We start from the raw sequence: 57,287 nt of genomic DNA, 5'->3' as shown, positions 1-57,287 counted from the left end.
ACCGGCCGCGAACTGCCCCCGGACGCGCTCGACGCGTACGCCCGTGGGCTGGCCGCCAGCCCCGACCCAGCGGACCTGCCCGACCTGCTGGTGCTCCTCGGCGACCAGGTCTATGCCGACGAGACCTCACCGACCGTACGACGGCTGCTCGGGCGGCGCCGGCGGCGGCCGGTGGGCGCGCCGGTGGACCAGGTGGTCAGCTTCGACGAGTACACCAAGCTCTACCTGGAGTCGTGGCGCGTCCCGGAGACCCGCTGGCTGCTCTCGACCGTGCCGAGCGTCATGATCTTCGACGACCACGAGATCGTGGACGACTGGAACACCTCCGCCGTCTGGCGCGCGGACGCCCGCGCCCAGCCCTGGTGGGGCGAGCGCATCAGCAGTGGGCTCGCCTCCTACTGGCTCTACCAGCACCTCGGCAACCTGGCCCCGGAGGAGATCGCGGCCGACCCGCTCTACGCGAAGGTGACCGCGGCCGAGGACGCCACCGACACACTCCGCGACTTCGGTCACCAGGTCGACCAGGAGTCCGGCCCCGCGCCCGGCCCCGAACGGTGGCGCGCGATGCGGTACCAGTGGAGCTTCGCGCTCGATGTCGGCCGGACCCGCCTGGTCATGCTCGACAACCGGTGCAGCCGGGTGCTGGAGCCGGGCCGGCGGGCGATGCTCCCGCCGGACGAGTGGTCCTGGCTGGTCGACCAGGCCCACGGCAGCTACGACCACCTGGTCGTGGGCTCGTCCCTGCCCTGGCTGCTGCCGCCCGGCATCCACCACGTGGAGGCGTGGAACGAGGTGCTCGCCGACTCGCGCCGACGCTGGGTGGCCGACGCGGCGGAGAAGCTGCGCCGCGCTGTCGACCTCGAGCACTGGGCGGCGTTCGGGCGCTCCTTCGACGCGCTCGGCACCCTCTTCGCCCGCGTCGGTGGCGGCACACCGGACGGGGCGACCCGACCTCGCCGTGAGCCGGGGCAGCCGGGGCAGCCGGGTGAGCCGGGTGAGCCGGGGCAGCCGGGGCAGCCGGGTGAGCCGGGTGAGCCGGGGCAGCCGGGGCAGCCGGGTGAGCCGGGTGAGCCGGGTGAGCCGGCGGAGCGCGGCCCGGGGGCCGCGCCAGCGTCGATCAGTGTCCTCAGCGGCGACGTGCACCACTCGTACGTGGCCCGGGCCCGGTTCGCCGATCCCGCGGTGGTCACCCCGGTACACCAGCTCACCTGCTCCCCGCTGCACAACCAGGTGCCGGCCGGGATGCGCCTACCGCTGCGGCTGGGCTGGTCACCTGCCCTGGCCGTGGCCGCCCGAGCGCTGTCTCGCGCCGCCGGGACCAGCCGGCCGGCGCTGCGCTGGACGAAGCTGGCCGGACCGTACTTCGGCAACGCCATCGGCACCCTGCGACACGACGGGCGGACGGCCGAGGTGACGATCGCGGGCACCACCAGCGCGGGTGGGCTGCAGGAGGTGATGCGCCACCAGCTCACCGGTAATGTGCTCGCCCCGGACCCGAACCTGGCGCGAGGATACGGACATGATCTGGAAAGCACCTGAGATCGACCGCCGGCACGAGCCCGACCTCGGCGCGGAACGCGCCCTGCTCACCGGCTGGCTCGACTACCACCGGGACACGTTGCTGCACAAGTGCGCGGGCCTGACCGCCGACCAGCTGCGCACCGCGAGCGTCGAACCGTCCCCGCTCTCCCTCCTCGGCCTGGTTCGGCACCTGACCTACGTCGAACGGGCGTGGTTCCGGCAGCGTTTCGCCGGGCAGGACCTGCCCGACCTGTTCGACTTCACCGCCGACCCGGACGCTGAGTTCCGGGTGGAGACCGCCGACCCGGAGGCCGACTTCGCTGCTTTCCGGGCCGAGATCGCGGCCGCCGACGCCGCCGCCGCCGGGCGCGACCTCGACGAGGAGTTCACGATGCGCCGGCGGGACGGCAACAGCTACCAGCACAGCCTGCGCTGGGTCTACCTCCACATGATCGAGGAGTACGCCCGGCACAACGGCCACGCCGACCTGATCCGGGAACGCCTCGACGGCGTTACCGGAGACTGAACGTCAACCGGCCGGGGCCAGGGCGGCCCGCAGGTAGCGCAGGTCGCCGGGGCCGCTCCAGCGGTGCGCCGACAGGCCGGCCACCCGGGCCCCCGCGACCACCCGGTCGTTGTCGTCAACGAGCAGCACCCGCGACGGCGAGGTGCGCAGCGCCTCGCAGGCCGCCTCGAAGTACTCCTGCGCCGGCTTGTGCGTGCCGACGACCGACGAGTTGACCACGACATCCAGCTCACCCTCGAGCCCGAGGGCGGCAAGGTCGGCATCGAGTACGTCGGTGGCGTTCGTGGCGAGCCCGACCGGGACCCCGGAGGCCCGGACCTCCCGGACGAACGTCAGCACCTGCGGGTCGACCTCGCCCCGGTAGCGCTGCCACTCGTTCACCGCCGCCTGAGCCTGCTGTTCCCCCACCGACGGGGTCAACGCCGCGGCCACACTGGCCATCCACTCGGCGTGGCTCACCCGGCCGGTTAGTACCGGCTGGAGCAACCCCCAGGACATCGCGATCTCGTCGAGGACACCTTCGGTGAGCCCGTATGCCCGCTCGACGCCAGCGGCGACCGCCGGGTCCCAACGGCGCAGCACCCCGTCGAAGTCCACCAACAACGCCGTCGCTCGTTCCCGACTCACTCGCTCTCCTCCTGCCCGCCCCCGGCTCGGTCGAGCCGCTGGCTGATTACCTGGGTAACCCCGTTTCGCATGGTCACGCCGTAGAGCGCGTCCGCGACCTCCATCGTCCGCTTCTGGTGCGTGACGACGATCAGCTGGCTCTTCTCCCGCAGCTGCGTGAGCAGCGTGAGCAGGCGACCCAGGTTCACGTCGTCGAGCGCCGCCTCCACCTCGTCCATGATGTAGAAAGGGCTGGGCCGGGCCCGGAAGATCGCCACCAGCATCGCCACCGCGGTCAGCGACCGCTCCCCGCCGGAGAGCAGCGACAACCGTTTGATCTTTTTGCTCGGCGGGCGGGCCTCCACCTCTACGCCGGTGGTGAGCAGGTCGTCCGGTTCGGTGAGGACCAGCCGCCCCGCACCGCCGGGGAAGAGCACGCCGAAGACCTGTTCAAACTCCCGGGCGGTGTCGGCGAAGGCGCTGGCGAAGACCGACAGGATCCGGTCGTCCACATCCTTGACCACGGTCAACAGGTCCCGCCGGGTGGCCTTCAGGTCCTCCAGCTGCTCGGTCAGGAACTTGTACCGCTCCTCCAGCGCCGCGAACTCCTCCAGCGCGAGAGGATTGACCTTGCCGAGCAGGGTCAGTTCCCGCTCCGCCTTGGCCGCCCGCTTCTCCTGCGCCGCCCGCTCATACCCGACCGGCTCGGGCACGGGCTGGCCATCCCGTTCGGCGGCGGCGACCTCGGCGTCGGTCGGCGGAACCGGCTGGGCCGGACCGTACTCGGCGATCAGGGTCGCCAGGTCCAGGCCGAAGTCCTCGGCCGCCTTCGCCTCCAGCTGCTCGATCCGCAGCCGTTGCTCGGCGCGGGCGACCTCGTCGCGGTGCACCTGGCCGGTCAGCCGCTCCAACTCCGCCCCGAGGCGCTTCGCGGCGCCGCGCACCTCGGCGAGCTCGGCCTCCCGGGCCGCGCGTTGGCTGGCCACGGCGTCCCGCTGCTGCGCCGCCTGGTCGATGGAGACCTCGAGCCGGGCCAGCGCCGTGTGCGCTCCGGCGGCCACCGCCCCGGCGACCGCGGCCCCCCGGGTCCGCACCGCCCGCCGCGCCGCCGCCCGCTCCCGGGCGGCCCGCTCAGCCGTGGCCTGCCGGCGTAGCGAGTCGGCCCGTCCGGCGATCGAGGAGACCCGCTCCTCGGCGGTACGCACCGCCAGCCGTACCTCCATCTCGTTCTGCCGGGCTCGGGGGAGGGTCGCGGCGAGTTCGTCGCGCTCCTCGGTGGAGGGTTCGGCGTCCGCCGGTGCCTCCTCGGCCAGCCGCAGCCGCTCGGCCAGCTCGGCCAGGCTGGTGAGGTCCCGCTCGCGGGCCTCGACGGCGCGGGAACGGGCCGCACCGAGCCGTTCGGTCTCGGCCTGCGCGGACCGGGCCGCGGCCCCAAGTTCGGCGAGGCGGCGAGCGGCGGCGTTGCGGTGCCCCTCAGCCTCCCGCTTCGCGGCGGCGGCCTGCTGCACCGCCTCCTTCGCCACAGCCACCTCGGCCCGGGCCTGCACCAGCTGCTCGCGCAGCTGCGCACCGGTCTGCTCGGCGGCAGCGCGATGGGTCCGCGCCTCCTCCACAGCGGCCTGCACCTCGATGAAGCTCGGCGCCTTGGCCGACCCGCCAGCGGCGGCGTACGCCCCGAGCACGTCCCCCTCCGGGGTCACCGCCCGCAGCTCGGAGTTGTCGCCGATGACCTCGGCGGCGGTGGCGAGGTCGGGGACGAGGACGACGTCCCGCAGTGCCCGGTGTACGGCCGGACGGATCTGTCCGTCGCACTCCACGAGGTCCGGCGCCCACTGGGCCCGGTCCGGCAGTTTGGGGCGCAGCGCGTCGGCCGGGCCGGTCATGCCGGGGCCGGCCGGGCTGCCCACCAGCAGACCAGCGCGACCAGCATCGGAAATCTTGAGTAGGCGGATCGCTTCGGCCGCCTCGTCCACGCCGCTGACCACGACGGCGTCGGCGAGCCCGTCCAACGCGGCCGCGAGCGCAGCCTCGTGCCCGGGCGCGACGGTGAGCAGCCCGGAGAGGCCGCCGAGCAGCCCCGGCACCTCACCCGCCCGAGCCAGCAGGGCGCCCGCGCCATCCTTACGGCGCAGGCCCAGGGCGAGCGCCTCCTCGCGGGCCTTCCAGGTGGCGGCTTCCTTCTCCGCGGATCGCTCGGCGTCGCTGCACGACCGGACCCCCGCCTGTGCCTGCTCCTGGGCGGCGACCGCCTCCGCGTGGCAGGCGTCCAGGCCGGCGTTGTCCCGATCGGCCTCGGTGGACTGCTCCGCCACGGCGTCCAGCTCGGCCTGGGCCCGTTCCGCCCGGGCCAGAGCGTCGGCGTACGCGGCGCTGAGGCGCTCGATCTCCTCACCGGCGGTGGCCGTGCGGGCGCGGGCGGAGTTGACCTGTCCCGCCAGCCGGGCCAGCCCTTCCCGCCGGTCGGCGATGGCCTTCGCCGCCGTCACCAGCGCCCGCTCGGCGGCGGCGAGCTGCCGCTCCAGCTCCTGGCGGTGCTCCACCGCCTCGGCCAGCCGGACCTGGTCGTCGGTGAGCGCCGCGCGGAGCTCCTCCTCCTGCTCGCGGACGTGCTCCGCCTCCGCCTCAAGCTGGTCCGGGTCCCGACCCGGCCGCTCATCGTCCGGCGTGGCGCTCAGGTGGCGCCGCCGCTCCCGAGCCAGCTGCTCCATCGACCAGAATCGCTCTTTCAGGGCCGAGAGCCGGTACCAGGTGTCCTGGGCGGCGGCGAGCAGCGGGGCGTCCTCGGCGAGCGCCGCCTCCAGCTCGCCGAGGCGGGCCTGCACCTCGGCATGCTCGGCCTCTGTTCGCTCGCGCCGCTCGCGCAGCGCGGTCTCGTCCGCGATCTCCTTGGCCAGGGTGCTGTGTAGCGTGGCGAGGTCGTCGGCGAGCAGTCGGAGCCGGGAGTCCCGCAGGTTCGCCTGGATAACCGCGGCCCGCCGGGCCACCTCGGCCTGCCGGCCGAGTGGCTTGAGCTGGCGGCGCAGTTCGGCGGTGAGGTCGGTGAGCCGGTTGAGGTTGGTCTGCATCGCGTCGAGCTTCCGCAGCGCCTTCTCCTTGCGCTTGCGGTGTTTGAGGACGCCGGCCGCCTCCTCGATGAAGGCCCGCCGGTCTTCCGGTTTGGCATGCAGCATGCCGTCGAGCCGCCCCTGCCCGACGATGATGTGCATCTCCCGGCCGATACCGGAGTCGCTGAGCAACTCCTGAATGTCGAGCAACCGACAGGAGTCACCGTTGATCTCGTACTCACTCTCGCCGGAGCGGAACATCCGGCGGGTGATCGAAACCTCGGTGTACTCGATGGGCAGCGCGCCGTCGGTGTTGTCGATGGTGAGGGTCACCTCGGCCCGGCCCAGCGGCGCCCGTCCGGCGGTGCCGGCGAAGATGACATCTTCCATCTTGCCGCCCCGCAGCGCCTTCGCGCCCTGCTCGCCGAGGACCCAGGCGATTGCGTCGACAACGTTTGACTTGCCGGAGCCGTTCGGACCCACCACGCAGGTGATGCCCGGCTCCAGCTTCAGCTTCGTCGCTGAGGCGAAGGACTTGAAGCCCTTGACCGTCAGGCTCTTGAGATACACCTTCTCGATCCTCGTCCGGTGGCCGCCGTACCGTCGCCCGGCCGCACGGAACTGGTGAACCCGCAGACTAACCCGCAGGCGGCAGCCACCGCGCACGCGACCCGCCTGCGGCGCGACCGCCGGGCAGATCCGATTCAGGTTTCACGTCCGAGCCGAGCAGGACGCGCGGTGATTCGGGGCCCTGATGCAGCGCCCCCGGCACCGAATCAGGTGCCGGACCGCACAGGTGCCGGACCGCACAGGTGACGGGCTACACAGGTGACGGGAGACACAGGTGACGGGCTACACAGAACCGCGCGCCGGCACGGTCGTGTCGGCGCGCTTCTTGCCTGGTGCGATTCGGTTTTCTACGGACTGCGGACCAGTGCGGACCTGGTGAATCAGGTCAGCGCCGGCTCAGCGAGACGGAGTAGGTCATCCGCCTCGGCCGCCGCCGCCGCGAGCCGATCGTTCTCGGCACGCAACCGCGTGATCTCGAACTCCAGTGCCTGAACCGTGGCACGCAGTCGGGTGACCTCGTCGAGCAGGCGCCGATCGGGCGCCGCACCTACGTGGCCGTACAGGGCCTTCGCCATGTTGACTCCTTGATATGCGCTGCCGGAAGAGCCGGCCAACGCGCGCCCAGTTAGTACGCGACTGTCAATCCAGCAAATTCTGGGCATGACCGGGCGCGACTGGCGACACCTACATATTGAGCTGACACCCCCTCCTTCGTCAAGTTGCTACAGGCCGGACCATCTCCACGTCGACCTGTCCACCTAACGGGGGCTGCCTTTCGGCGCGGACATGCACTGTCCGGACCCCCAACTGTACGCACTACTTCCGCCAACTCCCCACCCCGCGAGTCCGGGTTCCCCTTAACTCTTTCTTAGCCACGTTGCCGCAGCCAGCAGCCGCGACGTAGCGTCGCCCCGGCCCACACCTCAACCCGTGGAGGCAACCGTCGTGTACGGCTGGAACGACCCGAGGAACCCGGACGGTAGTCGTCGGCAACCAGAACCGCCGGCCGACCAACCAGCGTGGCCGACGGACCGTCCGGAGCCGCGCTCCGCCTACCTGTTCGGTGACGAGCCGGACAGCCCCTCCGGCGGCGGGGAGCAGCCCGCCAACCGATGGGAGCAGCCCACCGACCGATGGGAGCAGCCCACCGACCGATGGGAGCAGCCCACCGACCGATGGGGCCGGACCGCCGACGAGTGGGACCAGCAGCAGCCGACCGCGCCCTGGCGGCCCGACGGCGCGCCCGTCCGGAGCTGGGGAGCCGCGGAACACCCACCTCACGGACGCGCCGGTGACCCCTACCACGAGCCGCCCACGCAGGGCTGGGAAGCCACCCCGACCTGGCAGCCCGGGGAGCCCACCCAGAGCTGGCAGCAGGACCAGCCGGGCGACTGGCGGGACCAGCGACTCGCGGGCGGGCAGGACGAGCCCACCGGTAGCTGGCACGGCGCCGCCGCCGGACGGCCCGAGCCCACCGGCCAGTGGCCGGACCCGAGGCCGACCGGCTTTCACACCGACGAACCGACGGCCAGCATGCCGCCCGTCGCGGAAGCCGCACCAATCGGTGACCTGCCGGCCGGTGCGGATCGACCCGGCCGTCGGAACCGACGACCGCTGCTCATCGGCGGCGCCGCCGCGGCGGCCACGCTGGTCGTGAGCCTCGGGGTCGGCGCCGTCACCCTCGCTGGCGGCGGCGATAACACCAGCCCCACCTCGGCCACCGACGACATCGCGGCGACAAGCCCGATCGAGGACGGTGCGCTCCCCAGCGCGACGCCGACCTCGGACCGCTCCGAGGCATTGCCGACCGCGCCGTCACCAACACCGTCGCCGTCGAGCACGACGAATGACAGGCCAAGCTCGACGCAGTCACGCTCCACCGCCGCCTCCGAGCCCACCCCGAGCCGCACCACCGCGCCTCCCACCAGTAGCACCACCACGCCCGCCAACGGCGACGTCAGTGCAGACGCCGCCGAGGTGGTTCGCTTGGCCAACATCGAGCGCAAGGCGGCCAAATGCGCGCCGTTGAGCATCGACGACAAGCTGATGACCGCCGCCCAGCGGCACAGCCAGGACCAGGCCGACAACAAGAAGATGTCGCACGACGGCAGCAACGACAGTAGCCCCGGCGACCGACTCGACGACGTCGGCTACCAGTGGAGCACCTACGGGGAGAACGTCGCCTGGAACCAGCAGTCGCCGGCCGAGGTGATGAAGTCCTGGATGAACAGCCCCGGCCACCGGGCGAACATCCTGAACTGCAAATTCACCGAGATCGGGGTCGGCATCGCGAACAGCAACGGACCCTACTGGACGCAGGTCTTCGCCGCACCCCGTTGACCACGGGTTGTCGTCCGCCCCCACCCGATGCCCGGTTGAGCAACGCCGAACGGCGTACCTCAACCGGGCGCTTTCGGTTCAGCCGCGAGTCGATGCCGGCCCACGGGGCCGCGGCTGGCAGCGCGGGCAGCTGAACGACGAGCGGTTCATGAACGCCTCGCGGCGCACCGGCGCACCGCACCGCCGGCACGGCTGGTCCGCCCGCCCGTACACGTTCAGCGCCCGGTCGAAGTAGCCGCTCTCGCCGTTGACGTTGACGTACAGGGCGTCGAAGCTCGTTCCGCCCTCCTTGATCGCCTCGCCGAGCACGTCCCGGACGTGCCCGAGCAGACGCAGTGCGGCCGGGCCGGTTAGCCCGTCGGCCGGCCGGGCACCGTGCAACCGCGCCCGCCAGAGGGCCTCGTCGGCGTAGATGTTGCCCACGCCGGAGAGCACCGTCTGATCCAACAGAACTCGCTTGATCTCGGTACGGCGGCGGCGTAGCGCCGCGACGAAGGTGGCGTCGGAGAACTCCGGGTCCAGCGGGTCCCGGGCGATGTGTGCGATCTCCGTAGGCAGCTCCGCGCCCCCGGCGCTGACCGACAACCCACCGAACGTTCGCTGGTCGACGAAGCGCAGCTCGGGTCCGTCATCAGCGAACCGGAACCGGACCCGGAGGTGGGTTTCGTCCGGCGCCGCAGCTGGCTGCAGGAGCAGCTGCCCCGACATACCGAGGTGCCCGATCACCGCATCGCCGCTGTCCAGCGGTAGCCAGAGGTACTTTCCACGCCGCCGCACGTCCCGGACGGTCGTCCCGACGAGCACGTCGGCGAAGTCGGCGGCACCGGCTGGGTGTCGGCGCACCGCGCGCGGGTGCAGCACCCGCACCTCGGCGATCCGCCGCCCGATCACCCACTGCGCCAGCCCCTGCCGGACGGTCTCGACCTCCGGCAGCTCAGGCACTGCCGGCCGCCCCGCTGCCGGCGCTGGCCGGTTCTTGCCCCGCCTGCTCGGTCAGCGTCCGCCAGGCCGCTTCGGCGGCCCGCTGCTCGGCCTCCTTCTTGCTCCGCCCCTCCGCGCCGCCGTACCGCCGGCCGGCCACCACCACCCAGGCGGTGAAGGTCTTCAGGTGGTCGGGCCCGGTGCCCTCGATCCGGTACTCCGGGACGCCCAACCCCTGCGCGGCGGTCAACTCCTGCAGGCTGGTCTTCCAGTCCAGTGCCGCGCCCCGCCCGGCCGACTCGGCCATCAGCGGGTCGAAGAGCCGGTGGATGACGCCCGCCACGGTCTCCAGGCCGCTCTCGAGATAGATCGCACCGAGCAGCGCCTCCAGCGTGTCGGCGAGGATGCTCGCCTTGTCCCGTCCGCCGGTGCTCTCCTCCCCCTTGCCGAGCAGCAGGTACGGGCCGAGGCCGGTGGGCCCCAGGTCGCGGGCCACCTCGGCGAGGGCCCGCATGTTGACCACGCTGGCACGCAGCTTCGCCAGCTGCCCCTCGGGCAGGTCCGGATGGTTGTGGAACAACGCGGTGGTGATCACCACGCCGAGCACCGAGTCGCCGAGAAACTCCAGCCGCTCGTTGGTGGGCAGGCCGCCGTTCTCGTACGCGTACGAGCGGTGGGTCAACGCCCGCTCCAGCAGCTCCGGGTCCAGCGCCACGCCGAACGCCGCCTCCAGGTGTCCGACGGCCGGTCGCCGACGCTTGTCGATGCTCATGATGTGCGTACCTCGGTGTCGGTGATGCGGTCGTAGCGGTCCGGGTGAGCTTCCGCGCCGAGCTCGGAGAGGAGCGCACGGACCTGGTCGGCGGCCCCACGCCGGGCCAGGTGGGCGGCCAACGCGATACCCGAGGCGATGTCCCCTCCGTGGGCAGCACCATGGCAGACCACCACCGTGCCAGCGACGCCGAGCAGCGCAGCGGCCCGGGGGGCCCGGCCGTCAGCCGGTGGGCCACCGGTCAGTGCGTACGCGCCCTCGATCGCCTTGAGCAGCACGTTACCGGTGAATCCGTCGGTGACCACCACATCGGCGCGCGCGCCGGACGCGACGTCGTACCCCTCGACCAGCCCGACGTAGCGAGCGGCGCACGGCAGTGGCGCCGTGGCGAGGGCGGGATCGGCCAGGCGACGGGCGCGGTCGCCCTTACCGGGCTCGGTGCCGATCGAGAGCAGCCCGACCCGCGGCGACTCGAGCGCATGCGTGACGGCGGCGTATGCGGCACCGAGCGCCGCGTGCCGGGCGAGGGTAGCCGGACGGGGCTCCAACGAGGCGCCGACGTCCAGGAGGACCACCGGGCCGTTAACTCCGGGCAGGGTGGCGGCTAGGGCCGGCTGCCGGACGTTGGGCCAGCGGCCGAGCCCGAGCGCGGCAGCGGTGACGGTGGCCCCGGTCGAACCAGCGGAGACGAGCGCGTCGGCGGCGCCGTCGCGGACGGCGTTCACCGCGGCGCCAACGGCGGCGTTGGCTCGGGCGGTGGTGGGGTCTCCCCGCGCAGCGGGGCAGGTCGCGACCCGGACGCGCTGCGCCGGATCGAGGGTGGCGGTCAGCTCGGCGACGGCCTCGGGCGGGCCGACGAGCAGGACGTGTAGGTCGGGGTCGGCACGGAAGGCCCGCAGAACGCCGTCAACCACGACGGCGGGAGCGTCGTCCCCGCCGAGGAGGTCGACGGCGATCCGCACGATGCCCGGCTCCACCGGGACCTCGACCGGAACAGGCCAGCCGGTGGCGATGGGAGCCGGGGCATCGGGCGAGCGCCGGGGCGCACGCGCCGCCCGACCAGAGGTCGGGGGCGTCACTCGTCGTCCAGGTCAGACCTCAAGGACCTGGCGGCCGTTGTAGGTGCCGCAGACGGAGCAGGCGGCGTGCGGCAGCTTGGCGGACTTGCACTGCGGGCAGGCCACGGTCGCAACCGCCGCGGTCTTCCACTGCGCCCGACGGGACCGGGTGTTGCTGCGCGACATCTTGCGCTTGGGGACGGCCACGGTTCTTACTCCTCTTTACGGGTCAGTTGCGACAGGGCCGCCCAACGCGGGTCGACCTGCTGGTGGCTGTGATCGGCCGGCAGCTCGGCCCAGCCCACCCCGCAGTCGGGGCAGAGGCCTGGGCAGTCCTCCCGGCAGAGCGGGTTGGTCGGCAGCGTCAACACCACCGCGTCCCGCAGCACCGGCTCCAGGTCGATCAGATCGCCCTGCATCCGGCCCACCTCGTCCTCGCCGGCCGTCATGTCCGTGGTGCTGTTCTCGTACGCGTACAGCTCCTGGACCGGGACGGCCACGACGTCGTCGATCTCGCGCAGGCAGCGGCTGCACTCGCCCTTGATGGGAACACTGATGGTCCCGGAGACGAGCACCCCCTCGGATACCGACTCCAACCTCAGGTCGAGGTCGAGATCAGCACCCGCCGGCACGCCGATCAACTCCACGCCGAGGTCCGCCGGTGCCGCCGCCACCCGCCGGACCGTACGCAACGCGCCAGGTCGACGCGGCAGGTCCCTCGTGTCGAGGACCAGCGGCGACCTGGGGTCGAGTGGTGCAGACGTGTGCTTGGGCATAGTTAGACTCCGGCCGGTAGGAGGGCCGACACCCGAGATTACCTGGGTGGTCGCCGCAGAGTCGAACCGGGGGCGTTTCCACCCCACGGCAGCGGCACACCGTGCCCGTTCGGCACGGCTCAACCCGCGGTCCTGGCCGCCGGCCCTAGAAGTTCAATGGCCGCTCGGCCTCTTCTCCGCTGAACGTACCGATCTCCCGGAGTGCGTGCATCTTGTCCCGACCCCGCTCGATCGAGGCGAGGGCTCGGGTAAGGAACTGCTCGAAGTTGGCGAGCGCGGTGTCGACGTAGTCGTCCACCTCGTCCCGGAGCCGCTGCGCCTCGGCCCGCGCCTCGGCGACGATCCGCGCCCCCTCGTGCTCGGCCGAGACGGTGATCTCGTTCACCGACACGAGTCGGGCGTGCTCCGTCTCCCCCTCCGCGATGATCCGGTCGGCCTCCCGCTTCCCGGCCTCCATGATCTTGTCTCGCTCATCGAGCAACGCGGCGGCCCGACGCAGGTCCGCGGGCAACTCGGCACGCAGTTCGTCGAGGACAGCGACCATCTCGCCCCGGTCGAACATGCAGTTGTTGCGGGACATGGGCACGGAGCGGGCCTGCTCCACCATGGTGATCAGTTCGTCGATTCGATCGAGCGGGTCCACTGGTACCTCACTCCTGTTGTTCGTCGGCCGATCTCAATGATGCGGGTTGAACCCGGATTCGGCGCCCCACACATGATGCGCTGTGCCGTCCACCGGCGCATCATGCCCCCTACCGGCGCGTCGCCGGGAGGGGTCGTCGACGGTGGCGGACCGGAACGAGACACCGGCCCAGGAACCGAGACAGCAACGACGAAACCGAGACACCGGCTGTGGGTCAGAGACGCGATGGCGGGTCGAGGCGGGCCAGCAGGGCTTCGCGGACCACCTCCGGCACGTGGGCGGAGATGTCACCACCCCACTTCGCGACATCCTTGATCAGGCTCGAGGAGAGGAACGAGTAGAGCGGGTTGGTCGGCATGAAGAGCGTCTCGACGCCGGCCAGGCCGATGTTCATCTGGGCCATCTGCAACTCGTAGTCGAAGTCACTGACCGCCCGGAGCCCTTTGATCAGAACGCTGGCCCGCTGGGCGTGACAGAAGTCCACCAACAGGCCACGGAACGACTCCACCCGAACGTTGTCGTACGACGAGATCACCTCGCGGAGCATGTCGATGCGCTCGTCAACGGTGAACAGACCGGTCTTCGACTGGTTGATCAGCACTCCGACGATCACTTCATCGAAGAGCCGACTGGCTCGGCCGATGATGTCGAGATGACCGTTGGTGACCGGGTCGAACGAGCCGGGACAGACCGCACGCCTCATGATCGGCGACCGTACCAAAGAATGGTTTCCCCGTACCGGCGGCTGCGCTCACCGGTGACACCTGGCACCCAGTCGACCGGGCCGCTGCGGCTCGACCGCTCCACCACGACGAGGGCGTCGGGCGCCAACCACCCGTTCCCGGCGAGCGCGGCGAGCATGGCCGAGACCTCCTCGTCCGACACCGGGTAGGGCGGGTCGGCGAAGATCACGTCATACGGGCCCCCTTCGGGGCCGGCGGCGAGCACGGTGGCGACCTTCCCGGTGACCAGGCGGGCAGCCGCACCGGCCCGGAGGGCGGCCATGTTCTCCCGGATCGTCCGGGCGGCCCGCGGGTTCGACTCCACCAAAAGCACGTGCGCGGCGCCCCGGGAGAGCGCCTCCAGCCCCACCGCCCCGGACCCGGCGTAGAGGTCGGCGAACCGGGCCCCCTCCAGGTCGACGGCCGCCGCAACGGCGCTGAACAGCGCCTCCCGGACCCGATCAGAGGTGGGCCGCGTGCCGGCGCCGGGCGGGGTGGCGAGGCGGCGTCCACCGAGCGCGCCCGCCACGATGCGTGTCAACGCCTGCTCCTGGTCATGCTGCGACGCTACGTCACCTGTGCCCAGCCGAGCGCGTCCGGTCCAAACCGGGCCGCCGTCCACTCATCCGCACACATCGGACAGTCATCATTTGACAACCCTCCGCCAATCAATGATCACGAATCAACAACATCATGCGAGGCCTCTCATCTCAACCCCCGAGATTGATCAAAAACCAGTACAGTCACCATTCGTGCGCCCGCTCTGGCGAGCGCAGCCTGTGCCCAGGCGAGCGCCGTGAGCCCGCGGTCCACGCCAACGTCGCCGCTATCTCCCGTCCGCCCGGCACGTCGTCCGATCCCTCATTCAGGAGCAGACGTGAACCGTCTCCATGCCCTATTCCGGCGTGCCAGTGCCATAGCCGCTGGCACCCTGCTCGGCCTCACCGGGGTAGCGATCTTCGCCACCCCCGCCAGCGCCCACCACAGCGAAGTCACGGGTAAGGCCAAGTGCGACGCTGCCACCGGCGAGTGGGAGGTCAACTGGTCCATCAAGGCCTACGCCCCCAGGGACGTCAAGCACTACAAGCTGGTCGAGGTCGTTGCCAAGACCTACGTCGGGGGGAAGGCCACCGAGGTCACCATCCCCGAAATCAACGTCACCGACGGTGACACGTACCCGCACTCGGTCAAGGATGCACTAACCGCCACCCTGCGGGTGGACAGCGACGTCACCATGGCGTCGCTGGCCGTCCGGGCCGAATGGGACAACGGTTTCGTCGAGGACCGGGTGCGCACGGCCAAGGTCAAGTTCTGCGGCACCTGCGAGGCGCCGAAGCCGACTCCGACTCCGACGAACCCCGAGCCACCGGCTGCAACGGTCGCCAACCCGTCGGCGAGCATCCAGGCTGACTGCGAGGGCGTCGTCCACGTCACGCTCAACAATGCCGCCGACGCGACCGCTCCGGCGAAGTTCACCGTCGAGGGCGGCGACGACTTCGTCGAGAAGGTGAAGGTCCAGCCCGGCGAGAGCGCCTCGGTGGAGGTTCCGGCGGAGCAGGCGACCACCATCAAGGTGACCGCCAAGGGTGTCGACGAGCCGCTCTTCGAAGGTACGCCGGAGCCGGCCGACGACTGCGTCAAGCCGGGCGAGCCGACCGGCGCCTTCAAGTCCACCTGCGACGAGCTGATCTTCGAGATCGACAACCCCGAGGACGGCAAGACCGTCACCGCGACCTTCACCCCGAACAAGGGTGAGCCGCAGACGCTGACCGTCGAGCCGGGCATGAGCGGCACCGTGTCCTTCCCGGCCGAGGAGGGCCTGACCGTCACGCCGAGCGGCGAGGGCATCGAGAACCCCGAGCCGATCGCCTGGGAGAAGCCCGAGGACTGCACCCCCGGTGCGGGCGGCGGCGACCCGGGCCTGCCAGTGACCGGTGCCGCGGCGGGCGGCATCGCCGCCGGCGCCGCCGTGCTGCTGGCCATCGGTGGCGGCCTGTTCGTCATGGCCCGTCGTCGCAAGCTCCGGTTCACCGCCTGAGCTGAGGGTTACTGACCGCTGAGGGCGGGCCGACCAGGTGGTCGGCCCGCCCTTCGCCGTTGTCCGGACCGATACCGCCCGGGCTTGCCGAGCCGGACCCGATCCCGCCGGACCGGCCATGCCGGCCAATCCCGCTCTGGTCGCCGTCGCCCCCGGCGCGGCTAACCCTTCTCCAGGTACTCGGCGCGGTCCGCGTCCACCAGGGCCGCCACCGACGCCGCCAACGCCGGATGGCGCACCAGCTCCGGATCCTCCTCGACCAAATTGATCGCCTCGGTCCGGGCGTCGCGGATCAGATCCGCGTCCCGCAGCAGCGACAGCAGCCGCAGCTGCGAGCGGCGACCGGACTGGGTGGCGCCGAGCACATCGCCCTCGCGGCGCTGCTCCAGATCGAGCTCAGCGAGCTTGAAACCATCCGTTGTCGACCCCACCGCGTCCAACCGCTCCCGCGCCGGACTGCCCTCCAGCGCCTCGGTCACCAGCAGACAGAGCCCCGCCGCGGAGCCACGGCCGACCCGACCGCGCAGCTGATGGAGCTGGGACACCCCGAACCGGTCGGCGTCCAGCACGATCATCACGGTGGCGTTCGGCACGTCCACTCCGACCTCGACCACGGTGGTGGCCACCAGCACGTCGAGATCACCAGCGGCGAAGGAACGCATCACCGCGTCCTTCTCCTCCGCTGGCAGCCGACCGTGCAGCACCCCGAGCCGCAGCCCGTGCAGCGGCCCCTCGGCGAGCAGCGGCGCCACCTCCGTCACCGCGAGCGGCGGCCGACGCGCGGTGTCATCGTCCTCCGGCGCCGCCTCCTCGTCGGCGGTGGGGCCGTCGCCGATGCGCGGGCAGACCACGTACGCCTGGTGGCCGGCGGTGACCTCCTCCCGCAGCCGGCGCCACGCCCGGTCCAGGAAAGCCGGCTTCTCCGCGGCCGGAACCACGTGCGAGGCGATCGGCGAGCGCCCCCGCGGCAACTGCGACAGGGTGGAGACCTCCAGGTCTCCGTAGACGGTCATGGCCACCGTACGGGGAATCGGGGTGGCCGTCATGACCAGTACGTGTGGTGGCTGCTCCGCCTTCGCCCGCAGCGCGTCCCGCTGCTCGACGCCGAAGCGGTGCTGCTCGTCCACCACCACCAGCCCGAGGTCGGCGAAGTCGACGCCCTCGTACAGCAGGGCGTGCGTGCCCAGCACGATGCCGGCGGCGCCGCTCCGCACCTCGCCGAGTGCCCGGCGACGAGCCGCGGCACCCAGCGACCCGGTGACCAGCTCCACCCGGGTGGCGTGCTCGGCGGCGTCCAGCTCGCCCGCCCGCCCCAGCGCCCCGAGCAGGTCGAGGATGCCGCGGTAGTGCTGGGCGGCGAGCACCTCGGTCGGGGCCAGCAGGGCGGCCTGCCCACCGGCGTCCACCACCTGCAGCATCGCGCGCAGCGCGACCACCGTCTTGCCGGAACCGACCTCGCCCTGGAGCAGCCGGTGCATCGGGTGGTCGGTGGCCAGGTCGGTGGCGATCTCGGTGCCGACCTCCCGCTGGCCGACCGTCAGCTGGTACGGCAGGCGGGCGTCGAAGGCGTCCCGCAGGCCACCGTCCACTCCGGGTCGTGGTCGGGCTGGACGGTCGGCGGCCTGCCGCTTGCGTCGCACCAGGGTGAGCTGCACCGCGAAGGCCTCGTCCCACTTGAGCCGGCGGCGGGCCCGGTAGAGCGCCTCCTTACTGACCGGCCGGTGCACCTCGCGCAGGGCGGCGCCGAGGCCGACCAGGTTACGAACGCTCCGCACGGTAGCCGGTACCGGATCCGCCGGTGGGTCGACAGTGTCCAGTACAACCCGCACGCACCGGGCGATCACCCACGTCGGCACCGCCGCGGCGGCCGGGTAGACCGGGATCAACGCACCCGCGAACTCCTCGACCTCCTCGCTGGCCGCCACCTCACCCTCAGCACCGTCGCCGAGGAGCACGTACTCCGGGCCGTTGAGCTGCCGGCGGCCCCGAAACTCGGTGACCTTGCCGGCGAACAGCCCCCACCGGCCGGGGCGTAGGTCCCGCTCGCGCCAGACCTGGTTGCCGAAGAAGGTCAGGGTCAGCGCGCCCCCCGAACCGTCACCGACCGTCACCTCCAGCAGATTTCCGCGGCGCTGGCGCATCGGACGCACGGCGGTGCGCTGCACCTGGGCCAGGACGGTGACCTGCTCACCGACATCCAGGGACCGAATGTCGGTGTGCTCACCGCGCTCGTCGTACCGGCGGGGGACGTGATAGAGCAGGTCACCCGCGGTGTGCAGGTCGAGGTGGGTGGCGAGCGCCTTCGCCGTCTTCGCCCCGACCAGCTTGCCCAACGGAGTGTCGACTGTGGCCTGGTCGGAGGTCATTCGACCCCCACCAGGAGCGGGTGGTGCGGCTGCCCGCCCAGGCACACCTGCACCTCGACGAACGGCCAGGAGCGGACCACGTGCTCGCGGACCGCCTCGGTCAGGCCGGCGGGGGCGTCCGCCCCAACCAGCAGGGTCACCAGCTCGCCACCGCCGCCGAGCATCCGGTCGACCACGGCGGTGCAGGTGTCGAGCAGGTCCGCCCCGATGAGGTGTACCTCGCCGTCAACCAGGGCGAGCACGTCCCCCGGCCGGCAGGGACCGGCGACGGTCAGGGCCGCCCGGCTGGCGTAGCAGACCTCCGCGTACCGGCAGGCACCGGCGGCCTCGGCCATCGCGATCACGTCGTCCTCGAAGCGCCGACCCGGATCCCGGACGGCGAGCGCGGCGAGCACCTGCACCGGCGACCGGGTCGGGACCACGCTGACCCTGACGCCGAGTTCGTACGCCGCTCGGGCCACGTCGTTCGCCATCGCCCGGGTGCCCGGGTCGTTGGGCAGCACCACGACGTGGGCCGCACCAGTGGCGCGGACGGCGGTCAACAGCTCATCGGTGGAGAAGACACCCTCCAGCACCGTTGCCTCCGCCGCGGTGCAGAGTTCGACGATGCCAACCCCGGTGGCCACCACCACCGCCGCCCGGCGGTCCGGCGCCGGCTCGGGCCCCGGCGACGCGGGCGGCCGGGGCAGATCGGCGAAGCGGGTCACCACAATCCGGTGCGGACGACCAGCGACCACTCCCGCCTCGATTGCCGCGCCGACATCGTCCACGTGCACGTGCACGTTCCAGGTGCCGCCGGAGACCGCGCCATCGCCGACGACCGCCAGCGAGTCGCCCAGAGCGCCGAGTTCCTCGCGCAGCCGGGCCACCGCCGCCGGTTCGGCGTCGAGCAGGTACTGCACCTCGTAGGCGTACGTTGACCCGTTGCACTCGCGGGAATCGTCGGCCGGCGGGTGGGGCGAACGGCCGGTGAACTCCGGACGCGCCGGACGCTCCCCGGTGACCACCTCGACCAGGGCGTCGAGTAGCAGGCAGAGGCCCCGCCCACCGGCGTCAACCACACGGGCGCGGGCCAGGGCCGGCAGCTGCTGGGGCGTGCGGCCGAGGGCTTGGGCGGCCTCGTCGGCCGCGGCCCGGACCACGGTGCACAACTCGTCCCGGCCGGCCCGCTCGGCGGCGCGCGCCGCGGCGGCGGCCACGCTGAGCAGCGTCCCCTCGACCGGAGCGGCGACGGCGGCGTAGGCGGCGGTGGCGGCGGCGCGCAGGGCGGCGGCCAGCGCCCGGCCCCGCACCACCGGGACCGCGGCCAGCGCGTCCGCGAAGCCGCGCAGGATCTGCGCCAGGATCACTCCCGAGTTGCCCCGGGCGCCGAGCAGCGCACCCCGGGCCATCAGCCGGAGCGCCTGCCCGTGCGGGGTGGGCCCGTCGTCGGGCAGCTTGTCCAGCTCCATCGCCAACGCCTGCTGCGCCGAGGTGAGGGTGAGGACCAGGTTGGTGCCGGTATCACCGTCGGGCACCGGGTAGACATTGAGGTGGTCGATCTCGCCCTGGTGGCGCTTCAACGCGACCAGCCCACCCGCGCACCAACGGCGGACCGCGGCGGCATCGAGGGTGTCCAGCACGGTGAGTAGCCTACTGGCGCGCTCTGACCCGCGTCTGGCCCGGCGGCGTGCGCCGGGCGTGTCCACGCACCGCCGAACGAGTCCGCGCCGGGCCGGGGTGGTGCGCACCGGGGCGAGGTGGAGGGGGGTTGGGCATCGCGAGCAGGCATCGGGTAACCTGACCAGGTTGCCCGGGCAGCGCCTGGTGACGACCTCATGAACGGATCAATCCCAGGAGTATCCCGTGGCTAGCGTGTGCGACGTCTGTGGTAAGGGGCCGGGCTTCGGCCACAACGTGTCCCACTCGCACCGGCGGACCAACCGCCGCTGGAACCCGAACATCCAGTCGGTGCGCACCCCGGCCGGTGGTGGCACCACCAAGAAGCTGAAGGCCTGCACGTCCTGCATCAAGGCTGGCAAGGTCACCCGCGCCTGACGCGGTAATCCCAGCCAGACCGCACCGGCGGACCCGTCAGGGGTCCGCCGGTTTTGCGTTACCGGGCCGGGCGCCGGCCGAGCGGACCCGGGGGCGGGACACCCGCCGAGCGGCCCCGGAGCGGGACACCCGCCGAACGGAGCGCGGATTCAGAGGGCCCGGCCGAACGAGACGCAGCCCGGGGCATCCTTGTAGAAGCCAAAGTTCGGGATCCGCCCGTAGCCGGATGAACGGTACAGCTTGAGCGCCTCGGGTTGCCGATCGCCGCACTCCAGGATGATCCGCCGCCGGCCCTGCTCGCGCGCGGACTGTTCCACCGCCGCCAGGATGACTCGGGCCACGCCCAGCCCCCGGACGTGCGGTGCCACGTACATCCGCTTCAGCTCGGCTGTCTCGACCGACCCGTCGTGGCTGCGCCAGCCGCCGCAGGCCACGGACTCGCCGTCGAGCTCGGCGACGAGGAAGGTCCCGGCGGGCGGCTCGAACTCGGCCGCGTCCACCGGGGTCTCGTCCCCGCTGCCGCCGTATCGCACGCCCAGGTCGGCGAGGGCCGCCTTGATCAGCCGCTGTGCCGCCGGCGAGTCGAATCGGGTTAGGTGAATCTGCAGGTTCTGCACCAGTGCAGGGTACGACCGTCGGGTGCGCCTACCGGAAGTGGTCCCAGCCGGCGGAGCCCTCCCACTGCCGCTGGTCAACGGTCACCCCGGAGCCAGCGGTGACCGCACCGATCGGCTGCCAACCCGCCGGCAACACCGCCGTCGGGGGGAAGGTCGCCGCGAGGGCGTGATCGTCCCCGCCGGTCAACAGCCAGGTGTACGGATCGACGCCGAGCGCCTGGGCCGCGTCGCGCATCTGCCGGGGCACCGCGAAGGCGTCCCGCCGCACGTCCACCGCCACCCCGCTCGCCTGGGCCACATGCCCCAGGTCGGCGAGGAGCCCATCCGAAAGATCGATCATCGCGGTCGCCCCGGCGACGGCCGCCGCCGGTCCGGCCGGGTACGGCACCTCGGGTCGTCGGTACGCCTCGACCAGCAGCCGCGGGGTCCGGAAGCCTCGGGACAGGACGGTGAGACCGGCTGCCGCGTACCCGGTCCGGCCGGCGAGCGCCAGGACATCACCGGGCTGGGCCCCGGCCCGGGTCACCGGCGCCCGGCCACCGAGATCACCGAGTGCGGTCACCGCGATGGTCAGGGTGGGACTCGCCGACATGTCCCCGCCCACCACGCTGGCCCCCACGACGGCAGCCTCCGCGGCCAGGCCGTCGGCCAGTTCCTCCGCCCACCCGGGCGACAGCTCCGGTGGCATGCAGAGGGCGACCAGCAGGGCGGTCGGTCGCGCACCCATCGCCGCGATGTCGGCGAGGTTCGCCGCAGCTGCCCGGTGGCCGATGTCCTGCGCTCCGGACCAGTCCCGGCGAAAATGCCGCCCCTCCACCAGCACATCGGTGGAGGCGACAACCCGGGCGTCCGCGGCGGCCACCACCGCCGCGTCGTCCCCGGGGCCGAGCAGGACGGTCGGTCCGTAGGACAACCGAGCGGTAACCCGGTCGATCAGACCGAACTCACCCAGCCCCACGACGCCGTTGCCGCGTTCGCTCACCGCTTCTCCTTCTCCGCCGATCGGAATCCGGCCTGGTCGGTAGGGTATTTTCTCCCTTCAGGCCGCTCATCCGGCGGCGACGGAGGGAGGTCGAACGTGGTACAGGCGTACATACTCATCCAGACAGAGGTCGGCCAAGCGCGTGACGTGGCCGGTCAGATCGCGAAGATTACCGGGGTTGTCCGCGTCGACGCCGTCACCGGGCCCTACGACGTGGTGCTGCTCTGCGAAGCACCGACCGTGGACGAGCTCGGCGACCTCATCGTCAGCAAGGTGCAGATGGTGCCGGGAATCACCCGCACCCTCACCTGTTCGGTGGTGCGTCTCTAAGTGAGCAGGCTGCCCGACTCCTCCGAAACCACCACCACCGCCCCCGACGCCGCACCCACCCTCGGGGACGACACCGCCGCCCGCCCGACGGCCACCGGCGGGTCTCCGGGGGGCGGCCGGGAACGCTCCAACCGCGCCGCGGCCCTGATCGCGACGGCGGTCGCGCTCCCGGCCACTGTGCTGGCCGGCGTCCTGGCGTTCAACCAGTTCGCCTCGGATCAGCCGGAATCCGAGCCGGGTGCGTCGGCGACGGCCCCCGGGCCGCTCGCCACCGCCCCGGTGGAGATGGCCGCTCCGGATCTGGCCGAGCGCCCCGCCACCGTCTGCCGCGCCCTGCTCTCCCAGCTTCCGCCGACGATCCGGGAGCTGCCGCAGCGTCCGGTCACCGCCGGCCCCGAGCAGAACGCCGCGTACGGTGACCCAGCCCTCACCGTGGCCTGCGGCGGCGCAGCGCCGGCCTTCGCCGACACCGACAAGCTCTGGTTGGTCAACCGGGTCTGCTGGTACGGCAGCGAGGCGGCGGGCAGCACCGTGCTGAGCACCGTCGACCGGGAGACGACGGTCACGGTCCGGGTGCCCGACGGTTACGACCAGCCGCTGCAATGGGTCTCCCCCATCTCGGAGACGATCACCGCTACGGTCCCCTCCGTTGCGGACGCCCCGGCGGGCTGCCGCCCCGCGTAGACCCCGCCGCCGGGCCGCCGCCGCGACCGGACCTGCCGGGCCGGCCTCCGGCGGCGAGGCGGCTCAGCGCAGCCCGGCCCCGCGGTGCAGGGCGGTCCGGATGAGGCGGCTGATCAGCTTCGGGTACTCCAGGCCGGCGGCCGCCCACATCCGCGGGAACATCGACGACGGGGTGAAGCCGGGCATCGTGTTGACCTCGTTGAGGTAGACATCCAGCTCGGGGGTGATGAAGAAGTCAGCCCGAGCCAGCCCGGCGCAGTCGAGCGCGGTAAAGGCGCGGACCGCGTACTCCTGGACCTGGCGGGTCACCCGCTCCGGCAGGTCGGCGGGGATGTCGTACTCCGAGGCGAGTTCGGCGTCGATGTACTTCGCCTCGAAGTCGTAGAAGTCGTGCTCCCCAACCACCCGGATCTCGGCGAGCACGGAGGCTTCCGGCGTCCCACCGGCCTCGCCCTCCAACACCCCACATTCGATCTCACGGCCGACGATCGCACCCTCGACGAGGACCTTGGAATCGATCTCCCGGGCGGTGGCGACCGCGTCGTCCAACTCCGCCCAGTCGCTGATCTTGGTGATCCCGAAGGATGAGCCGGCTCGGGAGGGCTTGACGAAGACCGGCAGGCCGAGGCGCTGCTTGTCCCGCTCGGTCAAGGTCATGCCGCTGCGCAGCACCGCGTACGGGCCGACCGGAATGCCCTCGGCGGCGCAGAGCTTCTTGGTGAACTCCTTGTCCATGGCGGCGGCGGAGGCGAAGACGTTCGCCCCGACGTACGGGATGCCGGCCATCTCCAGCATCCCCTGGATGCTGCCGTCCTCCCCGTAGGCGCCGTGCAGGACCGGAAACACCACGTCCACGTCGGCGAGAGCCCGGGGCCCCGCGGTCGCTTCGAGTACCAGCAGCCCACTGTTACTCGGGTCAGCGTTGAGCATGATGGCGTCCCCGGACTCCGCGGTGATCTCCGGCAACCGCCGGGCACTGATCGCGAACTGGCCCGGATCGCCTCCGGTCAAGACCCACTGGCCGGCGCGGCTGATCCCCACCGGCACGACCTCGTATTCGTCGGGGTCAAGCGCCGCCAGCACGCTGCCGGCGCTGACACAGGAAATGCCGTGCTCCGGGCTGCGCCCGCCGAACACGACCGCCACACGGGTCTTGCCTGGGGTGGTCACTGGCCCTCACCTCTTCGTCGGCTCGTCGCATCTGCCGGGGCGCTCACCTTGGTGACCTTACTGTGCGTGGTGAACGTCGGCGGGCGATACCCCGTTGAGAGCGCGAGGGCTTGGCAACCAGCCGCCCCACAATACGGTGGGTAACCGGATTTTGGGGATGTATCGGTTTAGCTGGGCAGGAAGTAGGCGACCCGATTGGTTCCGGCAGCCGGATGGGCCGTCGACTACCCGCGAGTACGCCGCCGGCCGATCGCAATCAGCTTGACCCGCTGCCGACCCGCCCGCACCATGCCCAGCGCCATGAACGCTCCCGCGATGCGCTCGGCCGCCTCGCGGCTACTCGCACCCACCACCTGGCGGCGCCGCTCCGGGCTGGCCCGCTCGTCCCGGTCGCAGTCCTGGGAGCGCACATCGGTGAGCACCACCAGGAATCGGGTCAGCGCCACCTGACCGGGCTCGGTGGCGCCACGGCGCTGTCGGGGCAACCGGGCAGTTCGCATGTCGAGTCCCTCCGGACGGCGAGCCATCGGGGCAGCACGCGGCAATCGGGTCCGGGGGAGGGAACCCGACCACCGCGCGCCTCATCCCTCCGAGTCGCTCGCCACCACCGTCGCCACGACAACCGCCAGCGAGGACCTAACAACAGAGTGACACCGCGACAGCCGTGAATGCAACTCTCACCCACGTTCTCTCATTTACCGCCTCCCAAAGATGTGCAAGGATCGATACATGGCCCCGAAAACCGCCCGCGCCCGCCGGCTGGGCATCGCCCTGCGGATGCACCGGGAGGCCGCCGGCCTCACCCTGGAGTCCGCAGCGGACGAAATCAGCAGCACCCGCAGCACCCTGTCCCGCTACGAGAACGCACAGACGCTGGTGAGCCCGGCGGTCGTCCGGGCGCTTCTGACCCTCTACGGTGTCGCGCCAGACGAAATCGCGGCAGCGGCACAGCTCGCCAAGGACGCACGTAAGCCCGGTTGGTGGGTCTCCTACTCGTACCTTCTCGACCGGCGCACCATCGACTTCATCGCGCTGGAGGCCGAGGCCACCGGGATCGCCAACTTCGAGCCCTCCGTGGTACCCGGCCTACTCCAGACCGCCGACTACATCCGTGGCGTGATGCGGGGCGGTCCGCACACCCTGACTGACGACGAGGTCGAGCAGCGGGTCCAGCTTCGGCTCGACCGGCAGCAGCGACTCACCGCACCGCACCCGCCGATCCTCGACGCCATCATCGACGAAGGCGCCCTACTCCGGCCAGTCGGCGACCGGACGGTGATGGCGGCGCAGCTGAGCCACCTGCTGAAGGCGAGCGAGCTGCCCAACGTCACCGTCCAGGTGATCCCACTGACCGCCGGCTATCACCGCGGCACCCGCGGCTCACTGCACATCCTGGAGTTCGCGGACCCCGAAGACCCCGTCATCGCCTCGGTGGAGACGGTCGCCGGCCAGATGGTCCTCGACCGCCCGGGCGACCTCCGCACCTGCACCAAGATCATGGAGCACCTGCGGAGCGTGGCCCTCAGCCCGGCAGACAGCCGGGACCAGCTTCGGCACCTCGTGGAGGGACGGTAGGACCATGACCCCGACGATCGGCTCAGAGCTGACCCGGGCCCACTGGCGCACCAGCAGCCACAGCGGAGACGAGGGAGCGTGCGTCGAGATCGCGACGCTGCCGCAGGTGGTGGGCGTGCGCGACTCGAAGGACCGCAACGGCCCGGCGCTGCTCTTCACCCCCGCAGCCTGGACGACCTTCACCGCCGCGCCACCACGCCGGTGACCGGTCGGGCGGCGGTACTGGTCCCACCGTCGCCCGACCACCGGTAGCCCTCCGGCCGCCCCGGTCACCGCCCCGGTGCCGACGACGCCCGCAGCGCCGCGAGGGCCACCCCCCGGGCCCCGGCCATGTCCCGCTCCGGCACCAGCGCAAATGTCGCCACCGCCGCCTGCTCCTTCCGCAGCACGGTGTGCTCGCGGACAGTGGCGAGGAACCAGTCGCGAAACTCTGGGGCCGCCTCCACCACGCCCCCGCCAACGAAGTAGGCGTGCGGGTCGGCCAGATTCGCCACGAGGGTGAACAGCCGGCCGATCGCCGTCGCCTGCTGGGTGAAGATCTCCCGGGCCAGTGGGTCGCCCCGCTCGCCAAGCCCACGGACCAGCTTCGCGGCCCGCGCCGGCGGCTGCGCGGTAAGCGGATGCCCGGGGAATCGGGTCAGCCAGTACGGCAGCAGGTTACGGGCGATCCCGGTCAGCGACACGACGCTCTCCGCGTCCCCGACGAACCCGCAGCCGCAGACCGGATCCGGCTGACCGGGGCCAAGCAGGCCGGCCAGCGGTAGCTGCACGTGCCCCAACTCACCCGCCATGCCGGCCGCACCGGCGATCACCCGCCCGCCGTCGACCAGCCCACCACCGAGCCCGGTACCGACCACCACGGAGACCGACGAGCGACGCGCCGCATCCGCACCAAAATACGAGTGGTGCGCGTAGAGGGCGGCGGCATTGCCGTCGTTGAGATACACCACCGGCAGGCCGAGCCGCCGCTCAAGTGCACCCCGCACGTCGTAACCCCGCCACTGTGGCGGGGAGAAGTTGGTCGAGCCACGCGAGGAGATCACCCCGGCGGCGCTGGCCGGACCGGGGGTGTCCAGCCCCACTGCCTGGACCAGATCCCGAGCTACCCCGGCCGACGCCAATGCCCCGGCAAAGGCGTCCGCGAGAGCCTCGATCGCCGCCTGCGGACCGGCCTGGACCTCGCTCGGGCTCTCCAGCAACCCGTCCACAAGGAAGCGTCCATCCACCGTCAGAACGGTGGCGTTGTTGCTGGTGCCGCCGTTGTCCAAGCCAACGACCACCGGCGTTGCCGCGCTGCCCACGTTCTGCCCTCCCACTCCGGAGACGATGACGTGAGGCTAGTTCCCACACCAGCGACCCGCCATGGGGAACCGGCGGCGGGTCAGCCGTCGACGGCCCGCAGCGCGGCCGCCACGTCGGCGACCAGGTCGGCGGTGTCCTCGACGCCGCAGGAGAGCCGGACGAAGCCGGCCGGGGTGTCGTCCCCCCACTGGGCCCGCCGGTCGGCCGTGGTGTGTAGCCCGCCGAACGAGGTGGCCGCCGCCACCAGCCGAGCCGCGGCGACGAAGCGGGCGACCCGGTCGGCGTCCCCGAGATCAAACGAGAGCACCCCCGGCATCCGGCGCAGCTGCGCCACGGCCACCGGGTAGGCCGGGTCCTCCGGTCGGCCCGGCCAGCGCAGCCCGGTCACTCCCGGTTGCTCCGCCAGCAACGCGGCGAGGGCCGCGGCGTTCGCGGTCTGCCGGCCCAGCCGCAGGTCGAGGGTGGCCAGGGATCGGTGTGCCAGCCAGGCGTCGAAGGCGCCCGGGACCGCCCCGGTGTGGTCCCGCCACCGGGTCACCGCCGCGAGTAACTCGGCCGACCGGGTGCCAACATACCCGAGCAGCAGGTCCGAGTGGCCGGTGAGCGCCTTCGTGCCCGAGGCCACCACCAGGTCGGCGCCGAGTTCCAACGGACGCAGCCCGAGCGGGGTGGCGGTGGTGTTGTCCACCACCAACAGGGCCCCCGCCGCCCGTGCCCGCACCGCCAACGCGGGCAGGTCGACGACGTCCAGGCCCGGGTTGGCCGGGGACTCCACCAACACCAGACGTACGCCGGTGAGCTCCGGATACGGCCCGGCGGTCGGCGCGAGGAGCACCCGTACCCCGATGCCGGCCAGGGTCTCGGTGGCGAACGCCCGCACCGAGAAGTAGCCGTCGGCGGGGAGCAGCACCGTGTCGCCGGGACGCAACACACTCAGCAGCAGCCCGGTGATCGCCGCCTGGCCGCTGGCGAAGACCCGGCAGTCGCCCCCCTCCAGCTCACCGATCGCCGCCTCCAGCCGCCGCCGGGTCGGATTGTCCGTCCGACCGTAGCCGTTCGGCGCGCCCGCCGGCCCGGCCCCCGGATCGAGGTGGTACGGCGCGGCAAAGACCGGGCCGGGCAGGAACGGATCCCCGGGCACCGGCTCCGGCAGCCCGGCACGGACACAGCGGGTTCCGTCGTTGTCTCCCGGCACCGTCTCACTCCGGCTTCGTCGTACGGCTCATCAGCGCCGCGACCGCACGTCGCGGGTCCCCGCCCTCGTGGCAGACCAGCTCGACCTGCTCGGTGATCGGCATCTCGATCTCGTGTGCCCGGGCCAGATCCCGGATGGCCAGCGCGCTCTTGACCCCCTCGGCGGTCTGCCGGGTGGCGATCCGCGCCTCCTCCAGGGTTGCCCCCCGGCCGAGGTGCTCGCCGAAGGTGCGGTTGCGGGCCGACGGGGAGGAGCAGGACGCCACCAGATCACCCATGCCGGCGAGGCCGGCGAAGGTGAGCGGGTCGGCGCCGAGCGCCACCCCGAGCCGGGCGGTCTCGGCCAGCCCACGGGTGACCAGCATCGCCCGGGTGTTGTGGCCGAAGCCCATCGCGGTGGCGATCCCGTACGCGAGGGCGATGACGTTCTTGACCGCGCCCCCCAGCTCGCAGCCGATCACGTCGTCGTTGGTGTACGGGCGGAAGTACGGGGTGGTGATCGACCGCTGCACGAGGGTGGCCCGGTCCACGTCGGGGCAGGCGACCACGGTGGCGGCGGGCTGCTCGGCGACGATCTCGGGCGCCAGGTTCGGCCCGGAGACCACGACCACCCGGTCGGCGGGGACGCGGGCCGTCTCCATGACCACCTCGCTCATCCGCTTGGTGGTGCCGAGTTCGATCCCCTTCATCAGGGAGACCAGCGTGGCGTCGCCGTGCAGGTACGGGAGCCACTCGGCGAGATTGCCGCGCAGCGTCTGCGACGGGACCGCCAGCACCACCAGCTCAGCACCCGTGATCGCCTCCCCGGCGTCACCGGTGGCCGTCACCCGCTCCGGCAGGACCAGACCGGGCAGGTACTCCGGGTTACTCCGCTCGGCCCGCAGCGCCGCCACGACCGAGGGTCGCCGGGCCCAGAGGGTGACCTCCCGGCCCGCGTCACCGAGGATCTTGGCGAAGGCGGTCCCCCAGGACCCGGCCCCCAACACGGCGACGTGCCCGCTCATGTCGCCGCTCCCGGGCGTTCGGGGCGGCGGGGGCGTTCCCAGAGCGGCGGCGGGTCGGCCTGCCGGACCTCGGCCAGCAGATCGCGCAGACGCAGCATGATGACCTCGGTCATCTCCTCAAGCACCGCCTTCGTCGGAGGGACGCCGGCCCACCGGTCCAGGTCGACCGGGGGCCCGGCGACGACGGTCACCGGAATTCGGGGACGCGGGTTCAGCCGGGAGGTCCGGGGGTCGAACATCCGCTCGGCCCCCCACATCGCCACCGGAATGACCGGGGCGCCAGTGGCCAGGGCGAGCCGCGCCGCTCCGGTCTTGGCCTTCATCGGCCACAGCTCGGGTTCCCGGGTCGTGGTCCCCTCCGGGTAGATCACCACCGCACCGCCGCTGTTCACCACCTCGACCAGGCGGTCCAACGACTGCACCGCGGCCGTGGTGCCGCGCTCGACCGGGATCTGCCAGCAGCGGCGCAAGATCCCGCCGACCAGCGGAATTCGGAACAAGCTGGCCTTGCCGAGGAACCGCGGCCAACGTCCAGAGTCGTAGATGAAGTGCGCGGCGACCAGCGGGTCGGCGTGCGAGATGTGGTTCGGCACGAGGATCATCCCGCCGGGGCGGCGGAGGTGTTCCATGCCGCGCCAACTCCGCCGCGTCCAGATCGTCATCACGGATTTGACCAGCACCACAGCGAACCGTGGCCAGAACCCGCTCCTGCGCCGCGCCACCCACGCCTCCTTCTACCGCCACCGTCCGGCCCGCCGGTACACCCCACCTGGTGCAACGCCCGCGAGGTGAAATCATGCCTGCTCGCCCCGGGTCCGGCCAGTGAGGGTACCGGCACCGGGCTGGCAGGATGGCGGGGTGACCCAGGTGTGGACCGTAGTGGTGCCGGTGAAGCGGCTGGACGCGGCGAAGAGCCGGCTCCGCGGCGCGCTGCCCGGCCAGCCCCACGAGGCGTTGGCGCTGGCCTTGGCGGTCGACACGATCGAGGCGGTACGGGCCTGTCCGGTGGTCGCCGGGGTGGTGGTGGTGACGGACGATCCGGCGGTGACGGCGGCGGCCGGGGCGGCCGGCGCCCGGGTGGTGCCCGACCACCCCACCGCCGGGCTCAACCCCGCCTTCCGGTACGGCGCGGCAGTCGCCGGGGCCGGCTGGATCGCGGGCCTCACCGCGGACCTGCCCGCGCTACGCCCGGTCGAGTTGGCGGCCGCCCTGTCGGCGGCGCGGTCCGGCCCCACGACCCGCCGGTACGTACCCGACGCCACCGGCACCGGCACCGTGCTGCTGACCGCGCCGCCCGGCGTGCCGCTGGATCCCCGCTTCGGGGCCGGCTCCGCGGCCGCGCACGCGGCCAGTGGTGCGCTTCCCCTGCTCGGCGCCGGGCCGACCCTGCGTCGGGATGTCGACACCGCCGTCGACCTGGCCGCGGCCACCCGGCTCGGGCTGGGGGCGCGCACCGCGTCGCTGTGCGGCGCGGCCGCCCCCACCGCCGGCCGGCCCGTGTAGCGTGCCGGTCATGCAGGGCACGGTGGCCACCTATGACGCGACGACCCGCAGCGGCGTGCTCCTCCTCGACGACGGCACCGAGCTGGCGTTTCCGGCGCCGGCCTTCGACGCCTCCGGCCTGCGGCTGCTCCGCCTCGGCCAACGGCTGCGGGTGGAGACCGACGGGGCGGGAACGGTGATTCGCGTGACGTTGCCGACGATGAGCTGAGCAACCCCGACCAAGTTCATTTGGCGTTAACCGGGCTCAGGTCAAGATGGGCGGGTGAGCACCCCTGGCGAGCACCCCGCTGACTCCGTCGCCGGCCGACCGGCGGTTCCATCCCGCGACGGCTCCCGCCCCCGCGGGGCCAACGGCCGCTTCCTGTCCGCCCGGGGCACCGACACCGCCGACTACCCGGCCGAGCCGACCAGCGCCGGACCGGCCGAGCCGGCGGGCACCGGACCGGCCGACGGCGCAGCCGGTCTGGAGGAGGTACTCGACCCGGTGCCGGACCAGCCGGCGCTGCCCGTCGAAGCGCCCGCCGCGCAACCGCTGCCGGACGACCGGTTCCTCAACCGCGAGCTTTCCTGGCTGGACTTCAACGCGCGGGTCCTCGCGCTCGCCGAGGACCCGCGCACCCCGCTGCTGGAACGGGCGAAGTTTCTCGCCATCTTCGCCAGCAACCTCGACGAGTTCTACATGGTGCGGGTCGCCGGCCTGAAGCGACGGCTCTCCGCGGGGCTGCCGGTCCGCGGTGGCGACCGGATGCCGCTGCGCACCCAGCTCGAGCTGATCGCGGAGAAGACCGCCACCCTGGTTTCCCGACAGGCGGCCTGCTTCGTCGACGACCTCCTGCCGAAGCTGGCCGCCACCGGCCTGCACATCCTCCGCTGGGGTGAGCTGTCCGACGCCGAGCAGACCCGATTGCGCACCTACTTCGGTGAGCACATCTTTCCCGTACTCACCCCGCTCGCGGTTGACCCGGCCCACCCGTTCCCGTACATCTCCGGGCGTTCCCTCAACCTGGCGGTCTCCGTCTGCGCCCCGGACGGCGGACCGGAGCTGTTCGCGCGGGTCAAGGTGCCCAACAACGTACCCCGGTTCGTCCGCGTCCACCGCGACCAGCCGGGCGTCCAGGTGCTGCCGGTGGAGGATCTGATCTCGGTGCACCTGGGCCAGCTCTTCTCCGGGATGCAGGTGGTGGAGTGCCACCTGTTCCGGGTGACCCGCAACGCCGAGGTGGAGGTTGACGAGGACCGGGACGAAGACCTGTTGCAGGCCCTCGAACGGGAGCTCGCCCGGCGTCGGTTCGGCCCGTCGGTACGCCTGGAGGTGGCCGCCTCGATCTCCGAACACATGCTGGAACTCCTCGTCCGCGAACTGGACATGGATACCCAGGATGTCCAGCGGGTCAACGGTCTGCTCGACCTGTCGGCGCTGTGGCAGCTCTACGGCGAGGCGGATCGGCCGGACCTGAAGGATCCGCCGTTCGTGCCGGCCACCCACCCGCGGCTCGCCGAGGGCGAGGTGCCGCGCAGTGTCTTCGCCACCCTGCGCGATGGTGACGTGCTGGTACACCATCCGTACCGCTCCTTCGCCACCAGCGTGCAGCGCTTCGTCGAGCAGGCCGCCGCCGATCCGAACGTGCTGGCCATCAAGCAGACCCTCTACCGCACCAGCGGCGACTCCCCCATCGTGGACGCCCTGGTGGACGCGGCGGAGGCCGGCAAGCAGGTGGTGGTGCTGGTCGAGTTGAAGGCCCGGTTCGACGAGATCGCCAACATCGGCTGGGCGCGGACGCTCGAGCGCGCCGGGTGCCACGTCGTCTACGGCCTGGTGGGCCTCAAGACGCACTGCAAGACGGCACTGGTGGTCCGGCAGGAGGGCAACCAGATCCGCCGCTACTGCCATATCGGCACCGGCAACTACCATCCCAAGACCGCCCGGCTCTACGAGGACTTCGGCCTACTCACCGCCGACCCGGAGGTCGGTGCCGACCTGACCGACCTGTTCAACGTGCTAACCGGCTACAGCCGGCAGACGACGTACCGGCAGCTGCTGGTGGCGCCGCAGGGAATCCGGAGCGGCCTGATCGAGCGGATCGAGCGGGAGGTCACCAACGTTCGGCTCGGCCAGTCGGGGCTGGTCCAGTTCAAGGTGAACTCGCTGGTCGACGAGGAGATAACCGACGCGCTCTACCGGGCCTCCCAGGCTGGCGTCCACGTGGACCTGCTGATTCGGGGCATGTGCACGCTCCGCCCCGGTGTCCCGGGCCTGTCGGAGAACATCCGGGTCCGCTCGGTCCTCGGCCGGTTCCTGGAGCATTCGCGGGTCTTCCGGTTCGGCAACGACGGCGACGCCGAGTTCTGGATGGGCTCGGCCGATCTGATGCACCGCAACCTGGACCGGCGGGTCGAAGCCCTGATACGGGTCAATGACCCGGTGGCCCGGGCTGAGCTGGATCACGTGCTGAGCGCCGCGTTCAGCCCCGACGTGGAGGCGTTCGAGCTGGACGCGGAGGGCAGCTGGCACCGGCGCGTGGGCACCGGGGACGACCCCCGGGCGCACCTGCAGGAGTTGCTGTTACGCCGAGTTGGCAGCACGGCCCTACGCTAGCCAGATGGCGAGCGGGCTCCGAGCGGCCGGCGGGCTCGGTGCCGGCTGGGCCCAGGCCCGACGGCTGGCGCCGCTGGTGGCTGTGGTGGCGCCGGTACGCCTGCTCGCCGCGTCGGCCCGGCGCTGCGCCCAGACCCTCAGCCCGGTGGCGAACCTGCTCGACCTGCCCGTTGAGGTAGCCGAAGACCTGGACGAGCCGCGGGCGGGCCAGAGCCAGGACGAGTGCGCGTTGGCTGCTCGCCTTCGCCGGCGCGACTCTCTCCTCGCCGCCGACCCCTTGTAGCGCATCGGGGGCGCCCACCGTGTTGGTGGACGCCCCCGATGGTGCCGGCTCAGCGCGTGGTCGCCCGCTTCGCCGGCGCCTTCCGCGCGGTGGCCTTCGTGGCCGCCGCGCTCTTCCGGGCCGCCGTGGACTTCGTGGCGGGCGCCGCCTTCTTCGTCGCGGCCTTCCGCGCCACGGTGGTCCTCGTCGCCGTGGCGCGCTTCGCCGGAGTGGCCTTGGCCGCGGCGGTCTTCGTCGCCGCGGTCTTCTTCGCCGGGGTGGCCTTGGCCGCGCTGGCGCGCTTCGCCGGAGTGGCCTTGGCCGCCGCGGTCTTTTTCGCCGCGGTGGCCTTCGCGGCAGTCGTCTTCTTGGCAGCGGTGGTCTTCGTCGCCTTCGCCGCGGTGGTCTTCTTGGCCGCGGCGCCAGTGGTCCTGGCCCCGGCCGCCTTGGCGGCGGTGGTCTTCTTCGCCGCTGTGGCCTTCGGCACCTTGCCGCTGGCCACCATCTCCTTGAACCCGGTACCCGGGCGGAACGTCGGGACGGAGGTCTTCTTGACCTTCACCGCCTCGCCGGTCCGTGGGTTGCGCGCTGTTCGGGCGCCCCGGACACGCTTCTCGAACGCTCCGAAGCCGGTGATCGATACCTTCTCACCCTTGGTAACCGCCGCCTGGACCTCAGTGAGGACCGCGTCGAGCGCGGCCGTCGCCGTCTTCCGGTCCCCCAGGCGAACGGCGAGCGTCTCGATAAGCTCGGCCTTGTTCACGACTTCCTCCCGATTGTGCAACTGACTCGACGCGAGCCATTCTGCGCGCACGTTATGCCCTGTGCTGGCGCTACACAAACATTCGACAGAAAAAGAGCCTTGTGTCGCAACAGATTCGCCCCCACCAGCGACGCCGGTGGGGGCGACTTTCCCTCGCGGGGCGGGGCAGGCGGCTATGTGATGGTCGGTAGGAACGGCCGCCGAGACGCCTCGAAGGCACCGATCAGGGGTTCGTGCCGAAGCGTGAGTCCAATGTCGTCCATGCCCTCCATCAGCCGCCAGCGGCTGAACTCGTCCAGCGGGAACGCCCAGGTCGCATCCGCAACCTGGACCCGACGGGCGGCGAGGTCGACGGTGATCGGCGTGCTCGGATCGGCCTCGACGCGATCCCAGATCTCTTCGACCACTTCCAATTCCAACTCGACCGGCAGCAGCCCGCCCTTGAGCGCGTTGCCCCGGAAGATGTCACCAAAGCGCGGGGCCAGCACGACCCGGAAGCCCCAGTCCCGCAAGGCCCAGACGGCATGCTCTCGGGACGAGCCGGTGCCAAACTCGGGACCAGCAACAAGAATCGAGGCACCAGAATATGATTCATTGTTAAGGACGAACGCCCGCTCCTCCCGCCAGGCACTGAACAAGGCATCCGCGAAACCTGTTCGCGTTACTCGCTTCAGGTGCACGGCCGGAATGATCTGGTCGGTATCCACATTCGAATGGCGTAGTGGCACGGCGGTGCCGGTGTGGATGGTGAACTTCTCCATCAGCGGTGTCCCTTGCTACAGATCGGCGGCGGCCGCCAGCCGGCCCGCCACCGCGGTGGCCGCGGCGACCGGCGGGGAGACCAGGTGGGTACGCCCACCCCGGCCCTGGCGGCCCTCGAAGTTACGGTTCGAGGTCGAGGCGGCGCGCTGGCCCGGCCGGAGCGTGTCCGGGTTCATCCCCAGACACATCGAGCAGCCCGCGAAGCGCCACTCAGCGCCGGCTTCGGCGAAGACCTTGTCCAGCCCCTCCGCCTCGGCGCTCTCCCGCACCGCGGCGGAGCCCGGCACGACGAGCATCCGCACGCCTGGGGCCACCCGGCGCCCGCGCAACACGTCGGCAGCCGCCCGCAGGTCCTCAATCCGGCCATTCGTGCAGGAGCCGACGAAGACCACGTCAACGGTGAGGTCCCGCAGCGGGGTGCCGGCGGCGAGGTCCATGTACTCCAGCGCCCGACGGGCGGCGGCCCGCTCCGGCTCGGTGGCGAACTCCTCCGGGTTTGGCACCCGCGCGTCCAGCGACGCGCCCTGCCCCGGGTTGGTGCCCCAGGTCACGAACGGCGTGACCCGGCTCGCGTCCAGGGTCACCTCGGAGTCGAACGTCGCACCCGCGTCGGTGGGTAGCGTCCGCCAGTACGCGACCGCCGCCTCCCAGTCGGCGTCGGAGGGGGCGTTCGGCCGCCCGTGGAGGTAGTCGAACGTGGTCTCGTCCGGGGCGATCAGCCCCGCCTTGGCGCCCCACTCGATGGACATGTTGGCGACGGTCATCCGCCCTTCCATGGACAGCTTCCGGATCGCCTCGCCTCGGTACTCCACCACATGGCCACGGCCACCACCGGTACCGACCTGGGCGATCAGCGCGAGCACCAGGTCCTTCGCGGTAACACCCGGCGCGAGGTCACCGACGACGTTCACCGCCATCGTCTTCGGTCGGGCCTGCGGCAGCGTCTGGGTGGCGAGCACGTGCTCGACCTCACTGGTACCGATTCCGAAGGCCAGCGCACCGAAGGCACCATGGGTGGCGGTGTGCGAGTCGCCGCAGACGATCGTCATCCCGGGTTGGGTCAGGCCCAACTGCGGGCCGATGACGTGGACGATTCCCTGGTTCCGGTCGCCCAACGGATGCAGCCGCACCCCGAACTCGGCGCAGTTGCGGCGCAGCGTCTCGAGCTGCGTTCGAGAGGTGGGATCGGTGATTGTCAACAGGTCGCCGCGGCGGGACTGGTGCGAGGGGTCCGCGTACCCGGTGGGGGTGTTGTGATCCTCGGTCGCGATCGTCAGATCGGTGCGGCGGACCCGGCGACCGGCGAGGCGCAGCCCGTCGAAGGCTTGCGGGCTGGTCACCTCGTGGAGCAGGTGCAGGTCGATAAAGAGCAGGTCGGGCTCGCCCTCGGCGGATCGGACGACGTGCGAGGCCCAGACCTTCTCGGCCAGGGTCCTCGGCTCAGGAGTGACTCCCACCATCTGGACATCCTAAATTCTGGGAGGTATGTTTCGGCTTGTGGGACACAGTATGAGCGGTGTCGGCGTTCTCGACAAGGCGGTGGTCATCCTGGCCGCCTGCGTGGACGGCGCCAGCCTGGCCGAACTCGTTGAACGCACCAAGCTGCCCCGGGCAACCGCACACCGACTGGCGCAGGCGTTGGAGATCCACCGAATGTTGGTACGCGACACCCAGGGACGATGGCGCCCCGGCCCCCGCCTGGGTGAGCTGGCCAACGCCGCGCCCGACGTGCTGCTGACCGCGGCCGAGCCCCTACTCAGCGCGCTCCGGGACGCCACCGGGGAGAGCGCGCAGCTCTACCTGCGCCGGGCCGACGAGCGGGTCTGCGTAGCCGCCGCCGAGCGGGCCAGCGGCCTGCGGGACACCGTGCCGGTAGGCTCGGTACTACCCATGATCGCCGGCTCCGCGGCGCAGATCCTGCTGGCCTGGGAGCCACCGGAGGCGGTCATGCCGCTCCTGCCCCGTTCGAAGTTCACCGGTCGCGCGCTCGCCGAGGTCCGCCGCCGCGGCTGGGCGCAGAGCGTGGCGGAACGGGAGGCGGGGGTGGCGAGCGTCTCCGCGCCGATCCGGGATCGCACCGGACGAGTGATCGCCGCCGTCAGCGTCAGCGGCCCCATCGAACGGCTCGGCCGCCGTCCCGGCGAACGCCATGCGATGGCGGTGGTCCGAGCCGGCCAGCGGCTCTCCGGCCTGTAGCCCACCGGCCTTTGGTGACCGAAACCAACAGGCCCGGCTCGCGATGGCGAGCCGGGCCTGTTGCGGATGAGTAGCCCCGACCGGATTCGAACCGGCGCTACCGCCTTGAGAGGGCGGCGTCCTGGGCCGCTAGACGACGGGGCCAGGAATTTTCCCGAACAACCACTCAACTGAGCGGTACGGGGGATAGTCTACCGGCACCGGCCGGACCACCCACGGCGGGGGCAGGACAGCCCACGGCGGGGGCAGGACAACCCGGGACGGGGCGGTGCACCCCGGGACAGGGCGGTGCACCCACGCCGGGCAACCCTCCCGATGCCGGACGAAACCGGTCCGGGACACCGGGACGAACCCGGCCCGAGGTGATCGGTTAACCCGGTCCGGAAAACGGAAAAGCCCGCCCCGACAACGGGACGGGCTCACACCGCTTCTGTAGCCCCGACCGGATTCGAACCGGCGCTACCGCCTTGAGAGGGCGGCGTCCTGGGCCGCTAGACGACGGGGCCAGAACCTAATGCTTCCCACCCAGCGGGTGGGAAGCATTCCAACAGAGGCGAAACCTCCGCTGGAACCAGCGGTCACGACTCAACCGAGCCGGGACAGCGCTGGGGTACCAGGACTCGAACCTAGACTAACTGAACCAGAATCAGTCGGGCTGCCAATTACCCCATACCCCATCGGCGCCTCGCAGCGCCGGGCACAAACATTACCCTCCCCCCGCCGCAGGGCCAAATCGCCCCCGACAGAACGCGCTTGAGCTGCAGAAACCTCGCATCGGATCAGCTGGCCGGCAGCACCGGGTTCGTCAGCTCACCGACCCCCTCGATCCACACGGTGACCGTATCCCCGTCCACGAGCGGACTAACCCCGGCCGGCGTGCCGGTCAGGATCACATCACCGGGAAGCAGCGTCATCACATGTGAGACGTACGACACCAGGGCCGGCACGTCGAAGACCATGTCCCGGGTCCGGCCCAGCTGGCGGACCTCCATCTCCTCCGGATCGCGACCCACCTCACACCGGATCTCCAGGTCGGCGACGTCAAGGCCGGTGGTGATCCAGGGGCCGATCGGGCAGAACGAGTCGAAGCCCTTGGCCCGGGTCCACTGCCCGTCCGCCCGTTGCAGGTCCCGCGCGGTGACGTCGTTGGCGCAGGTGTAGCCGAAGACCGCGCGGGCAGCGGCGGCCCGATCGGCCCGCCGGGCACCGGGTGCCCCGATCACCACGGCCAACTCGGCCTCATGCTCGACCTGCTTCGACAGCGCCGGCAGCCGGATCGCGTCCCGCGGCCCGATCACCGAGGTGGACGGCTTGAGAAAGAGCAACGGTTCCTGGGGCACCTCGGCGCCGTGCTCCGCCGCGTGCTCGGCGTAGTTACGGCCGACGCAAACAACTTTGCTTGGCAGGATCGGCGAGAGCAGACGGACGTCGGAGAGCGCCCACCGGGCGCCGGAGAAGGTGATCCGTCCGAACGGATGCCCCTCGACCTCAGCGATGGTCAGCCCCTGCGGACCCGCCTCCGGCTCCCCCTCGACGACTCCGAACGACATTCCCTTGGTATGAGCGAAACGAGCGATACGCACCGGGACAATCTATCCCCGGCCTGGCGCCCGGGCGCAGCCGCAGGTCGGATGCCGCGTGGCGCGCCGCGCACCCTACGCCATCACCACCCGCCGAGGCCCGGCTTCGCCACTTCCTACCGCCCGGCGTGACACCGCCCTAACGTCGGCTCCGGAGGTTCGTTCGTATGCCTGCATCGACACGACACCACAGGGCCCTCGCCGGGTTCGTCTACTGCCTCGGCATCCTCGCCGCCGTGCCGGCGCTACCCGGCCCGGCCGCCGCACAGCCGCCCGCCGCCCGACCGTCGGCCCCGCCCGCGGCAGCCACGGCGCCGGCCGGCCAGCCGTCCGCGGAGCCCTCCGCGGGGCCGGACCGGCCAGCCGCGCCGCCGGCGTTGCCGAGCCCAACCCGGGCGGCGGTACCACCACCGAAGCCGCCGGTCACCGTACAAGTCGCGCCGGAGAACACCGCCGCACCGAGGTACCGGATCCAGGTCCGCAACGACGGGAACCGCCCGATCTCCACCACCGTCCGGCAGGAACTCCCGCCGGGCACCTCGGCGACCTCGATCACCGACGGCGGCCGTCCCAGCCACCACGGCGGTACGGCCGGAACAGAGGTCACCTGGAATCTGCGGCTGCCCGCCCGGAGTACCACCACGCTCCGTACCGAGCTCTCCGGGCCGGCGGGTGCGCCCCTGACCGCGCCCGCCTGCGCCTTCGCCGCCGGTGGCGAACGCCCGTACGACTGCGCGACCGCGACCTGGCAGTCCGCGCCAACGCCGGCGGCGGCCGAGCCGGAACCACCGGTGTGGCAGCGGCCGGCTGCACTGCTCACCGGCCTCGGTGGGCTCGCCGCGCTCGCCGTCGGCGGCTGGTGGACCTGGCAGCGGCGGCGGCGCCCGACGCAGGTCCCGCGGCCCCAGCCGGAAGGTCGCGGAAGTATCTATCCGCGACCGGCAGCACCGACCGCTCCGGCACGCCGCCGCCGGCCCTCGACCTGGCTACTCATCCCGGTCGCCGCGGTGGTACTGGCCGGCACCGTGGGCGCGGCGGCCTGGACCGCCACCCGGAAGGCCACCGCCGTCGACACCGACTCCCATCCCAGCAGCGGCGCCTGGATCGGCACCGCAGCCGCAGGGGCGGTCGGGGAGCCGCTCCGCGAGGCGGCGTTCGAGTTCACTGTCTACCGGATCAGTTGCCAGCGGGCCTCGGCGGCACACACCTGCGCCGCGACCGTCGGGGTCCACAACCGCACCCCGGAACAGCAGAGCTGGCACGGTCAACTCCAGCGGGCGTACCTCGCCGACGGTAACTTCGTCAACACCGACGAGCCGGCGACCCGCCGGGTGAACCAGGGTCGGGACGTGTTCGCCAAGCCGTTGGCCGGCGGCAGCCGAATGGTCCTCCCGCTGGTCTTCCGGGTGCCCGGCCAGCAGCCACCAACCCAACTCGAGCTACGCAGTGGGGTGTTCTCCGCCGGCGTTCGGGTGGACGTGCCCTGACGCCGGTCCGGCCCACAGTCGTGACGTTCGGGCCGTTCAGCTGGCCTCAGCCGATGGCTCCGGCAGGTACGTCTGGTACTTCTTCTTGATCAACGAGTTGTAGGCGTAACCCCAGATCCGGGTCCCCCGGAAGGTCCAGACCCGGCCGGCCCGGACATCCACGACGGCCGGCTGGGCCATCGCCCCGAAGCCGGACAGATTCAGCCGGTACGCCTGCTGGGTCAACGCCGTCGCCGCGGGAGCGGCGGCCTCCGTCACCAGGACCGGCAGCACGAGGACGCCCGACTGCACACCGCGCCACTGGCCCTTGCGGTCCAGTCCGAGCCGCACCACGTCATCAACGAAGGTCCGCAGATCACGCTCCTGCACCCGGTGCATCGTCGCGACGACCGTGAAGACGTGGATCCTGGCCAGCAGCCGCACCTGAGACCGGTAGCCGACCACGACCGGCGCCGCACCGAGGCGCTCATCGGTCACCGTGCATCCGTCGGCCACCAGCCGTTGCCGGACCGTCGCCACATAAGCATCTGGCGCTACCATCGCACGTCGGCCCCTTTACGACTCGCCACCGATCGAGCATAGAAAGGTCGGCACCCGAAGGACCGGTGTCCGCCCTTTCTCGCACTTCTTGGGGACCGCCTGCCGGCCGGTCCTGGGCTGACGTGCCCGAACCGGAGCGCGAAAGCAGCCGTACCCTGGGCGGGTGACCGCCGCTTCACCCCCACCGGAGACCGTGCTCGAACTGCCGACCTGGCAGGCCCGACGCCGGGCGCACCAGGAGCGGATCGACGGGTGGCTGGCCCCACACCTGGCCCGCCGCCGCCGGGGCGAGAAGCATCCGGTACAGGACTTCCTCTTCACCTACTACTCCAACCGGCCGGCCCGGCTCCGCCGCTGGCATCCCGGCGCGGGGGTGGTGCTGCGCGACGCGGACCCGGCCGACTTCGGGGCGGACTACCGCGCCGGCGCCGCCGGCGCCACCCTCGACGCCCCGGCGGTACGCGCCCGACGGGCCGAATCGATCACCTGGATCCGGACCCTGTTGGCGGCCACGGCCGGCCGACCGCCGCAGTTCGGCTGCTTCGGAATGCACGAGTGGGCGATGGTCTACCGGCAGACCCAGGACGAGGTCCGGCACAACGCCTGGCCGTTGCGGATGAGCCCGGCGCAGGTCGCCACGGTCGTCGAGGAGCGGGGAGTGCGGTGCAGCCACTTCGACGCGTACCGCTTCTTCACCGCGCCGGCCCGGCCGCTGAACCTCCTCCAGCCGACCCGGGACAGCCAGCACGACCTGGAGCAGCCCGGCTGCCTGCACGCCAACATGGATCTCTATAAGTGGGCGTACAAACTTTCCCCGCTGGTTTCGTCCGAGCTGGTGGCGGAGTGCTTCAAGCTGGCGGGGCAGGTCCGCACCCTCGACATGCGCGCCTCGCCGTACGACCTGACTGCCCTGGGCTACCCGCCGGTTGCGGTCGAGACCCCACCGGGACGGGTGGAGTACGCGGCCGCCCAGCGCGGTTTCGCCGAACGGGCCGCCCGGCTGCGCACCCGGCTACTCGACGCGATTGACCGGTGCGACACGTAGGGACAGATGTGCTAACTTAGCCACCGCCGTGCCTGACCACTGCCTGAGGAGGTGAGTCCGATCAACGCTGGAACAGGTCGGGACTCCCTCCCCCGCATGGCCTAGGGAGCGCCCGCACAAGGCACCCGTGAAAGGCCCCAATCGGCATGTCCATTCGCGAGGAATCTTTCTCCGTCAACGGCGTTCCCGCGGTCCGGTGGACCGCGGAGACTGACCCCACCACCGCCGGTCGCCCCCTGATCCTCATTGGCCACGGCGGTGGTCACCACAAAACCCACCCCGCCGTCCTCCACCGTGCCCACCACTTCGTACGCAGCGGCTTCGCGGTCGCCTCGGTTGATGTCCCGAACCACGGCGACCGCCCGACCGACGACCACTACCAGCGCATGGCCACCGAGATTCGGACCCGCGCCGACTCCGGGGCAGAGCTGGCCCCACTGCTCACCGCCTTCCACGCCCGGGTCGCCGAGCAGACCGTCGGGGAGTGGCAGGCCGCCCTGGACCACCTCGAATGCGGACCCGTCGGCTACTGGGGCATCTCGCTGGGCTGCGGGCTCGGCGTTCCGTTCGTCGCCGCCGAGCCCCGGGTCCGCGCGGCAGTGCTCGGCCTGGGTGGCGCCGCGGCCCCGGCGCTCCGGGAAGCCGCCGCACAGATCACCGTACCGATCGAATTTCTGGTCCAGTGGGACGACGAGCGAGTGCCACGCGAGCAGAGTGTGGCCCTCTTCGACGCGTTCGGCTCTGCCGACAAAACCCTGCACGCCAACCCGGGCCGGCACGGCGACCGGCTCCCCGAACACGAGTTGGACAGTGCCGTCCGGTTCTTCACCCGGCACCTGAGGCCGCCGGTGACCGGCGCCGCCGAAGCGGCGCCGCCCACTGGCCGACCCGGCTGATCCGGTCAGTCGCCGTCAACGCGGCGGTCCCGCTTGCGCTGGGACCGCCGCTTCTTCTCGGCCAGTCGACGCTCCTTGGCCGCGCGGGAGGGCCGGGTCGGGCGACGACGCTTCGGCGGCGGTGCGATCGCCGCGCGGAGCAGCGCGGCCATCCGTTCCCGGGCGGCCTCCCGGTTGGCGAGTTGGGCGCGGTGCTCGCTGGCGGTCACGGTGAGGACGCCGTTGACGAGTCGCCCGGCGAGGCGGTCGAGGGCCCGGGCGCGCAGCGGCTCCGGGAGCCCCGGTGCGGCGGCCAGATCGAAGCTCAACTCCACCCGGGAGTCGGTCGTGTTGACCCCCTGGCCGCCGGGCCCGGACGACCGGGAGAAGCGTTCCCGCAGCTCGGCCTCGGGCACCACCCACCGATCGTGCACCCGCAGCCCACTGTCCACGCTTCCGAGGCTAGCGCCTGGGCCCCGGTGCGCACCGGGCAGGCCGGTACACCGGGCCGGCGGATCGTTTCCGGGGTCCGGCCCCGCCGGCCTCAGCCCCCCTTACCGATGATCGTGTCGGCGGTCTGCTGAACCTGGTCGATCGGGATGGCGAACCCGATCCCGATCGAGCCGTTGCCGTCGATCGTGGCGATCGCCGTGTTCACCCCGACCACCTCACCGCGCGCGTTCACCAGCGGCCCGCCGGAGTTCCCCGGGTTGATCGAGGCGTCGGTCTGCACCGCCGTGTGCCGGTTGTCACCGAGGCGCACCTGCCGGTCCACGGCGCTCACGATGCCGGCGGTCACCGTGCCGGCGAGGCCCAGGGGCGAGCCCACCGCCAGCACCGGCTCACCGACCCGGGTCGTCCCCGGCTTGGCCAGCGGCAACGCCGTCAGACCCGCGGACGACGGTATCCGCAACACCGCGAGGTCACTGCCGGGCTCCCGGCCCGCCACCTCAGCGGCGAACCGTCGCCCGTCCGGCAACTCCACCGTCACCGAACCAGTTCCCCCCTTCGCCAGGATGTGGTCATTGGTGATGATGTGCTGCTCGTCGTCGACGGCGAAGCCGGAGCCGGTCGCGGAGGCGCCGTCGTCGCCGGCGGCCAGCACCGAGACCACTCCCGGGACGGTCTGCTCGGCGGCGGTCACCAGCTCCGCCGGGACCGGCGCGGCCGAGGCGGCTTCTGCCCCGGGCGGCCCGTCCTGGCTCGCCACCAGGCCACCGGCCGCGGCCCCGGAGACGCTGGAGATGGCCACCAGCGCCAACCCGAGCAGCAGCCGGTGCTGCCAGCGGTGCGCCCCGCCCGCCCGGGCCCAGCCGGACTGGTCTGGCCAGGGTCGCCCTTCCGGGCCCAGCTCGGGCGAGATGAACCAGGGGCCACGCGGTTCGCCCAGCCCGCTCTGCACTGCCATACCCACGCTCCTCGTGTCGATCGGCCGCCCGCACCCAGCCACCCGGCGGCTCAGGGCAGGCGGGAGAACCAACGCATTGAGCCGGCCGCCGCTCCCAGCGCGAAGACCAGGCTGAGGCCGATGAACCGGGCCGAGACATCCTGTCGCTTGGTGCGGTACCCCACCGAGCTGCCGATGTCGTCATATACCGCTCGCAACTCCTCGACGCTGACCGCCTCGTGGAACTGCCCGCCGGTCTCCCGGGCGACCGCGTCGAGGGTCTGCCCGTCCACCGGCACCTGGATCGGCCGACCACCCCGGTCCACGTAGCCGGAGGCGGTGCCGAAGGCGATGGTGTGCACGGGGACCTCCATCTCCACCGCGTCGGCCGCCGCCTCCATCGGATCCATGCCGGAGGTGTTGGCCCCATCGGAGAGCAGCACGACTCGGGCCGGCGGCGGGTCCGTCGCCGCCTCCCCGTCCAGCGCCTTCACCGCTCCGAGCGAGGTGTTGATCGCCTCTCCGATCGCGGTGCCCTGCACCCCGGTCGCCCCCTCGAGCAGCCGATCGATCCCCTCGTCCAGCGCCTCCCGGTCGGTGTCCGGCGGCACCAGGACGGCGGCGCTGCCGGCGAAGGCGACCAGGCCCACGTTGAACTCGTCGGGGAGACCCTCCACGAAGCGACGGGCCGACTCCTTGGCGGCGCTGAGCCGGTCCGGCTCCACGTCCCCGGCGAGCATCGAGGTGGAGACGTCCACCGCCACCATCACGGTCGCCCGTTCCCGGGGAACCCGCACCTCGGCGGTGGGCCGAGCGAAGCCGACCACCAGCAACGCCAACATCGCCAGGAAGAGCCCGGCCGGCACGTGCCGGCGCCAGACCGGTCGCTGTGGTGCCACCCGGTCCAGCAGCCGCAGGTTCGTGAACCGCACCGCGTACTGGCTCCGGCGACGCTGTAGTAGGACGTAGCCGACGGCCAGCCCGAGCACGGCGAGCAGCAGCCACAGCCGGGTCGGCGAGAGCCAGATCACCCGCTACCTCCCCTCCCGGCGGGGACCGGGACGGTCGCCAGCCGGCGTTGTTGGTGCACGTGCCGCACGATGTCGGCGACCCAGTCCCGGTCGGTCCGCAGCGGCAGGTGCGCCGCCCCGCCACGGCGTAGTGCCTGGCGTACCTGGTCCCGCTGGGCGGCAGCCGCCGTGGCGTACCGCTGGCGCAGCCCGGGGTCGCCGGTCCAGACCTCCCGCCGCCGGCCGCTCTCCGGGTCCATCAGGGTGACCAGGCCAACGTCGGGCAGCTCCCACTCCCGCGGGTCGGTTACCTCCACGGCGAGCACCTGGTGCGCAACGGCGAGCCGCCGCAGGAGCTGTTCCCAGGGGGCGGGCTGCCCGGGCGATTCGGGCAGGCCATCCAGGAAGTCCGAGATCACCACCACCAGCCCGCGGCGGGTCGCCACCCGGCGTACGCCATCCAGCGCGGTGGCCAGGTCGGGGGGCGCGAGCGGTGCGGTGTCCTGGTCGTACCCGCCGTGCCGGGGAGCGGCCAGCAGCATTCGAAGCAGCCCGAAGAGATGGGTACGGCCGCTGCCGGGGGCGTGGCGGCGGAGCCCGGTCGGGGTGAGCACCGACGCGCCGAGCCGGTTGCCCACCCCGGCGGTGAGGAAGCCCACTGCCGCGACGGCGGCCACCGCGAGTTCCCGCTTGTCCAGTTCGGCCGTGCCGTACTCCATGCTGACGCTGGCGTCTACCAGGAGCCAGGTGGTGAGTTCCCGGTCGGCGTCGAGCTGACGTACGTGCGGCACGGTGGTCCGGGCGGTCACCGCCCAGTCCATCCGGCGGACCTCGTCCTCACCGGGCCGGTACTCCCGACTGCCGGCTGGTTCGCTGCCCGGCCCGGGGAGCAGCCCTTGGTATCGGCCGTGCAGCAGGCCGTCGAGCCGCCGGGTCACGGCCAGCTCGAGCCGGCGTAGCCGCCGGTCCCCGGCCAGGTCGGCCAGGCCGGGGTCCGGCGACACCGGGCCAGCGGGCCGACCGCGCCACCTCACGCCGCCACCAGGTTGGGCGCGGCGTCGGTTACCCCGGCGACCCGGGGCGGCGGTACCGCGTTGACCAGCCGCCGGATGACCGACTCGGCCGACACTCCGTCGGCGACCGCGTCGAAGGAGAGGACCAGCCGGTGGGCAAGCACATCGGGCGCCAACTCGCGGACATCTTCGGGCAGCACGTACTCCCGGCTACGCAGCAGGGCCTGGGCTCGGGCGGCGGCGACCAGACCGAGGGTGGCGCGGGGACTCGCCCCGTAGGCGAGCAGCGGGGCGACGTCGGGCAGGCCGAACCGGCTCGGGTCCCGGGTGGCCAGGATCAGCCGAACCACGTACTCGGCGAGCGCGTGGTGCACGAAGACCCGGCTCGCCCGGGCCTGGAGGGCGAGCAGCCGTTGCGGGTCGAGTACCGGCTGGGGCGTCGGCCGGTCGCTACTCATCCGGTAGAGGATGGCGAGTTCGTCGGCGTCGCTCGGGTAGTCCACCGTCACCTTCATCAGGAACCGGTCTCGCTGCGCCTCCGGTAGCTGGTACACCCCCTCGGACTCGATCGGGTTCTGGGTGGCCAACACCAGGAACGGCGCCGGGACCTCCCAGCTCCGCCCGCCGATCGAGACCTGGCGTTCGGCCATCGCCTCCAGCAACGCGGACTGCACCTTCGCCGGAGCGCGATTGATCTCGTCGGCGAGGACCAGGTTGGCCATGACCGGACCCAGCTCGACATCGAATGTCTCCCGGGACGCCCGATAGACGCGGGTGCCGACGATGTCGGAGGGAACCAGGTCGGGAGTGAACTGGATGCGGGAGAAGCTGCCGCCGACCACGGTGGCGAGGGTTTGCGCGGCAAGTGTCTTCGCGACGCCGGGCACCCCTTCCAGGAGGCAGTGTCCGTCGGCGATCAGCGCGGTGAGTAGGCGTTCCACGAGCCGGTCCTGCCCAACGATCACGCGCTGGACCTCGGCGAGAGTCTGTCGTAGCTCGGTGCCAGCTGCGTCGGGATCGACCGAGCTGGGCTCGGGGGCCAAGGTGTCCGAGATGTCCGTCACGGTGCTTGCTTCCCGCGTCGGACGGCGGACAAACGTCGGACTTACTGCACTGGAAAGCCCACTACCGATAATTCTCCTTGATACTGGACAAAACCCGTCGAACGCCCAAGGACTTCGACAGCTTCGGCGCGGGCTGGAACGGCTGGACCCCTGGCGGAGCAGGCTGGGGATGGGATGCAGCGGAAGCTACCCAGCTGACCACGGACTAACGCCACCCACGCGCCCGCCGACGTGACCCCCCGACCCGGACATTCGGCCGACGAACGTGCTGGTCATCGGCGTAGGCCAGCAATGACCGGCCCGCGCGCAGGCCCGGCGCCGGTTCCCGCCGCGACACTTGCCGGATGACTCGTTCATTTACATCGAGAGGCTCGATGGTGAGAGCCACGGACAAGCCAAGCCGTCGGGCCATGTTCGTCAGGAAAGCGGCGAAACTGCTGAGCGGACTAGCCGTGCTGACGGTCGTCGTCGGAGCGGCCGCCACGCCCGCGCAGGCGACGCCGACGCTCATGGCACCGTCCGCGAACACCGCCACCACGCGCACACCCGTCGGCGGCGGCAACGGCATCATCTTCCTGCTCCATCCGACCCCGGAGGCGCCCACCAGCTTCGGCGTCTGCACTCTCACCGCGGTCGGCCGCGATGGGACCGGCAATCTGGTGGCCCTGACCAACGCACACTGCTTCATCGACACCGAGGGCAACAAACTGGTCGGCGAAGAGGTCTATCTCGACTCCTCACCGGCCGGGACGGCGGCCGCCCCCGCCCCGGTCGAGCAGAGCCGTCCGGACCTGACGACCGGCCCCATCGGCACGGTGACCTACGTCAGTACGCCCAACAACCTACTCAACACCGGCCCCAAGGGTCTGGACTTCGCGGTGATACTTCTGGACGAAACCAGGGTCACACCCACCAGCACCGTCGGCGGGGTGACCATCACCGCGATTGGACCCCCACCCGCCACCGGAACCCGCATGTGCAAACAGGGGCATAGGACCGGTCTCACCTGCGGCATACGGCTGGGCACCAACGGCATCTGGTTCACCCACCTCGTCTGGACCTGGTCCGGGGACTCCGGCGCCCCCGTCGTCGTCGGCCAGACGCTGGTAGGCAACGCGTGGGGCCTCCAGCACAGCTCGCCGATCCTGAGCATCATCGACGAGATGAACGCGGTGGGCGGCGTCGGCGCAGGATTCCACCTCGTCTCCTGACGGCCCGGGGTAGGTGCGTGGCGGGGAAGAAGCGAGAAGGGCCCCCGCGCTGGCCGAGCACGAAGCACGCCAGCGCGGGGGTCAGGCCACGGCGAAGCCGAGCGGCGCCGCGGCGGCAGGGCGAACAGACCCGATTCGCCTACTGCCGTTGCAGTACTAGCTAGGCTGCGCTCGTGGCGGAGACAGGTACCCCCCTTCGGCGGCCGACAACTTTGACCGTGGCCGGTTGGCTGGCCGTGACACCGGGTGCCGCCTGGGCCGCGGTACGCCTGCTCGGCCTCGACCACGGGCCCCTCGTCCAGCTGCTGGCCTTCACCCCGTACGCCGCCGCGGGCAGCCTGCTCCCCCTGATCCTGCTCCTCGCGTTGCGATGCTGGCGGCCGGCGGTGGTGGCGGCGGCGGCGACCCTGGCCCTGGTCGCCGTGGTGGCACCGCGGACGTTCGAGTCCACCCCGCCGGCCGCCACCGGCCCACCGGTACGGCTGCTGACCGCCAACCTGCTGGCCGGCTCCGCCGACGCCGAGGCGCTGGTTGGCCTCGTCCGCCGGCACTCGGTGGAGGTGTTGGCCGTACAGGAGTTCACCCCGGCGATCGCGGCCGAGTTGGATCGATTGGGGCTCGACCAGCTCCTGCCGTACCGGGAACTACACCCCGTCGAGGGGACCCCCGGCTCCGGGCTGTACGCGCGCTACCCGATCAGCGCGGGCGGCGTGCGGCACAGCAGCAACGGCTGGGGCTTCCTCCAGGCGTACGGAACCGTCGCCGTCCCGGCGGCGGCGCCGGTCCAGGTCGAGTCGGTGCACCCCGCCGCCCCGTACGCGATCGACCAGGTCGGAAACTGGCGCCGGGACCTCGCCGCCCAGCCCCCCGCCACCCCGGACGGGCAGCTCCGCATCCTCGCCGGCGACTTCAACGCCACCCTCGACCACGCCCCGCTGCGCGCCCTGCTGGACACCGGGTACGTGGACGCGGCCGACGCTGCCGGAACCGGGCTCACCGGCACGTGGGGGCCGTACGACGGTGGTCTGATTCCGCCGGTGACCATCGACCACGTGTTGGTGGACCGGCGGATCGCGGTCCAGGCCGCCGCGGTGTACGCGATCCCGGGCAGCGACCACCGCGCGGTCTTCACCGACCTGCGCCTCCCGCCGGCTGGGTGAACCCGGACCGTCCGCCCCGAGCCTGGTCCAGCCCGTAGGTCAGGGCGTCAACCAGCGCGTCCCAACTCGCCTCCACCACGTTGGGGTGCACACCCACCGTGGTCCAGTCCCGACCGCCGTGGTCCGACGTCTCCACCAGCACCCGGGTCACCGCCCCGGTGCCGTGGCTGCCCGCCAGAATCCCCACCTTGTAGTCGGCCAACTCGAAGTCGCGCAGCTCGGGGTAGTGCGCGACCAGACCGGCGCGCAGCGCCTCGTCGAGCGCGTTGACCGGGCCGTTCCCCTCCGCGGTGGCGATCACCCGCTCGCCGCGTACCCAGATCTTGACGGTCGCCTCGGAGACCACCGCGCCGTCCTCGCGGTGCTCGACCAGGATCCGGTAGGACTCCAGCGTGAACGGTCGGGGCGGCGCCGCGTCCGGCAGCTCGGAGCGGACCAGCAGCTCGAACGAGGCGTCGGCGGCCTCGAACGACCAGCCCTCGGCCTCCAGCTCCTTGACCCGCTTGGTGACCCGGCTCAGCGTCTCCGGGTGGTCGGCCAGGTCGAGGCCCAGCTCCCGGCTCTTGAGTTCGATGCTGGCCCGGCCGGCCATCTCGGTGACGAGGATGCGCATCCGGTTTCCCACCAGCTGTGGGTCGATGTGGTTGTAGAACAACGGATCCACCTTGATCGCACTCGCGTGCAACCCCGCCTTGTGGGCAAAGGCCGCCGCCCCGACGTACGCCTGGTGGTCGTCGGGGGCCATGGTGGCGAGCTCGGCGATGCCGCGGGACACCCGCACCATCTGCTCCAGGCAGCCCTCGGGTAGGACCGGCAGCCCGAGCTTGAGTTGCAGGTTCGCCACCACGGCGAAGAGGTCGGCGTTGCCGGGTCGCTCGCCGTACCCGTTGGCGGTGCCCTGCACGTGCCGCACGCCCGCCTCCACCGCGGCGATGGTGTTGGCGACCGCGCAGGCGGTGTCGTCCTGGGTGTGAATGCCGAGTTGCTCGGGCGCCACCGGAAGCCGGGCGGTGAGGTCGGCGATCACGGCGGTGACCTGGGACGGGAGCATGCCACCGTTGGTGTCACAGAGCACGAACCGCTCGGCACCGGCGGCGAGTGCGGCCTCGACCACCGACGAGGTGTACCCGGGGTCGTCGCGGTAGCCGTCGAAGAAGTGCTCCCCGTCGACGAAGACCCGCCGCCCCTGCGTCACCAGGTACGTCACGGTGTCGTGGACCATCGCCAGGTTTTCGTTGGCGGTGGTGCGTAGGGCCCCCCGCACGTGCCGCAGGTCCGCCTTGGCGACCAGCGTGACGGCGGGGGTCTCGGCGGCGAGCAGGCTGCGTACCTGCGGGTCGTCGTCGGCCTGCCGGCCGGGGCGCCGGGTGGCACCGAAGGCCACCAGCACCGCGTGGCGCAGGTCGAGTTCGGTACGGGCCAGGCGGAAGAACTCGGTGTCCTTCGGTACCGCGCCCGGCCACCCTCCCTCGATGAAGCCCACCCCGAACTCGTCGAGGAGCCGGGCCACCGCGAGTTTGTCGGCCACCGTGTAGCTGAGCCCCTCGCGCTGGGCGCCGTCACGCAAGGTCGTGTCATAGACCTGGAAGGTCATCAGGATCCTCTCTGCGGCAACAAAAAGACCCCCCACGAACGTGGGAGGTCTGCGCGCTCGGCGGACGGAGGCCGGCGCGCTAACGGCGAATAATCAGGACGGTGTGGTGCACAGAGCTCACTGTGCCAGGCACGGGCCCGGCGGGGCAGCCGAATCCGCATTCCGGGACGACGCTCGGAGCTCGTCGGCCTCGACACACCCGAACCACGTGCGGCGCACGAACGGCCTTCCCCGCTGGTTCCGCGGAGCGGCCTTCCCGCCGGCGACACGTACTCGGCCATCCCACCGGGCATGACCCGAAAAGGGTGATCGGTGGGACACCTTCGGCACGCACGCTTCAGCGCGGAGCCGCAGCAACCGATGCCGGTTCAGCCGGACCGGATGGGAACCACGCCAACGGCACCCAGCCTGCTGGCGGCCGACGTGGTCCACCGAGCCCGAAAACTGGCCAACGGGGGCGCGGTAAGCCTCTTCGCCGACCTGGCCCCCTCCGTGAGCTGGCGCGACAACCTACTCTCGGTCGCCCACCCGCGCTTCACCGGTCACCGCCAACTCCGCGGCGAGGGCTTGTTGCTCGTCCCGTCGGCGTTCGGGTGGCCGACCGTCTTCTCCAGCACCCTGCCACCATGGCAACCTACCCTGACCTATCCCGCGCGGGGCGTGGCGACCCGGTGGGAGAAGCGGACAGCCGCAACCGTCCCGGCGCTCGAGCACGTGCTCGGCCGGTCGCGGACCCGACTACTGCTGGAACTGGAGGTGCCGGCGTCCACAACGGAGTTGGCTCACCGCACCGGGCTGAGCCCGGGGGCCGTGTCGCAGCACCTGAGCCGGTTGCGTTCCGCCGGCCTGGTGAACGCGTCGCGCAGTGGTCGCCTGGTGCTGCACTTCTGGACCGATGCGAGCGAGACCCTGCTGACCGGGGTACCCACCTGACACCAGATTGGTGGGACACAGGCGCCGGGTCATACCGCTACCGTGTCAGGGTGGATCCCATTGAAGTAACTCAATTCGACAGTCTGTTCAACTTCCGCGACGTCGGCGGGCCCGCCGGCCACGACGGGCGCATCGTCCGCAGTGGCCGGCTCTTCCGCTCGGACACCCCGCACCGGCTGGCCGGCGCCGACCGGACGGCGTTCGCCGCGTTCGGCGTCCGCACCGTGCTCGACCTACGACGACCGGACGAAGTGGACCGGGATGGCCGGATCCCGGACTTTGCGGGGCTGACCTGGCGGCACATCCACCCGGAGCACGCCGAATGGGCCGACACCCCGTACCAACCCGGTGCCGACCTGGCCCGCTACCTCGCCGACCGGTACGCCGACCTGGCCTCGACCGGCACCGCCGGCCTGGCCGCCGCGATCGGTCTGATCGCGGACGAGACCAACGCCCCGCTCCTGGTGCACTGCGTCGCCGGCAAGGATCGGACCGGCATTGTCTGCGGTCTCACCCTGGCCGTGCTGGGCGTCTCCGACGCTGAGATCGCCACCGACTACGCGTTGAGCACCGCGGCCGGCGAGCGCTTCCGGGCCTGGTTCGCCACGACGGGCAAGACGTTGCACCCGGCGCTGCCGCCGCTGGGCTGTCCCGAGGAGGCGATGCTGCTGTTCCTCGCCGAGCTGCGCGACCGCTACGGCACGGTCGAGGGCTACCTGCGCCACGCGGGTGTCACCGACGCCCAGGTGGCCGCGCTCCGCGACCACCTGCTGGAGTAGCCGCAAACCTCAGAGCACGTGGTGGACCCAGTTCTGCGGATCCGCGGCCTTGCCCCGCTGGATGTCGACGAGTTGCTGGCGCAGGGCCGTGGTGACCGGGCCGGTTTCACCGCCACCGATGCGGAACTCACCGTCGGGAGAGCGGACCGCGCCGACCGGATTGATCACCGCGGCCGTGCCGCAGGCGAAGACCTCGCGCAGTCGACCGCTCGCCGCGTCGGCCTGCCAGTCGGCGAAGGCGATCGGCTGCTCCGCCACCCGGTGGCCGGCGGCGGCGGCGAGCGTGAGCACCGACTCCCGGGTGATGCCGGGCAGGATGGTCCCGGTCAGCGGCGGGGTGACCAGGGTGCCATCGTCGTAGACGAAGAAGAGGTTCATCCCGCCCAGTTCCTCAACGAAGCGGCGCTCCACCGCGTCCAGGAAGACGACCTGATCGCAGCCGTGCTCGATCGCCTCTGCCTGGGCCACCAGCGAGCTGGCGTAGTTGCCGCCGCACTTGGCCGCGCCGGTACCCCCGGGCGCGGCCCGGGTGTAGTCCGGCGAGGCCCAGACGGTCACCGGCTTCACCCCACCGGAGAAGTACGCACCGACCGGGGACGCGATCACCGCGTAGAGGTATTCGTTGGCGGGCCGCACCCCGAGGAAGACCTCGCTGGCGAACATGAACGGCCGCAGGTAGAGGCTGCCGTCCTCCCCCTCGGGAATCCAGTCCCGGTCCACCTCGATCAGCCGCTGCAGCGAGTCGACGAAGGCCTGCTCGGGGAGGGGAGGCATCGCCATCCGCCGGGCGGACGCGGCGAACCGGGCGGCGTTGGCGTACGGCCGGAACATCGTCACGCCGCCGCTGGCGGTGCGGTACGCCTTCATGCCCTCGAAGATTTCCTGGGCGTAGTGCAGGACCGCGGCGGCCGGGTCCATCGGGATCGGCGCCCGCGCCTCGACCCGGGCGTCGTACCAGCCCTTCCCGGCGGCGTAGCGGACAGTAACCATGTGGTCGGTGAAGACCCGCCCGAAGCCGGGGTTGGCCAGCAGCGTGCCCCGGTCCGCTGCGGATACCGGCGCGGAATTCGGACGGATCTCGAACTCGAGCTTGTCACCATCGCTCATCGCGCTGACCTCCCTGGATGGATGACGACGGCATGCGGCCCCGCGTGCCGAGCTGGTGCGAGCAAACTTACCCCGAACGGTCGTTCAGCGGGTAGCGGCATCGGGAGTGGCCCGCTCCGACTGGCACACCGGCCGCCGGACCGCCGTGCGGGTGGCTCGTCCCGGCTGCCCATCGGGACGAGGGCCGGGTTGTCGACCGCCTACCCACCGTGACCGAACGCGGGCCGCGGTGGCGGCTCACGGCCCGAGCGCGGTGGCGGCTGACGGTTCAGCCGGAGCGCGGTGGCGGCTGATGGTTCAGCCGGAGCGCGGTGGCGGCTGATGGTTCAGCCGGCCGCCAAACCTGCCAGCCGGTCGCCGACCTCCGCGGTGCGGACCGGCGCACCCGGCACCCGCCCGGCCAGCTCTGCCGCCACCGCGGCGGTGATCCGGGCTGCCGCCTCGGCGTGACCGAGTTGGTCGAGCAGGAGCGCGGCGGAGAGGACCGCTGCCACCGGGTCAGCCAGACCGCGACCGGCGATGTCCGGCGCGGAGCCGTGCACCGGCTCGAACATCGACGGGTACGCGCGTTCCGGATTGATGCTGCCGCTGGCCGCGAGCCCGATTCCGCCGGTGGTGGCGGCGGCGATGTCGGTGAGGATGTCACCGAAGAGGTTGTCGGTGACCAGCACGTCGTACCGCTGGGGCTGGGTCACCAGGAACATCGCGGCGGCGTCGACATGCTGGTATTCGGTGGTCACGTCCGGGTGCTCGGCGGCGACGTCGGCGAAGGCACGGGCCCAGAGCGAGCCGGCGTGGGTGAGCACGTTGGTCTTGTGTACGAGGGTGACCTTGCGCTGTTCCCGCCGTTCCGCCCGGCGGAACGCGTCCCGGATCACCCGCTCGACGCCGTGCCGGGTGTTCAGGCTCTCCTCGGTGGCGACCTCGGCCGCGGTACCGCGGTGCAGTGCGCCGCCCGCGCCGGCGTACAGCCCCTCGGTGCCTTCGCGGACCACCACCAGGTCGACCTCGCCGGCCTTGACGCCACCGAGGGGACTGCTCGTGCCGGCCCAGAGCCGGGCGGGGCGCAGGTTGACGTACTGGTCGAAGGCGAACCGCAGCCGCAGCAGCAGACCCCGCTCCAGCACGCCGGCCGGGATGCTGGGGTCACCGACAGCACCCAGCAGAATGGCGTCATGACCGGCCAGTTCCGCGAGGACCGAGTCGGGCAGCACCTCGCCGGTGCGGTGGTAACGCGCGGCGCCCAGGTCGTACTCGGTGGCCTGCACGTTCGGGAGCACCGCATCGATGACCTTGCGGGCCTGTGCGACCACCTCGGGGCCGATTCCGTCCCCGGCGACCACCGCGATCCGTGCCACGTCAACTCCTCTGCCTCGCTCGCTCGGCTCCGACCGTACGCCCCGGTCCCGAGCATCGGTACGACTCTTCCACTATTCGGGAAAAAATGCACAGGAGGCTTCCAGGTGACATTCATTCAGCGGTGATCTCCGCTGCCTACCCTGATCAGCAGCGGGGCTACGGGCCACACACCCGGGCCCACACCAAGACCGCGGCGCAACGGGGCCGTCGGCCGGGAGGCGGGATGAGAATGAGGATCGACGAACAGCCACGCAGCCACTGGAGCGGCTCGTCGCTACTCCGCCCGCAGCCGCGTCCGGACCTTCGCCTCGGCGGTAACCAGCGGCGGGTCGGCGGAGCAGGTCCGGCAACCGGGGAACGGATCGCCGTCACGCACACCGTCCGCACCACCATCGCCGAATACACGTTGCTGTTCAACGCACCGGACTGGCTGGGCCGCCGGGGCGTCAGCGCGGTGCTTCGAGACGCTGTCGCGGAGCTACGCGCGATCGACCTGGCCTACGGACCGAACCGGCCGGAGAGCCTGGTCTCCCGGTTACGGCGGGGGGAGGTCAGCCCCGAGTCGTACCCGCCGCTGACCGACCTGGTAGACCGCTGCACCGCGATGCGGGCCGCGACCGACGGCTGGTTCGACGCCTGGGCGGTGCCCGGCGGCTTCGACCCGGGAGGACTCCTGGGCGGCTGGGCAGTAGAACAGGCCGCGGCCCGGTTGCGGGCCGGGGGCATCCACGACTACGCCGTGCTCACCGGCGCCGACCTCGTCGTACGTGGGCACGCCGCGCACGGGGGACCATGGCGGGTCGCCGTGCACCACCCCACCAACCGGCGCCACACACCGCTGGTGTTGGAGATGACCGCCGGCGCGATCGGTACCTCCGGGGTAACCGGACGACGGGGGCACGTGGTGGATCCGCACACCGGCGAGCCCGCCGACCAGTTCATCGCCGCCACCGTCGTCGGGCCGGACCTCACCGTCGCCGACGCCTACGCCACCGCGCTCTACGCCGCCGGCCCGGCCGGCCTAGCCTGGTTCCATAGTGGAATGGACTATCGCGCCCTGCACGCTCACCGCCGCTGATCGACGCTCCGGGGCGCCATCCGCGCACCGGCCGGAGCGGGGTCACGATCGGCCCCCACAGTCTCGGCAACTACCGTGAGGGCCGGTCAGCGACGATTGCGCGTGGCTCGCGCATCCGAGGGGTGCGGACCAGCAGGGCCGGACGTCAACCTCGTCACCCGAAGACGGATCCACATCGCGGAATCAACCAGTAGCCGCATCGGTACGCTAGCGAATTGACATAACTCCACGCAAGAGGATCTACTGCCGACTCTCCTGACAGGAGGATGGACTGTTCGGGCAAGGGCGACTTCGACCTGGCAACCGACAACTGGCACGCTGTCCGCCGTGAGTTTCGATCTAAGCGTGTGGGCTCTGACATCCGGGGCAACGCCCGAGGACGTACGAACAGCCGTACGCCGGTGCCGAGCAGGCCAGCACACCGATCGCCAGCCTGACCCCCGGGTCGTCGGATTCTATCGGGCGATCACCGCCGCGTACCCGGAGCGACCGGACCTGGCGGACACCCCCTGGGCGTCAACACCACTACACACCGCCAGCGACCACATCGAGCTGAACCTGCATCCGACCTGCGCGGACCAGGTGCTGCTGGACATCGAGCGACTGGCCGGCGAACACCGACTGATGCTCTTCGACGTCCAGGACGGCTCGGTCTATCCGCCGCCCCAACGCACCGACGGCTGACCCTCCCGGCGACCAAGCCGGCACGCCGCCCCGTGCCCGGGAGCCCCCACGCCACGGAGGGCCCGCCGGGCGGGCCGAGCCCCTCCGTGGCTCGCGATCACTCCTCCCGCAGGTCGGCGGCGCTGGCCGAGGTCGCACCGACCGAACCGGCGACCGAGGTGAGCAGATCGGCGCCGAGCGCCTGGTCAACGGTGAGGGTCATCAGCGTCTCCCCACCGGCCTCCCGGCGGGCCACCTGCATCGCGGCGATATTGACGCCGGCCTCGCCGAGCAGGGTGCCGACCGCGCCGACCACACCGGGCCGGTCGGCGTAACGGAGAAAGACCAGGATGCCCTCCGCCCCGATCTCCACGTCGAAGCCGTCCACCTCGGTCAGCTTGTTGACGTCCCGGGCACCGGTGACGCTGGTGCCGGAGACGCTCACCGTCCGACCGTCCGGCAGGGCACCACGGATGGTGACCAGCAGCGCCTCCTCGGCCGTCTCGGGCCTGGTGACCAGCG

The 57,287-nt window shown here is 71.8% G+C and carries 56 protein-coding genes, 3 tRNA genes and 2 pseudogenes (2 of these 61 cut by a window edge); 23 read left to right on the top strand and 38 right to left on the bottom strand.

What is annotated here, in order from left to right; all coding sequences use genetic code 11:
* Window positions 1-1,473 (top strand): annotated as a pseudogene (locus tag T398_RS08280) (alkaline phosphatase D family protein) (its annotated part extends 351 nt beyond the left edge of the window); the annotation flags it as partial.
* A 46-nt stretch (window positions 1,474-1,519) separates the two neighbouring features.
* Window positions 1,520-2,047, top strand: coding sequence for a DinB family protein (locus T398_RS08275; protein WP_496445759.1), 528 nt, complete (start codon window positions 1,520-1,522; stop codon window positions 2,045-2,047).
* A 3-nt stretch (window positions 2,048-2,050) separates the two neighbouring features.
* Here T398_RS08275 and T398_RS08270 read toward each other — a convergent pair whose 3' ends face one another.
* The 3 genes from T398_RS08270 to T398_RS08260 form a co-directional block, all read right to left on the bottom strand.
* Window positions 2,051-2,674, bottom strand: coding sequence for an HAD family hydrolase (locus T398_RS08270; protein WP_496445758.1), 624 nt, complete (start codon window positions 2,672-2,674; stop codon window positions 2,051-2,053).
* Window positions 2,671-6,267 (bottom strand): chromosome segregation protein SMC, encoded by a 3,597-nt coding sequence (smc, locus tag T398_RS08265; RefSeq protein WP_496445757.1) that lies wholly within the window; start codon window positions 6,265-6,267, stop codon window positions 2,671-2,673. The genes T398_RS08270 and smc overlap by 4 nt, the downstream gene beginning before the upstream one ends.
* 380 nt (window positions 6,268-6,647) lie before the next feature.
* Window positions 6,648-6,842: a hypothetical protein gene (locus T398_RS08260; RefSeq protein ID WP_012181397.1), complete on the bottom strand. Its 195-nt coding sequence runs from the start codon at window positions 6,840-6,842 to the stop codon at window positions 6,648-6,650.
* 355 nt (window positions 6,843-7,197) lie between these two features.
* Here T398_RS08260 and T398_RS08255 point away from each other — a divergent pair, with 355 nt between their 5' ends.
* A complete protein-coding gene (locus T398_RS08255) occupies window positions 7,198-8,607 on the top strand; it encodes a CAP domain-containing protein (RefSeq protein ID WP_496445756.1) in 1,410 nt (469 codons plus the stop codon).
* A gap of 78 nt (window positions 8,608-8,685) precedes the next feature.
* On the opposite strand, the gene mutM is transcribed toward T398_RS08255, so the two are convergent.
* The 8 genes from mutM to rsmD form a co-directional block, all read right to left on the bottom strand.
* Entirely contained in the window at window positions 8,686-9,549 is an 864-nt protein-coding gene (mutM, locus tag T398_RS08250; protein ID WP_496445755.1) for a bifunctional DNA-formamidopyrimidine glycosylase/DNA-(apurinic or apyrimidinic site) lyase, read from the bottom strand.
* The gene (rnc, locus tag T398_RS08245) at window positions 9,542-10,300 is read right to left on the bottom strand and encodes a ribonuclease III (protein WP_496445754.1); all 759 of its coding nucleotides are present in this window, start codon (window positions 10,298-10,300) and stop codon (window positions 9,542-9,544) included. Before rnc ends, mutM begins: the two co-directional genes overlap by 8 nt.
* Entirely contained in the window at window positions 10,297-11,277 is a 981-nt protein-coding gene (locus T398_RS08240) for a phosphate acyltransferase PlsX (RefSeq protein ID WP_496445821.1), read from the bottom strand. The genes rnc and T398_RS08240 overlap by 4 nt, the downstream gene beginning before the upstream one ends.
* 114 nt (window positions 11,278-11,391) lie before the next feature.
* On the bottom strand, window positions 11,392-11,565 hold the full coding sequence (rpmF, locus tag T398_RS08235) for a 50S ribosomal protein L32 (protein WP_012181392.1): 174 nt from the start codon (window positions 11,563-11,565) through the stop codon (window positions 11,392-11,394).
* 5 nt (window positions 11,566-11,570) lie between these two features.
* The gene (locus tag T398_RS08230; protein WP_180198167.1) at window positions 11,571-12,134 is read right to left on the bottom strand and encodes a YceD family protein; all 564 of its coding nucleotides are present in this window, start codon (window positions 12,132-12,134) and stop codon (window positions 11,571-11,573) included.
* A gap of 145 nt (window positions 12,135-12,279) precedes the next feature.
* Complete coding sequence (locus T398_RS08225; RefSeq protein WP_018725936.1) at window positions 12,280-12,777, bottom strand: SPFH domain-containing protein; 498 nt, start codon at window positions 12,775-12,777, stop codon at window positions 12,280-12,282.
* Between the two features lie 214 nt (window positions 12,778-12,991).
* Window positions 12,992-13,480, bottom strand: coding sequence for a pantetheine-phosphate adenylyltransferase (gene coaD, locus T398_RS08220; protein ID WP_496445753.1), 489 nt, complete (start codon window positions 13,478-13,480; stop codon window positions 12,992-12,994).
* Window positions 13,477-14,040: a 16S rRNA (guanine(966)-N(2))-methyltransferase RsmD gene (gene rsmD, locus T398_RS08215; RefSeq protein ID WP_496445752.1), complete on the bottom strand. Its 564-nt coding sequence runs from the start codon at window positions 14,038-14,040 to the stop codon at window positions 13,477-13,479. The genes coaD and rsmD overlap by 4 nt, the downstream gene beginning before the upstream one ends.
* Before the next feature lie 336 nt (window positions 14,041-14,376).
* Here rsmD and T398_RS08210 point away from each other — a divergent pair, with 336 nt between their 5' ends.
* The gene (locus T398_RS08210; protein ID WP_496445751.1) at window positions 14,377-15,537 is read left to right on the top strand and encodes a cell wall anchor protein; all 1,161 of its coding nucleotides are present in this window, start codon (window positions 14,377-14,379) and stop codon (window positions 15,535-15,537) included.
* A gap of 161 nt (window positions 15,538-15,698) precedes the next feature.
* Here the strand turns inward: T398_RS08210 and recG are convergent, their stop codons facing one another.
* Window positions 15,699-17,903 (bottom strand): ATP-dependent DNA helicase RecG, encoded by a 2,205-nt coding sequence (gene recG / locus T398_RS08205; protein WP_496445750.1) that lies wholly within the window; start codon window positions 17,901-17,903, stop codon window positions 15,699-15,701.
* Window positions 17,900-19,525 carry a DAK2 domain-containing protein gene (locus T398_RS08200; protein WP_496445749.1) on the bottom strand — a complete coding sequence of 542 codons (1,626 nt, stop codon included), beginning with the start codon at window positions 19,523-19,525 and terminating at the stop codon, window positions 17,900-17,902. The genes recG and T398_RS08200 overlap by 4 nt, the downstream gene beginning before the upstream one ends.
* A 223-nt stretch (window positions 19,526-19,748) precedes the next feature.
* Here T398_RS08200 and rpmB point away from each other — a divergent pair, with 223 nt between their 5' ends.
* Window positions 19,749-19,940: a 50S ribosomal protein L28 gene (rpmB, locus tag T398_RS08195; protein WP_026185040.1), complete on the top strand. Its 192-nt coding sequence runs from the start codon at window positions 19,749-19,751 to the stop codon at window positions 19,938-19,940.
* A gap of 149 nt (window positions 19,941-20,089) precedes the next feature.
* Here rpmB and T398_RS08190 read toward each other — a convergent pair whose 3' ends face one another.
* Window positions 20,090-20,557, bottom strand: a complete 468-nt coding sequence (locus T398_RS08190) for a GNAT family N-acetyltransferase (protein WP_496445748.1) — start codon at window positions 20,555-20,557, stop codon at window positions 20,090-20,092.
* A 28-nt stretch (window positions 20,558-20,585) separates the two neighbouring features.
* Window positions 20,586-21,539 (bottom strand): thiamine-phosphate kinase, encoded by a 954-nt coding sequence (locus T398_RS08185; protein WP_496445747.1) that lies wholly within the window; start codon window positions 21,537-21,539, stop codon window positions 20,586-20,588.
* 96 nt (window positions 21,540-21,635) lie between these two features.
* Between T398_RS08185 and T398_RS08180 the strand changes: the two genes are divergently transcribed.
* Together T398_RS08180 and T398_RS08175 are read left to right on the top strand one after the other, a co-directional pair.
* Entirely contained in the window at window positions 21,636-21,869 is a 234-nt protein-coding gene (locus T398_RS08180) for an Lrp/AsnC ligand binding domain-containing protein (RefSeq protein WP_018218919.1), read from the top strand.
* Window positions 21,870-22,553: a DUF3515 domain-containing protein gene (locus T398_RS08175; protein WP_496445746.1), complete on the top strand. Its 684-nt coding sequence runs from the start codon at window positions 21,870-21,872 to the stop codon at window positions 22,551-22,553.
* Between the two features lie 63 nt (window positions 22,554-22,616).
* Here T398_RS08175 and T398_RS08170 read toward each other — a convergent pair whose 3' ends face one another.
* Complete coding sequence (locus T398_RS08170) at window positions 22,617-23,723, bottom strand: D-alanine--D-alanine ligase family protein (RefSeq protein ID WP_496445745.1); 1,107 nt, start codon at window positions 23,721-23,723, stop codon at window positions 22,617-22,619.
* 224 nt (window positions 23,724-23,947) lie between these two features.
* Window positions 23,948-24,223, bottom strand: coding sequence for a hypothetical protein (locus tag T398_RS08165; protein ID WP_496445744.1), 276 nt, complete (start codon window positions 24,221-24,223; stop codon window positions 23,948-23,950).
* A 229-nt stretch (window positions 24,224-24,452) separates the two neighbouring features.
* Here T398_RS08165 and T398_RS08160 point away from each other — a divergent pair, with 229 nt between their 5' ends.
* Both T398_RS08160 and T398_RS08155 read left to right on the top strand, forming a co-directional pair.
* A complete protein-coding gene (locus T398_RS08160; RefSeq protein WP_496445743.1) occupies window positions 24,453-25,298 on the top strand; it encodes a helix-turn-helix domain-containing protein in 846 nt (281 codons plus the stop codon).
* Window positions 25,299-25,302: 4 nt separating this feature from the next.
* Window positions 25,303-25,503, top strand: coding sequence for a DUF397 domain-containing protein (locus tag T398_RS08155; protein WP_496445742.1), 201 nt, complete (start codon window positions 25,303-25,305; stop codon window positions 25,501-25,503).
* A gap of 64 nt (window positions 25,504-25,567) precedes the next feature.
* Here T398_RS08155 and T398_RS08150 read toward each other — a convergent pair whose 3' ends face one another.
* The 4 genes from T398_RS08150 to T398_RS08135 form a co-directional block, all read right to left on the bottom strand.
* Entirely contained in the window at window positions 25,568-26,578 is a 1,011-nt protein-coding gene (locus T398_RS08150; protein ID WP_496445820.1) for an ROK family protein, read from the bottom strand.
* A gap of 101 nt (window positions 26,579-26,679) precedes the next feature.
* The gene (locus tag T398_RS08145) at window positions 26,680-27,795 is read right to left on the bottom strand and encodes a cystathionine gamma-lyase (protein ID WP_496445741.1); all 1,116 of its coding nucleotides are present in this window, start codon (window positions 27,793-27,795) and stop codon (window positions 26,680-26,682) included.
* A 4-nt stretch (window positions 27,796-27,799) separates the two neighbouring features.
* Window positions 27,800-28,798, bottom strand: a complete 999-nt coding sequence (locus T398_RS08140; RefSeq protein ID WP_496445740.1) for an NAD(P)H-dependent glycerol-3-phosphate dehydrogenase — start codon at window positions 28,796-28,798, stop codon at window positions 27,800-27,802.
* The gene (locus T398_RS08135) at window positions 28,795-29,520 is read right to left on the bottom strand and encodes a lysophospholipid acyltransferase family protein (protein ID WP_496445739.1); all 726 of its coding nucleotides are present in this window, start codon (window positions 29,518-29,520) and stop codon (window positions 28,795-28,797) included. Before T398_RS08135 ends, T398_RS08140 begins: the two co-directional genes overlap by 4 nt.
* A 136-nt stretch (window positions 29,521-29,656) precedes the next feature.
* On the opposite strand from T398_RS08135, the gene cofC reads away from it, so the two are divergent.
* From cofC to T398_RS08115, 4 genes and pseudogenes are all read left to right on the top strand, one after another.
* A complete protein-coding gene (cofC, locus tag T398_RS08130; protein WP_496445738.1) occupies window positions 29,657-30,301 on the top strand; it encodes a 2-phospho-L-lactate guanylyltransferase in 645 nt (214 codons plus the stop codon).
* Window positions 30,302-30,311: 10 nt separating this feature from the next.
* A complete protein-coding gene (locus T398_RS08125) occupies window positions 30,312-30,509 on the top strand; it encodes a hypothetical protein (protein ID WP_018740399.1) in 198 nt (65 codons plus the stop codon).
* A 54-nt stretch (window positions 30,510-30,563) separates the two neighbouring features.
* Window positions 30,564-32,897: an RNA degradosome polyphosphate kinase gene (locus T398_RS08120; RefSeq protein WP_496445737.1), complete on the top strand. Its 2,334-nt coding sequence runs from the start codon at window positions 30,564-30,566 to the stop codon at window positions 32,895-32,897.
* A 40-nt stretch (window positions 32,898-32,937) separates the two neighbouring features.
* A pseudogene (locus tag T398_RS08115) lies at window positions 32,938-33,144 on the top strand (histidine phosphatase family protein); the annotation flags it as partial.
* Between the two features lie 85 nt (window positions 33,145-33,229).
* On the opposite strand, the gene T398_RS08110 reads toward T398_RS08115, so the two are convergent.
* The 3 genes from T398_RS08110 to leuC all read right to left on the bottom strand — a co-directional run bounded on the left by T398_RS08110 (window position 33,230) and on the right by leuC (window position 36,144).
* Window positions 33,230-33,922: an HU family DNA-binding protein gene (locus tag T398_RS08110; RefSeq protein ID WP_496445736.1), complete on the bottom strand. Its 693-nt coding sequence runs from the start codon at window positions 33,920-33,922 to the stop codon at window positions 33,230-33,232.
* A 173-nt stretch (window positions 33,923-34,095) separates the two neighbouring features.
* Window positions 34,096-34,683 (bottom strand): 3-isopropylmalate dehydratase small subunit, encoded by a 588-nt coding sequence (leuD, locus tag T398_RS08105; protein ID WP_496445735.1) that lies wholly within the window; start codon window positions 34,681-34,683, stop codon window positions 34,096-34,098.
* Between the two features lie 15 nt (window positions 34,684-34,698).
* Window positions 34,699-36,144: a 3-isopropylmalate dehydratase large subunit gene (gene leuC, locus T398_RS08100; protein ID WP_496445734.1), complete on the bottom strand. Its 1,446-nt coding sequence runs from the start codon at window positions 36,142-36,144 to the stop codon at window positions 34,699-34,701.
* Between the two features lie 49 nt (window positions 36,145-36,193).
* On the opposite strand from leuC, the gene T398_RS08095 reads away from it, so the two are divergent.
* On the top strand, window positions 36,194-36,880 hold the full coding sequence (locus tag T398_RS08095) for an IclR family transcriptional regulator (RefSeq protein ID WP_496445733.1): 687 nt from the start codon (window positions 36,194-36,196) through the stop codon (window positions 36,878-36,880).
* Window positions 36,881-36,951: 71 nt separating this feature from the next.
* On the opposite strand, the gene T398_RS08090 is transcribed toward T398_RS08095, so the two are convergent.
* From T398_RS08090 to T398_RS08075, 4 genes are all read right to left on the bottom strand, one after another.
* A tRNA-Glu gene (locus tag T398_RS08090) sits at window positions 36,952-37,024 on the bottom strand.
* Between the two features lie 289 nt (window positions 37,025-37,313).
* Window positions 37,314-37,386: transfer RNA gene (locus tag T398_RS08085), tRNA-Glu, on the bottom strand.
* A 99-nt stretch (window positions 37,387-37,485) separates the two neighbouring features.
* Window positions 37,486-37,557: transfer RNA gene (locus T398_RS08080), tRNA-Gln, on the bottom strand.
* A gap of 102 nt (window positions 37,558-37,659) precedes the next feature.
* Complete coding sequence (locus tag T398_RS08075) at window positions 37,660-38,463, bottom strand: fumarylacetoacetate hydrolase family protein (RefSeq protein WP_496445732.1); 804 nt, start codon at window positions 38,461-38,463, stop codon at window positions 37,660-37,662.
* A gap of 164 nt (window positions 38,464-38,627) precedes the next feature.
* On the opposite strand from T398_RS08075, the gene T398_RS08070 reads away from it, so the two are divergent.
* On the top strand, window positions 38,628-39,947 hold the full coding sequence (locus T398_RS08070; protein WP_496445731.1) for a hypothetical protein: 1,320 nt from the start codon (window positions 38,628-38,630) through the stop codon (window positions 39,945-39,947).
* Window positions 39,948-39,983: 36 nt separating this feature from the next.
* Here T398_RS08070 and T398_RS08065 read toward each other — a convergent pair whose 3' ends face one another.
* Window positions 39,984-40,487 (bottom strand): hypothetical protein, encoded by a 504-nt coding sequence (locus T398_RS08065; RefSeq protein WP_496445730.1) that lies wholly within the window; start codon window positions 40,485-40,487, stop codon window positions 39,984-39,986.
* 163 nt (window positions 40,488-40,650) lie between these two features.
* Between T398_RS08065 and T398_RS08060 the strand changes: the two genes are divergently transcribed.
* Complete coding sequence (locus T398_RS08060; protein ID WP_496445729.1) at window positions 40,651-41,532, top strand: 3-methyladenine DNA glycosylase; 882 nt, start codon at window positions 40,651-40,653, stop codon at window positions 41,530-41,532.
* 146 nt (window positions 41,533-41,678) lie between these two features.
* On the top strand, window positions 41,679-42,428 hold the full coding sequence (locus T398_RS08055; protein ID WP_496445728.1) for an alpha/beta hydrolase: 750 nt from the start codon (window positions 41,679-41,681) through the stop codon (window positions 42,426-42,428).
* A 5-nt stretch (window positions 42,429-42,433) separates the two neighbouring features.
* Here T398_RS08055 and arfB read toward each other — a convergent pair whose 3' ends face one another.
* From arfB to T398_RS08030, 5 genes are all read right to left on the bottom strand, one after another.
* Window positions 42,434-42,859 (bottom strand): alternative ribosome rescue aminoacyl-tRNA hydrolase ArfB, encoded by a 426-nt coding sequence (gene arfB / locus T398_RS08050; RefSeq protein ID WP_496445727.1) that lies wholly within the window; start codon window positions 42,857-42,859, stop codon window positions 42,434-42,436.
* Window positions 42,860-42,951: 92 nt separating this feature from the next.
* Window positions 42,952-43,815 carry a S1C family serine protease gene (locus T398_RS08045; RefSeq protein WP_496445726.1) on the bottom strand — a complete coding sequence of 288 codons (864 nt, stop codon included), beginning with the start codon at window positions 43,813-43,815 and terminating at the stop codon, window positions 42,952-42,954.
* 50 nt (window positions 43,816-43,865) lie between these two features.
* Window positions 43,866-44,825, bottom strand: coding sequence for a VWA domain-containing protein (locus T398_RS08040; protein ID WP_496445725.1), 960 nt, complete (start codon window positions 44,823-44,825; stop codon window positions 43,866-43,868).
* A complete protein-coding gene (locus tag T398_RS08035; RefSeq protein WP_496445724.1) occupies window positions 44,822-45,808 on the bottom strand; it encodes a DUF58 domain-containing protein in 987 nt (328 codons plus the stop codon). Before T398_RS08035 ends, T398_RS08040 begins: the two co-directional genes overlap by 4 nt.
* A gap of 26 nt (window positions 45,809-45,834) precedes the next feature.
* Window positions 45,835-46,881 (bottom strand): AAA family ATPase, encoded by a 1,047-nt coding sequence (locus T398_RS08030; protein WP_496445723.1) that lies wholly within the window; start codon window positions 46,879-46,881, stop codon window positions 45,835-45,837.
* A gap of 410 nt (window positions 46,882-47,291) precedes the next feature.
* Between T398_RS08030 and T398_RS08025 the strand changes: the two genes are divergently transcribed.
* Window positions 47,292-48,092 (top strand): chymotrypsin family serine protease, encoded by an 801-nt coding sequence (locus T398_RS08025; RefSeq protein WP_496445722.1) that lies wholly within the window; start codon window positions 47,292-47,294, stop codon window positions 48,090-48,092.
* A 218-nt stretch (window positions 48,093-48,310) separates the two neighbouring features.
* On the top strand, window positions 48,311-49,252 hold the full coding sequence (locus tag T398_RS08020; protein WP_496445721.1) for an endonuclease/exonuclease/phosphatase family protein: 942 nt from the start codon (window positions 48,311-48,313) through the stop codon (window positions 49,250-49,252).
* Here the strand turns inward: T398_RS08020 and cimA are convergent.
* Window positions 49,221-50,846, bottom strand: coding sequence for a citramalate synthase (gene cimA / locus T398_RS08015; RefSeq protein WP_496445720.1), 1,626 nt, complete (start codon window positions 50,844-50,846; stop codon window positions 49,221-49,223). The genes T398_RS08020 and cimA overlap by 32 nt on opposite strands.
* A 360-nt stretch (window positions 50,847-51,206) precedes the next feature.
* Between cimA and T398_RS08010 the strand changes: the two genes are divergently transcribed.
* Together T398_RS08010 and T398_RS08005 are read left to right on the top strand one after the other, a co-directional pair.
* Window positions 51,207-51,779 (top strand): ArsR/SmtB family transcription factor, encoded by a 573-nt coding sequence (locus T398_RS08010; RefSeq protein WP_496445719.1) that lies wholly within the window; start codon window positions 51,207-51,209, stop codon window positions 51,777-51,779.
* A 50-nt stretch (window positions 51,780-51,829) separates the two neighbouring features.
* A complete protein-coding gene (locus tag T398_RS08005) occupies window positions 51,830-52,558 on the top strand; it encodes a tyrosine-protein phosphatase (protein WP_496445718.1) in 729 nt (242 codons plus the stop codon).
* Window positions 52,559-52,567: 9 nt separating this feature from the next.
* Here the strand turns inward: T398_RS08005 and T398_RS08000 are convergent, their stop codons facing one another.
* Window positions 52,568-53,665: a branched-chain amino acid aminotransferase gene (locus tag T398_RS08000; protein WP_496445717.1), complete on the bottom strand. Its 1,098-nt coding sequence runs from the start codon at window positions 53,663-53,665 to the stop codon at window positions 52,568-52,570.
* A gap of 326 nt (window positions 53,666-53,991) precedes the next feature.
* The gene (locus T398_RS07995; RefSeq protein ID WP_496445716.1) at window positions 53,992-55,023 is read right to left on the bottom strand and encodes a 3-isopropylmalate dehydrogenase; all 1,032 of its coding nucleotides are present in this window, start codon (window positions 55,021-55,023) and stop codon (window positions 53,992-53,994) included.
* A gap of 224 nt (window positions 55,024-55,247) precedes the next feature.
* On the opposite strand from T398_RS07995, the gene T398_RS07990 reads away from it, so the two are divergent.
* Entirely contained in the window at window positions 55,248-56,102 is an 855-nt protein-coding gene (locus tag T398_RS07990; protein ID WP_496445715.1) for an FAD:protein FMN transferase, read from the top strand.
* Window positions 56,103-56,429: 327 nt separating this feature from the next.
* Window positions 56,430-56,786, top strand: a complete 357-nt coding sequence (locus T398_RS07985) for a hypothetical protein (protein ID WP_496445714.1) — start codon at window positions 56,430-56,432, stop codon at window positions 56,784-56,786.
* Window positions 56,787-56,883: 97 nt separating this feature from the next.
* On the opposite strand, the gene serA is transcribed toward T398_RS07985, so the two are convergent.
* A protein-coding gene (gene serA, locus T398_RS07980; RefSeq protein WP_496445713.1) for a phosphoglycerate dehydrogenase crosses the window boundary here: on the bottom strand, window positions 56,884-57,287 show its 3' end. The gene runs 1,192 nt beyond the window's last position; only the last 404 of its 1,596 coding nucleotides appear in the window; its start codon lies off the right edge, out of view; it ends in the stop codon at window positions 56,884-56,886.

This window comes from Salinispora goodfellowii (assembly GCF_059570675.1).
This window is presented reverse-complemented; position numbering and strand designations above follow the sequence as displayed.

Bases quoted from the DNA above. Each gene is read 5' to 3' on its own strand.
- T398_RS08275 (WP_496445759.1), top strand. From the start codon at position 1,520: ATGATCTGGAAAGCACCTGAGATCGACCGCCGGCACGAGCCCGACCTC.
- T398_RS08260 (WP_012181397.1), bottom strand. From the start codon at position 6,842: ATGGCGAAGGCCCTGTACGGCCACGTAGGTGCGGCGCCCGATCGGCGC.
- rnc (WP_496445754.1), bottom strand. From the start codon at position 10,300: ATGAGCATCGACAAGCGTCGGCGACCGGCCGTCGGACACCTGGAGGCG.
- T398_RS08230 (WP_180198167.1), bottom strand. From the start codon at position 12,134: ATGCCCAAGCACACGTCTGCACCACTCGACCCCAGGTCGCCGCTGGTC.
- coaD (WP_496445753.1), bottom strand. From the start codon at position 13,480: ATGAGGCGTGCGGTCTGTCCCGGCTCGTTCGACCCGGTCACCAACGGT.
- recG (WP_496445750.1), bottom strand. From the start codon at position 17,903: ATGACCTCCGACCAGGCCACAGTCGACACTCCGTTGGGCAAGCTGGTC.
- T398_RS08165 (WP_496445744.1), bottom strand. From the start codon at position 24,223: ATGCGAACTGCCCGGTTGCCCCGACAGCGCCGTGGCGCCACCGAGCCC.
- T398_RS08160 (WP_496445743.1), top strand. From the start codon at position 24,453: ATGGCCCCGAAAACCGCCCGCGCCCGCCGGCTGGGCATCGCCCTGCGG.
- T398_RS08155 (WP_496445742.1), top strand. From the start codon at position 25,303: ATGACCCCGACGATCGGCTCAGAGCTGACCCGGGCCCACTGGCGCACC.
- T398_RS08140 (WP_496445740.1), bottom strand. From the start codon at position 28,798: ATGAGCGGGCACGTCGCCGTGTTGGGGGCCGGGTCCTGGGGGACCGCC.
- T398_RS08125 (WP_018740399.1), top strand. From the start codon at position 30,312: ATGCAGGGCACGGTGGCCACCTATGACGCGACGACCCGCAGCGGCGTG.
- leuD (WP_496445735.1), bottom strand. From the start codon at position 34,683: ATGGAGAAGTTCACCATCCACACCGGCACCGCCGTGCCACTACGCCAT.
- leuC (WP_496445734.1), bottom strand. From the start codon at position 36,144: ATGGTGGGAGTCACTCCTGAGCCGAGGACCCTGGCCGAGAAGGTCTGG.
- T398_RS08095 (WP_496445733.1), top strand. From the start codon at position 36,194: ATGAGCGGTGTCGGCGTTCTCGACAAGGCGGTGGTCATCCTGGCCGCC.
- T398_RS08070 (WP_496445731.1), top strand. From the start codon at position 38,628: ATGCCTGCATCGACACGACACCACAGGGCCCTCGCCGGGTTCGTCTAC.
- T398_RS08065 (WP_496445730.1), bottom strand. From the start codon at position 40,487: ATGGTAGCGCCAGATGCTTATGTGGCGACGGTCCGGCAACGGCTGGTG.
- T398_RS08055 (WP_496445728.1), top strand. From the start codon at position 41,679: ATGTCCATTCGCGAGGAATCTTTCTCCGTCAACGGCGTTCCCGCGGTC.
- T398_RS08045 (WP_496445726.1), bottom strand. From the start codon at position 43,815: ATGGCAGTGCAGAGCGGGCTGGGCGAACCGCGTGGCCCCTGGTTCATC.
- T398_RS08025 (WP_496445722.1), top strand. From the start codon at position 47,292: ATGTTCGTCAGGAAAGCGGCGAAACTGCTGAGCGGACTAGCCGTGCTG.
- cimA (WP_496445720.1), bottom strand. From the start codon at position 50,846: ATGACCTTCCAGGTCTATGACACGACCTTGCGTGACGGCGCCCAGCGC.
- T398_RS08010 (WP_496445719.1), top strand. From the start codon at position 51,207: ATGCCGGTTCAGCCGGACCGGATGGGAACCACGCCAACGGCACCCAGC.
- T398_RS08000 (WP_496445717.1), bottom strand. From the start codon at position 53,665: ATGAGCGATGGTGACAAGCTCGAGTTCGAGATCCGTCCGAATTCCGCG.
- T398_RS07990 (WP_496445715.1), top strand. From the start codon at position 55,248: ATGAGAATGAGGATCGACGAACAGCCACGCAGCCACTGGAGCGGCTCG.